Genomic DNA, 57,671 nt, shown 5'->3' on the forward strand with positions numbered 1-57,671 from the left:
AGCAAGGTACGGCGGTGTTGGCCGACCCTTGCCTGGAGGACCTGATGTCCGCACGCCCTGCACCCGGCTCCGCCCTCTCCCGCCGCTCCGTTCTCAAATACGGCTCAGCCATCGGATCTCTCCTGGCCCTTAGTCAGGTCCCCGCCTTCACGGCGCAGGCGGCGCCGAGACCCGGCGGGCACCCGGCCACGCCACGCCTCGTCCCCGAGGCCGACGCGCTCGCCCTGCGGTACGGCTCCCCGGCCGCCGAGGACCAGCTCATGCGGGAAGGGCTGCCGATCGGCAACGGCCGCCTCGGGGCCGTCGTCTCCGGGCACCCGTCCCGCGAGGTCCTGTCCGTCTCGGACGTCACCCTGTGGACGGGCGGGGCGAACGACGCGCTGGAGTCGGACGGTCAGTTTCCTTACGACACGGCCCACTTCGGCTCGTACGGCGTCCTCGTCAAGGCGTATCTGGAGGTGGCGGGGCACGACCCGTCCGCAGTCAGCGGCTACCGGCGCCGCCTCGACCTCAGCAACGGCCTGACGACGGTGGAGTACGAACTCGGCGGCACCCGCTACCGGCGGGAGATCTACTGCAGCCACCCCGACGACGTGATCGTCGTCCGGCTCACCCGCGCGGGGGGCGGCACCTGGAGCGGACACCTCACGCTGACCGGGACACGCGGCGAGCCGATCACCGTGGACCCCGCCACCGCCTCGGCCGGCTTCGCCGCGGAACTCGACAACGGCCTCGCCTACGCCGCTGTGGCACGGGCCGCGACGCACCGCGGCGGCACGGTCGGCGCGAGCGGCTCCTCGGTCACCTTCGCGGGCTGCGACGAGGTGCTCCTCGTCCTGAGCGGCGGCACCTCCTACTCCCCCGACGCCGACGGGTTCATCGACCGCGACGCCGACCCGCACGCCACCGCCACCGCGCGGACCGCCGCAGCGGCCAAGGCCGGCGCGACCCGTCTCCTCGCCGCCCACGTCGCCGACCACCGCGCCCTGTTCGACACCATGAGCGTCGACCTGGGCGCGTCCACCGACGCGCAGCGGGCCCTGTACACCGACGAGCGGCTCCTGGCCCGGCAGGCCTCCGGTGGCCGCCCCGACCCCGAACTCGAGGCCTCGTACGTCCAGTTCGGCCGCTACCTCACGGTGTGCGGCTCGCGCTCCTCCCTGCCGCTCAATCTCCAGGGCCTGTGGGTCGACCGGAACGACCCGGCGTGGATGGCGGACTACCACACCGACATCAATCTCCAGATGAACTACTGGCCCACCGACAGGACCGGCCTGCCCGACTGCTTCGACGCCCTCGCCGACTACTGCCTCGCCCAGGTCCCGCACTGGGAGAAGCGCACCCGCGAGCTGTTCAACGACCCGCGCAACGGCTTCCGCAACACGAGCGGCGAGATCGCCGGCTGGACCACCGCGATCTCCACCAACACCATGGGCGGCCCCGGCTGGTGGTGGCACCCGGCGGGCAACGCCTGGCTGTGCAACTCCCTCTTCGAGCACTACGAGTTCACCCTCGACCGGCGCTATCTGGCGAAGATCCTGCCGCTTCTGGAGGGTGCCTGCGCGTTCTGGGAGAAGCGGCTCGTCACGGCGACGGTGAAGGATCCGGGGACCGGGGCGGACGTCGAGGTGCTCGTCGACGACCACGACTGGTCGCCGGAGCACGGCCCGACCGACGCGCGCGGCATCACGTACGCGCAGGAGCTGGTCTGGCAGCTCTTCGAGAACTTCCGCGCCGCCACGGCGGCCCTCGGCACCTCCAAGGCGTACGCCCGCCGCGTCACCGCCCTCCAGGACCGGCTGTACCTGCCGCGCGTCAGCCCCACCACCGGGTGGCTGGAGGAGTGGATGGGCGGCGCGAACCTCGGCGAGACGCAGCACCGGCACCTCTCCCACCTCGTCGGACTGTTCCCCGGCGACCGCGTCAGCCGCGAGCGCAGCCCGCACGACGTCCTCGTGGGCGTCGACAAGGGCCTCACGGCCCGCGGCATGGACACCTACGGCTGGGGCTGCGCGTGGCGCGCCCTGTGCTGGGCGCGGATGAAGGACGCGGAGAAGGCGTACCAGCTCGTCGGCACGGTGCTGCGGCCCTCCGTGAACCACAGCAACGGCACGGCGCCCAACTTCTTCGACATGTACCAACTGGGCCGTGACAGCTCGGTGTTCCAGATCGACGCCAACTTCGGTACGACGGCCGCCGTGATCGAGATGCTCCTCTACTCCCGCCCCGGCCTGGTCGAACTCCTGCCCGCCCTGCCGGTCGCGTGGGGCGCGTCGGGCAAGGTCACCGGCATCGGCGTGCGCGGCGGGTTCACGGCCGACCTGGAGTGGAAGGGCGGCGTGGCGACGAAGCTCCGGCTCACCTCGACCGGCGGCCGCACCACCCGCGTACGGGCCGGTTCCTGGACGAAGGACGTCAGTCTGAAGCCGGGCGCGAGCATCACCCTGACCCCTTCGTACGCGTCGCAGCGCTACGTGCTCGTCAACCGGGCCGACAGCGGCATGGCGATCGAGGTGTCGGGGACCGCCGAGTCGGCGCCGCTCGTCCTGGGCGCGCGCACGAGCGGAGCGGCGCAGCAGTGGAAGTTCGCGGAGGCCCTGGACGGCGGGTACCGCCTGACCAACGTGCACTCCGGTCTGACGGCGGACGTCAGCGGCGGCCAGGCCACGGAGAACGCTCCGATCGTGCAGTACCGGGCCACGGGCGCGGACAACCAGCACTGGCGCGCGGAGCCCACCGACGGTGGTCACGTCCGCCTGGTGTGCGTCCGCACGGGCAAGTCCCTCGGCACGACCGGCGGTTCCACGGCGACGGGCACGGCGGTCGTCCAGCAGACCTACACGGGCGCGGCGTCGCAGCAGTGGAGGCGGGTGGCCGTGTAGAGCGGCTCGGTGGCGGCGGGCTTCACGGCTTCACCGGCCGCCCCGGCAGGTGAAGCCCGCGGAGCCCGCTGCCTCACGGCTCAGACCCCGGGCCCCGTCAGCTCCCGCATCGGCCACGTCGCCTCGACCACCGCATGGGCGTCGCCCTTGCGGCGCAGGAAGGACTGGAAGTCCGCCGCCCACTGCGCGTACCACTCGATCTGGGACTCGTGGAGCCGGGCCGGTCCGAGGGAGGCGACCTTCGGGTGGCGGCCGGCTATCGCGGAGGCCAGACGCGCCGCGGCGAGGGCGTCGGCGGAGGCGTCGTGCGCGGATTCGAGTGTCACGCCGTACTCCGCGCACACCGCCTCGAGGTTCCGCTTGCCCTTGCGGTAGCGGTCCACCGAGCGGTCGATCGTGTACGGGTCGATGACGGGCGCCGGGTCCATGCCGCCGAGCCGCTCCCGCAGCGACGGCAGGCCGTGGCGGCGCAGCTCGGCGGAGAGCAGGGTCAGGTCGAACGCGGCGTTGTAAGCGACGACGGGCACGCCCGTGCGCCAGTACCCGACGAGGGTCTCGGCCATGGAGTCCGCGACCCGGTCGGCCGGCTCACCCTCGGACGCCGCTCTCTCGTTGCTGATCCCGTGCACGGCGACCGCGTCGGCCGGGATCTCGACCCCCGGGTCCGCGAGCCACTGCCGGTGACCCAGCGGCCTCGCGTCCTTGACCTCTATCACCGCGCCCGTGACGATGCGCGCCTCACGCGGATCCGTCCCCGTGGTCTCCAGGTCGAAGCCGACCAGCAGCTCCTGGTGCCATCCCATCGCGGCCCCCTTCTTCATGGTGCGTCCCCGTGTCTCCCCAGTGGCCACCACGATGACACGGGGCACTGACAACGGGCCGGGAGCGTTCCGCTTCGCCGACGCGGCGGGGTCAGGACACGGGCCGGGCGTCCGCCCACGCTAGCTCGAATTCTTCGCGATACGTCGGGAAAAGTCCGACTTCCTCCCCGTCCTGGGCGTGGGCCTTCACCACGCGCCCGGGCCCGCGCAGCACGAGGACGGGCGCCTCCATCCCCCTGGCCCGGCGCAGATACGACTGGACGACCCCGACGCCGTCCGACCCGTCGCCGTCGACCAGATACGCGGTGAACCGTGGCGTCTCGTCGTAGACCTGGATCTCGAAGGCGCCCGGATCGCGCAGCCGGGCCCGCACCCGGCGCATGTGCAGGATGTTCATCTCGACGGCGCGGCTCAGCTCGCCCCGCTTGAGGCCCAGCTCGCGCTCCCTGCGCTTGACGGCGCTGGAGGCGGGGTTGAGGAAGAGCAGCCGCACCCGGCAGCCGGACTCGGCGAGCCGGACGAGGCGGCGGCCCGAGAAGTTCTGCACCAGCATGTTGAGGCCTATGCCGATGGCGTCGAGGCGGCGCGCGCCGCCGAAGATGTCCTCGGCCGGGAACTGGCGCAGCAGACGCACCCGGTCCGGGTGCACGCCCACGACGTCGGCGTACCGGTCGCCGACGAGCTCCTCGACGGCGTCCACCGGGAGCCTGCGGGCGGACGGCACGTCCGAGCCCGCGCCGAGCATCTCCAGGAGCCGCCCGGAGGCGCGCTCCGCCTGGGCGAGGACGGCCTCGGACAGCGCGCGGTTGCGCGAGACGACGTTCCGCGTCACCTCCAGCTCGTCGAGGGCGAGTTCGACGTCGCGGCGGTCGTCGAAGTACGGCTCGAAGCAGGGCCAGTGCTGCACCATCAGCTCGCGCAGCTGCGGCAGGGTGAGGAAGCTGAGGACGTTGTCGTCGGCCGGGTCGAGCAGATAGCCCTTGCGGCGGCTCACCTCGCGCACGGCGACGGCTCGCTGGACCCACTCCTGCCCGGCGGGCCCGGCCGCCGCCACGACCCAGTCGTCCCCGTGGACGGGTTCGTAGATGGGGCGCAGCACGGCGGCCACCACGGCCCGGAGCCGCTGTTCGACCAGGTTCAGCCAGATGTAGGCGCGGCCGGCCCGCTGCGCGCGCGTGCGGACCTCGCTCCAGGCGTCGGCGCCCCAGGCGAACTCCGACTCCGGTCCGATCTGGGATCCCATGTCCATGGGCCGCGCCAAGGACACCGCTCCGGGCGGGACGTCAGCGGAGCTCCCCTCGTGACCCGCGTCACCAGGGGGCAGCTCCAGCCCACCCGAGCTCACCCACGCACCGCCTTCCGCTCCCCCGAGCAACCCCAGCAACGATCAAGGAAGGGTACTCCGGGAGCGGTCGGCGGTGCAGCCGGATGGGCAGGGTAGTTTCTCAACTGCCGTTTCTGGGCACGCCGTTCTGGTCCGCGAGATCGGCGGGAGTGAGCGGATTCATAGCGGTCACGTCCCTGGGGGCCAGTGAGAAGCCCTGCCAGTGGACCGGCATCGGCTGCTGGTCCTCGTCCCGGGCGATGTGGTGGAACCCGATGTTGACCCACGTGATCGGGTGGGTGAGCGTCTGCCCGCCGACCCATTTGTCGACGCTGGAGCCGCCGCAGTGCCCGGCGGGGTTGTCGCTCGCGTACTGCTCGCACTTCTTGTACTCGGTGAAGTACACGTCGTGCTTGGTGAACGATCGGCCCGGGAACTTGCTGGAGCGGCCGGGCACGAACTCGTAGGACCTGGGGTGGCCGTCCTTGTTCTTGCCCGCGGTGCTGACGACCCGCCACCAGCGCATGTCCTTCGCGTCACCGGCGAGTTCCTTGGTGACGGGGGTGCGGGTGGTCTTCGTGGTGGGACTGCCGCTGCCGCGCGGCGCGGTGACCTTGGAGTCGTACTGCTCGACCTTGCTCTTGGGGGAGCCGTCGAGACCGAAGTCGAGCCGCCAGAAGACGTTGTGGGCGTGGCTCTCGGCGTAGGCGCGGGCGCCCTTGCCTATCGGCCAGCCCTTGCCGTCCGTGCCGTTGTAGTCGTACGGGGAGATGCTGCCGGTCGCACCGACGTTCGATGTGATCGTCCCGTCGGAGGAGAACCGCCACTCGGTGATGTACTCGTACCAGGACGCCTTGTTGACCGTGTAGACGAGGAGGTCCTTGCCCTGGGCGGTGTAGACCTTGCCGCTGCCGCCGGTGCTCCCGTCGTCGTTGAGCCGGTACGCGTGCCCACGCGCGCGCGTGGTGGTGCACAGGCCCTGCACGTTGCCACGGTCGGGCACCTTGACGGTCTTGATGGTCCCGCCGGGGCACTCGCCGGGCTTCAGGTTCTGCAGGGCGTACCCGAAGTCGGTGCCCGTGACGTCGTCGTACTCGTTCTCGCCGTCGTCGTAAGGGACGTGCACCTGCGCGAGGCGGGCGCTGGTGAGGACGGCGATCGGCTCGGGCTCGTCCTTGGGCTGGTAACTGACGTTGTCGAGGACGAGCCCGGACAGGGTGTTGTAGTGCCAGCACATGCGCCAGGTCGTGCCCCCGTCGAGGACCTGCTCGATCTTGTACGCGGTGCTGCAGGCCGGGGCCGCGGCGGTGGGCGCCTGCGGGACGGCGGTGGCGGGACCCGCGGCGCTGACGGCGGTGCCGAGCAGCGCGAGGGACGTGAGGGCGACGGCGGCCCGGGCGCGGGCGCGCCGAAGTCTGTCGACATGCATACGGAATGACTCCTTCGAACAGGAGGAGGACAGGGCGTGGGGCTCAGCCGAGGCGGCCGACGGTGCGCGCGCTGAGGTCGACGACCAGGGCGCGGGTGTCGATCCACGGCCCGTTCCTGACCTTGGTGACGACGCGCAGGCACCGGTGCTCGCCGCAGGCGGTGAGGCCGGACGGGACGTGGGCGACGGTCTCCTTGCGGAAGACCATGCCGCTCGGTTCGAGCTGGTCCGTGCTCGTGAGCTGCTTGCCGGTGGCGTCCTTGTAGTCCTGCTTCAGGCCGGCGCCGAGCGGGTCCGCGATGAGGAGCCGCGTGGCCTCACGCAGCTCGCCGGGGCTCGGCGGCGGCTGTACACCGTGCGCCGTGTCGGTGGTCTCGACCTTGCCGCTGTCGAGGTTCACGGTCCTGGTCACGACCGTGTCGGCCTTGTAGTCGTAGTAGACGACCTCGGCGCGCCGCTCCGCCGCCTGCGCGCCGCTCCGCGTGGGGTCCACCTCGCTGAGGTTCGTGGACAGGTGCTGCGGCCCCCGGTCGCCCTCGACGTCCCGCGCGCTCCTGCGCAGTCCGTTGCCCGCCACGGCGATCTGTTCGGCGCGCCTGATCTCGTCGTCGGTCAGCGGGTCCCTGCCGACGCCTTTGTCGCCCTCCCTCGGCGCGGCCTCCACCACGCCGTCCTTGGGGATCGCGTCCTGCTGGGCGGAGCCGGCCGCGGCCTGGTCACCCGCGCCCGCCTCCCCCGGCAGGGTCACGCCCAGCAGCACGGCGGTCGCCACGGCCGCGACGGCCGCTCCGGCCATCATTTTCCCCAGATGGCGTCTTGCGAGCTCTCGCACATCTTCCCCCTGTTGTCCCCGCGGCCCCACCTTCGGGCGGACGGGTATGCGTGGTCTTCTTTTAAGAGGGGCCCAATTCCTAGGTGGTTCCGTCACTTTCGGGAAGACTCAGGCGGAAGTCGCCCGGGGCATCCGGGCCGGGAGTGGAAGAGTCGTACCCATGCAGGTCTGGCCTGGACAGGCGTATCCACTCGGTGCCACATACGACGGCGCCGGCACCAACTTCGCGGTCTTCTCGGAGGCCGCCCGGCGCATAGAGCTGTGTCTGCTGCACGACGACGGGTCGGAGACCGCGGTGGAGCTGCGGGAGACCGACGCCTTTGTACGGCACGCGTATCTGCCCGGCATCATGCCGGGCCAGCGGTACGGCTTCCGCGCGCACGGCCCGTACACCCCGGAGCGCGGGCAGCGGTGCAACTCGTCGAAGCTGCTCCTCGACCCGTACGCACGTGCGATCAGTGGCCAGATCGACTGGGGCGAGGCGGTGTACGGGTATCCCTTCGGGGCGCCCGACAAGCGCAACGACCTGGACTCGGCGCCGCACACGATGACGTCGGTCGTGGTCAACCCGTACTTCGACTGGGGCGACGACCGTCCGCCGCGCACCGAGTACCACCGCACAGTGATCTACGAGGCCCATGTGAAGGGCCTCACGATGACGCACCCGGCGCTCCCGGAGGAGTTGCGCGGCACCTACGCGGCGCTCGCGCACCCGGCGATCCTGGAGCACCTCACGGAGCTGGGCGTGACGGCGCTCGAACTGATGCCGGTCCATCAGTTCGTCAACGACCACCGGCTGGTGGAGATGGGCCTGAACAACTACTGGGGCTACAACACCATCGGCTTCTTCGCCCCCCACAACGCCTACGCGTCCTGGGGCGACCGCGGGCAGCAGGTCCTGGAGTTCAAGTCGGCGGTACGGGCGCTGCACGAGGCCGGGATCGAGGTCATCCTCGACGTGGTCTACAACCACACGGCCGAGGGCAACCACCTGGGTCCGACGCTGTCCTTCAGGGGCCTGGACAACGCCTCGTACTACCGCCTCGCGGACGACCGCCGCTACTACATGGACACCACGGGCACCGGGAACTCGCTGCTCATGCGCTCGCCGCACGTCCTCCAGATGATCATGGACTCGCTGCGCTACTGGGTCACCGAGATGCACGTCGACGGGTTCCGCTTCGACCTGGCGGCCACGCTGGCGCGCCAGTTCCACGAGGTGGACCGGCTGTCGTCGTTCTTCGACCTCGTGCAGCAGGACCCGGTGGTCTCCCAGGTGAAGCTGATCGCCGAACCGTGGGACGTCGGCGAGGGCGGCTACCAGGTGGGCAACTTCCCGCCGCTGTGGACGGAGTGGAACGGCAAGTACCGGGACACCGTCCGGGACCTGTGGCGGGGCGAGCCGCGCACCCTCGCCGAGTTCGCCGGCCGGCTGACCGGCTCGTCCGACCTCTACCAGGACGACGGCCGCCGCCCGCTCGCCTCCATCAACTTCGTCACGTGCCACGACGGTTTCACCCTGCGCGACCTGGTCTCGTACAACGAGAAGCACAACGAGGCGAACGGCGAGGGCAACCGCGACGGGGAGAGTCACAACCGGTCGTGGAACTGCGGCGTGGAGGGCGACAGCGACGACCCCGCGGTGCTCGGCCTGCGGAACCGTCAGATCCGCAACTTCATCGCGACGCTGATGCTCTCCCAGGGCGTGCCGATGCTCAGCCACGGGGACGAGCTGGGGCGCACGCAGAACGGCAACAACAACGCCTACTGTCTGGACAGCAAGCTGGCCTGGGTCCGCTGGCCCGAGGACGGCGAGCAGGACGCCCTGCTGGCCTTCACGCGCGCGATGGCGCGGCTGAGGCGTGACCACCCGGTGTTCCGCAGGCGCCGCTTCTTCCACGGGCGGCCGGTCGAGGGCACCCACGACGAGCTGAGCGACATCGCCTGGTTCACTCCCGAGGGCGAGGAGATGACGCGGGACGACTGGGGGGCGGCGCAGGCGCGGGCCCTGTCGGTGTTCCTCAACGGGCACGCGATCTCGGAGCCGGGCCCCCGGGGCGAACGTATCTCGGACGACTCGTTCCTGCTGCTGTTCAACGCGTCGCCCGACGCGTTGGAGTTCCTCGTGCCGGTCAACCACGGCCGGCAGTGGGAGGTCGTGGTGGACACGGCGCTGCCCGAAGGCGTGCCGGTCGGCAGCAGCGAGAAGGTACGGGCCGGTGACCGCCTCACGCTCCTCGACCGGAGCCTGACGGTGCTGCAGCGACCGGCGTGACACCTGGTGACGCCGGGGCCTTGACGAGGAGGGCGACGCCGAACGCGAGGGCCGCGGCCACGCTTCCGACGGTGAACGCCGCGGCGGGGCCGTGGGACTCGGCGAGGCGGCCCGCCACGGCGAGCGTGACGGCCTGCCCGCCGACGAAGGCGCTCACGGCGAACGTCATGCCCTCGGCGAGACGTTCGCGCGGCACGGCGCGTTCGGTGAGTCCGAAGCCGGTGATCAGGTTCGGCGCGAAGACGGCGCCGAACACGGTCACCGCCACGTAGAGGCCCGGCATGCTCTGCGTGCCGATCAGCAGGAGGGACAGGAGCGCGGCGGCGGCCGTGGCGACCCGCCAGCGCAGCGCGAGCCCGAAGCGCTCCGGCATCGCGGCCATGGACAGGCCGACGGCGGCGCTCATGACGCCCATGGCGGCGTAGACGAGGCCCGCCTGGTCCTCTTGGCCGAGCTTCTGGGTGAGCGCCGTGATCCCGGCCCCGCAGCCGCCCAGGAGGACGCCGAGGAGGACGAGGCCGAGCCGCACGAGCCGGACCTCGCGCGGCATGCGGGGGCGCCGGCCCCGCGGCTCCTTCGGGGCGTCCGCCGCCGCTGGCCGGACCGCCGTCGCCGTCGGGTGCAGCGCGAAGGCCGTGCCGCAGCCGGCGACCAGGACAGCGGCGGCCCCGAACGCGTACGCGGGGTGGCCGACGAAGGCGGCGACCCCGATCAGCGCGGGCCCGAGGACGAACGACAGCTCGTCCATCGTGCTCTCCAGCGACAGCACCGTGTTCACGACGCGCTCGTCCGCACCCCCGCGGCGGACGAGCGCGACGCCCCGGGCCCTGGCCAGCGGGCCGATCCCCGGCACCGTGGCCCCGGCGAGCACGCCGAGCGCCACCAGGAGCGGCGTGGGGAGTCCCGCGAGGGCGCCGAGCGTGTAGCAGGCGATCGCGAGGGCGTTCAGCAGCGAGCAGCACAGGACGACGCTCCGCTGCCCGCGCCGGTCGGCGAGCCGGCCGACGACGGGCCCCATGGCCACCTGTCCGAGCGCGAGCGCGCAGGCCACGGTCCCTCCGGTCGCGAGGGAACCGCTCGTCCTGGTGATCAGCAGGACACTGCCGAACTGGATCACCGCCACCGGCAGCCGCCCGAAGAACGAGATCACCGGGAGCAGTGCCCCGGTCGCCCCGAGCACCTCGCGGTATGTCGCCGACGTTCCCCCCGCTGCCTGTGCCATCGTTCGAAGCTATCGACGGCGCCGGTGACACATGCATGCGGCGATGACACGAAAGACGCCGGGGCGGGTACGTAGATTCGCATGACGCGCATGACAGCGGACCATCAGGAGGGCGGGGTTCCGGCCCCGCCCACGGCCACGTACCGGATGCAGCTCCAGCCGGCGTTCCCGTTCGCCGCGGCCGCCGCAGCCGTCCCGTATCTGGCCTCGCTGGGTGTCTCGCACCTGCATCTGTCGCCGGTCCTGGAGGCCGTGCCCGGGTCCACGCACGGGTACGACGTCGTGGACCACGCGCGCGTGCGGGACGAGCTGGGCGGTGAGGCCGGGCTGCGGGCGCTGGCGCGGACGGCGCGGGAGCACGGGCTCGGCCTGATCGCCGACATCGTGCCCAACCACATGGCGTCGGCGGCCGGGCTCAACCGGCCCCTCCAGGAGGTACTGCGGGACGGGCCGCACTCCCCCTACGCGCACTGGTTCGACATCGACTGGGAGGCGCAGGGCGGGCGGGTCCTGCTGCCCGTGCTCGGCCGGCGCCTGAGCCACGAGCTGGACCACCTGGAGGTGGACGGGCGGGTGCTGCGCTACCACGAGCACGCGTTCCCGCTGCGCGAGGGCACGGAGACGCTGCCGCTTCCGGAGCTGCTCGACGCGCAGTGGTACCGGCTCGGCTGGTGGCGCCTGGCCCGCACCGAGCTCAACTACCGGCGCTTCTTCACCATTTCGGACCTCATCGGGGTCCGTGTGGAGAACCGGGAGGTGTTCGACGCCACCCACGAGAAGATCGTCCAGTTGCTGCGCGAGGGCGTGCTCGACGGGCTGCGCGTCGACCACCCCGACGGCCTCGCGGACCCCGGCGCGTATCTCGAGGACCTCGCCGACGCCACCGCCGGGCGCTGGACCGTCGTCGAGAAGATCCTCGGCGAGGACGAACAGCTGCCCGCCGCCTGGCCGGTGGCCGGTACGACGGGCTACGACGCGCTGCGCCGGATCGACGGCCTGTTCACCGATCCGTCGGGCGCGGACGAGCTGCTCGGCCTGTTCCGCCGCTTCACGGCGGCCCCCGCCGACCGGGGCGGCGACTGGGACGCCACGGCACGCCGCGCCGCGTACGAGGTCGTCACGCACGAGCTGGCGGCCGAGGTGGACCGCCTCACGCGCGAGGCGGGGCGGCTGTGCGCCGCCGACGCCACCCTGCGCGACCACGCCCCGTGGGCCCTGCGCGCCGCCGTGCGCGAACTCCTGGTGCGTCTCGACGTGTACCGGCCTTACGTGACCGGGGGCGCGGACCCCGAGGCCGTACTCACGCCCGGTGACGCCGAGGACGCCAAGGGGGTGTTCACCGTGGCCGAGGAGGCCGAGGCGGTGGACACCGTGCGGGAGCTGGCGCTCGGGAGGCGCGGGTCGGGTCCGGAACACGAGGCGTTCCGGGCGCGGTTCGCGCAGACGGCGTCCGCGCTGCGCGCCAAGGCGGTCGAGGACACGGCGTTCTACCGGCACGCGCCCCTCCTGTCGGCGACGGAGGTCGGCGGGACGCCGCAGAGCCCGGCGGTGGACCCGGAGTCGTTCCACGCGTACTGCGCGCGCGTGCAGCGTGACTGGCCGTACGCGGGAACCGTCCTTTCGACGCACGACACCAAGCGCAGCGCCGATGTGCGGGCGGGGATCTCCGTGCTCACGCAGTGTCCAGGGCGCTGGGCCGATCTGCTCGCGGACGTCACCGAGCGGACCGCGCGCGAGGGCGGTGCGAGCGCGCCCGATCCCCAACTGGCTTGGGCGGCCTGGCAGACGGCGGTCGGGTTCGGCGACCAGGACGGCGAGCGGCTCCAGGGCGCGATGCTCAAGCACGTGCGCGAGGCGGGGCTGCGCACGAGCTGGACCGAGCCGGACGCGGACTACGAGAAGGCGGTGCGCGACTTCGTGGCCGCGGGCCCGTGCGGACCGCCCGGGGAGGCCGTCGCCGCGTTCGCGGACTCGTTGCGGCCCCATGTCCGGGCGAACGTCCTGGGGGCCGCTCTCGCCCATCTGACGATGCCGGGGGTGCCGGACGTCTACCAGGGCACGGAGCGCGAGTACCGGGCGCTGGTGGACCCGGACAACCGCGCGCCGGCCCGCTTCGACCTGGATGCGCTGGAGCGGCTCGGCTCCGACGAGGAGTCCGTCCCCGGCGGTCTGTCCGGCGAGAAACTGGCGCTCACCGTCGCCGCGCTGCGCCTGCGCCGGGCACATCCGGAGTGGTTCGGCGGCGGATCGACGTACGAACCGGTCGCCGCTCGGGGCGCGGGCGCCGCGCACTGTGTGGCGTTCGCCCGCTCCGGGGAGGTCGTCGCCGCCGCGACCCGGCTGTCGCTGCGTCTCACGGAGGCGGGCGGCTGGCGCGACACCGAGCTGTCGCTCCCGGAGGGCCAGTGGGTCGACCTGCTCGCCCCGGGGAACGAGTTCACGGGCCACGCGCGCGTGGAGAAGCTGTTCGACCGGCATCCGGTGGCGCTCCTCGTACGCGCGACCGTCAGCTGAGAAGTACCGGAGGCGTCTTCGGGCCGCGCGTGACGAGGCCGGTGATCCCGGCCGGGTCCTGGGCTCCCGGAACTGCGCGCATCGCCGAGCCCCCCGCCTGGTGCCGGTGCGCGCCGGGAGACGCGCGAGTCCTCTCAGCGGACCACCACGTGATCCCCCGCGCAGTCCTCGTACGCACCCTTACGGGTGCGGACGGGTGAGGCGGGCGACCGGGCGTACGGCCACGACCTGCGCCGCGGCTCCACGAAGTCCGCCACGGTGCCTGTCGCAGGGACTCGGGGACTCGGGAGAACGCGGAGTCCGCGTCCACGGCGCCTTCGCCGAGAGGACCACACCGACCTCGCCGACCGCTCCGGCCGCCCTCGGCAGCGGCCCGCGCTCGGCCGTCGCGAGGGGCATGACGTGGCCCGGCACCTCCACGCCCGCCTCACGCCCTCCGAGGCCTTCGGCGGGACGTGCCCGGTCCGGCGGGCCGCGGACCGCACCGGCGGTGCGGCCCCGATGCGGCCTTCTTGACAGGTGCCGCGGAGCGTGGGGTACTGCGGGATGCGACGCGTGGAGCACCAACGGGGGTGAGTCACCTGACGGAGCAGCGCTACCCGAATGTGGCCGAACTGGTCCAGTCAGCACGGGAGCTGACGGCTCATCGACCCGACTTGTGCGTCCTACGCCAGGTCGGGACCTCACGCGCGGGCCGGCCGCTGCACCTGCTGTCGGTGGGGCACGACCACCGCGCGGTGCTCGTCGTCGCGGGAGCCCATGCGAACGAGCCCGCCGGTGGCTCCACTCTTCTGCGCCTCGCCGAACGTGCCCTGATGGAGCGGGAGTTGCGCACCGGCTGCTCCTGGCACTTCCTGTTGTGCGCCGACCCGGACGGCGCGGATCTGCACCGCACCCCCGCGCCGCGCACCCTGCTCGACTACCACCGGCACTTCTTCCGCCCCGCGGGCCCCGAGCAGCCCGAGTGGTCGCCCTCCGTACTGCCGCCGGACCGGCTGCCACCCGAGACGCGGACCCTGACCGGGGTCATCGACGAGCTGCGCCCCTTTCTCCAGGTGTCGCTGCACGGCACCGATCTGGGCGGCAGCTGGGTGCAGCTGACGCGGGACATACCGGGGCTCGCGGAACCGTTCGCCAAGTCGGCGGCGGAGCTGCACATCCCGGTGGAGACGGGGGCCTCGGACGCGGCGGGCTGGCCCGCGACGGGCCCCGGCGTCCATGTGATGCCGGAGCCGGGAGCGCAGGCCGCGTTCCCGAGCCTGCCGGACGACGCCCGGCACAGCACCTGGCACCACGCCCACCGCTACGGGGGCCGCACGGCGATCGTCGAGGTCCCGATGTGGGCGAGCGACCTCGTGGACGACCCGGCGCCGCACCCCGCCCCCGCCCGGGCGCTGCGGCGCCTGGCGCAGCGGCTGAGCCGGGACACGCTCCTGGTGGAGGAGATCCTCCAGTCGGCGCTGCCGCGGCTTCCCGAGGTGGACGGGCCGCTGATGCGGGCGACACGCTGGGCCGTCGCACTGGTGCCCGGCCTCGCGGACGACTGGCTGCAACCGCCGCCGCAGGACGCCACGATGGCGTACGTGGGGAGCATCGACGCGTTCTCCAGACGGCTGCCGTTGCGGGCCGCTGCGATGCTCCTGCGGGTCCTGAAGGAGGCGGGCGACCCGGACGCGGAGCGTCTTGAGCAGTTGGTGGCGCACTGGTGCGACGCGTTCGCCGAGCGGTTCAGGGCGCGCTGGGTGCCGCTGGAGCACCAGGTCGAGCACCAGTCGCGGACGACCGTCGCGGCCGTGCGGCACACGCTCGCGGCGGGCGAGTGATCGCAGACTCCGCCTGGAAAGACCGGAGTTGGAGCGTTCCCGAGTCAGGCGGAGTCGGCGGAGAGCCGGAACGACATCCGGCCGAAGCCGACCTGGTCGCCGTCCTGGACGACCGCCGCGCCGACCACCCGCCGCCCGTTGACGGTCGTGCCGTTGGTGGAGCCGAGGTCACGCAGCACCCACATGCCGCCCTGCCTGCTCAGTTCGGCGTGCACCCGGGAGACGGTCTCGTGGCTGAGCCGCAGTCCGTTCGCCGGGTCGCGCCCGATGCGCAGCGGGTAGGGGTTGTTCGGCGACGGCAGCTGCAGCTTCGGGAGGCGCTCGCGCTGCCACGCCCCGCGCAGCCGCACCGTGAAGCCGGAGACCGCCGCCACGGCGCCGAAGACCACGCGGGACCAGCGGCCCTCGGTGTGCAGGTCGGCGGTGAGCGCGGCGAGTTCGTCGGACCGGCGGGCGGCGAGTGCCAGCTCCATGCGCCGTACGAACGTGTCGTGCGACAGCCTGCCGAGCGCGGCGCCCTCGCGGAGCTCCCGCAACGCCCTGTCGCGCTCGGCGTCGGACAGCCGCGCGGGGTACGTATGGTGCTCGAACGAGGAGGTCACGTACGCGATTGTCCGGCAGCGCGGCCGAGGTGTCCAGAAAACGACGAACTTCAACCCGCCCCCTCATGGCCTTGACCAGCAAGGACAGCGGCTTGACGCGGTGTGAGGAAAACCGGGCGCGCCCGGGACGGGCCCACTGCTACGTTCGGCGGCCAGGACCGCCACCGGGCGCGTTCGCGTGAACCAGGAGATTTCTTGACTGCTGCACCGCATGGAAGCCCGTACCCCACGCACGACGACGCCCGTCCGGTCGTCCGCGCACTGACCGAGGAAGACGTTCCGCTTTTCAGTACGTTCGAGGATCCGGGCCTCGTGGGCCGCGTCATCACCGGCGTCGGGTACCGCACCGTCGCCGAGGGCGGCGACTACCGCCCCGACTGGACCTGGGTCGCCCTGCGCGAGGGGCGCGTGGTCGCGCGGGCCGCCTGGTGGGGCGGCAAGGACGACACGGAACCGGTGAACCTGAACTGGTTCGACGTCCTGGAGGACGACATCGAAGCGGGCGCCGAGCTGCTGCGGCAGGCCCCGTTCGACGTCGAGTACGAGCTGATCCTGCCCGCGGGCTGGAGCGAGGATCCGCGGACACGGGCGGCCGCAGAGGCGCGGATGGAGGCGGTCACGCGGGCGGGCAAGAAGCTCCTCGTGGAGCGGCTGCGCTACCGGTGGACGCCGGACAACGGCCTGCCGGAGCGCCCCGGCCGCCTGGAGTTCCGGGCCGAGCCCGACGACGAGGTGATCCTCGACGTGCTGCGCCGGGTCCACTCGGCGACGCTCGACGCGCACGCGCGGCACGCCATCGAGGAGTCGGGCCTGGACACGGCCGCGCAGGAGGAGCTGGACTTCTTCCGCTGGTGCCCGTCGCCGCGCGAGTGGTGGCAGCTGGCGTACACGCCTGAGGGGGACCTGGTCGGCCTGCACGTCCCCGCCCACAACCCCGGCGGGCCGTGCATCGGGTTCATCGGCGTGGTGCCGGAGCAGCGCGGGCACGGATACGCGTACGACCTGCTGGTCGAGTCGACGCACCTTCTGGTGGAGCACGGCGCCGAGTTCATCGCCGGGGCGACGGACGACGGGAACTTCCCGATGGCGGCGAACTTCGCGAAGGCCGGGTACCCGGTCACGGAGAAGCGCATCAATTTCGTCTGAGGTTCACCTGCCGGATCGGCCGACGGGTCCGATCCGGCGAGGAATGCGCGGAACCCGGCGCGAATCCCAGCGGATCGATCTCGGCTGACGCAGGATGGACGGGTCGTCACTGTCGGCAGACAAGGGGGAACGGTCCGTGCAGTTCGAGGTGTGGGCACCACAGGCAGAGCGGGTCGCGCTCCACTGCGAGGGCACCACGCGCGCGTTGGAGCGCGACCCGGACCGCGAGGGGTGGTGGACGGGCGAGGCGGACGCGCAGGACGGCACGCGCTACGGGTTCGCGCTCGACGACGGGCCGGTGCTGCCCGACCCCCGCTCACGCCGCCAGCCGGACGGGCCCGACGGCCTGAGCGCGGTCGTCGACCACGCGCGGTACACGTGGCGCTCGGAGTCGGGACCGGGACGCGGCCTCCCCGGCGCGGTCCTGTACGAGCTGCACGTGGGGACCTTCACGCGCGAGGGCACGCTCGACGCCGCAGCCGAACACCTGGGCCATCTGGTCGAGTTGGGCATCACCCATGTCGAGCTCATGCCCGTGTGCCCGTTCCCCGGGCGGCACGGATGGGGCTACGAGGGCGTCAGCCCCTGGGCGGTGCACGAGCCGTACGGAGGCCCCGAGGCGCTGAAGCGTTTTGTCGACATGGCACACGGGCTCGGACTCGGCGTCGTCCTCGACGTGGTCCACAACCACCTGGGGCCGTCGGGCAACCATCTGCCCGCGTTCGGGCCGTACTTCACCGACACCCACCACACGCCCTGGGGCGCCGCGGTCAACCTCGACGCCCCCGGTTCCGACGAGGTGCGCGCGTACCTGGTCGGCAGCGCGCTCGCCTGGCTGCGCGACTACCGGATCGACGGGCTGCGCCTCGACGCCGTGCACGCGCTGTGCGACACGCGCGCGGTCCACTTCCTGGAGGAGCTGTCCACCGCCGTCGACGCCCTGGCCGAGGACGAGGCCAGACCCCTGTTCCTGGTCGGCGAGTCGGACCTCGGCGACCCGCGCGTGATCACCCCGCGCAACCACGGCGGCCTCGGACTCCAGGCGCAGTGGAGCGACGACTTCCACCACGCCGTGCACACGGCGGTGTCGGGCGAGTCCCAGGGCTACTACGGGGACTTCGCGAAGGCGCCGATGGCCGCGCTCGCCAAGACCCTGACCCGGGGCTACTTCCACGACGGCACGTACTCGACGTTCCGGGGCCGGCGTCACGGGCGCCCCCTCGACCGCACCCGCACCCCCGCCCACCGGCTCCTCGGCTACGCCCAGACCCACGACCAGATCGGCAACCGCGCGCAGGGCGACCGGCTCTCCGCCGACCTGTCCCCCGGGCTCCTCGCGTGCGCGGCCACCCTCGTGCTGACCGGGCCCTTCACACCGATGCTGTTCATGGGCGAGGAGTGGGCCGCCCGCACCCCCTGGCAGTTCTTCACCGACCACACCGACCCGGCGCTCGCGGAGGCCGTACGCAAGGGCAGGCGGCGGGAGTTCGCGTCGCACGGGTGGGCCGAGGAGGACATCCCCGATCCGCAGGACCCGGCGACCCGGGAGCGTTCCTGCCTGGACTGGTCGGAGCAGGACAGCGCCCCTCACGCGCGCGTGCTGGCCTGGTACCGCGAGCTGATCGCGCTGCGCCACACCCGGGCCGACCTGACGGACTCCGACCTCGCGGCCGTGCGGGTGGCGTACGACGAGGAGGCCCGCTGGATCGCGTACCGGCGGGGTGATCTGCGGGTGGCGGTGAACCTGTCGGACGAGCCGGCGGCGGTGCCGGTCGGCCGGAACGGCTACCGGGTGCTCGCCGCGTGGGAGCCCGTGGGGCTGCCCGGCGAGGACGGTCTGCTCACCGTCCCGCCGCAGTCGAGCGCGGTGCTCGTCAGTCCGTAGAGGGCTTCAGTCGGTCTCCGGGTCCTTGTCGGCGGCCTCCGTCACGAGTTCGAGGAGGATCGCCTCCCACGCGCGCTCCAGCTGGGTGCGCAACAGCGGCACGGGCCTGTCGTCCGTGCCGCTCAGGCGCTCGCCGAGGCGTACGAGCGTGTCGCAGCGGGCCAGCCACAGGCCGCGCAGGCTGGCACGGGCGCCGTAACCGGCGAGGGTCGCCGCGCGGACGGCCGCGCGGGCGCCGACCGCGACGCTCAGGCCCGCGATGTCCTCCGCCGGGTCGCCGATGACGGCCTCGGACCAGTCGAGGACGCCGCGCACCCGGCCGTCGGGGGTGACGGTGAGGTGCTCGCCCTTGAGGTCGTGGTGGACGACGACGGCGCCGGGCTGCGGGGCGAGCTGAGCGGCTGCCTGCGCGGTCAGCTGCGCGAGCCGCGCGGGTTCGAACTCGCCGTCCCGGCCGAGGAGTTCAGCGGCCCGCGCCGCATCCCGGCGCAGCGCGTCGAGCGAGCGCGGCGCCGTCCTCGCGAGCCCGAGCGCCTCGGCCCGCGCCGTGGGCACCTCCCGCAGCCCGCCGAGCAGCCCCGCGAGATCCTCCTCGCCCGCCGCGGTCACGTCGACGGCCTCGCCCGACGCGCCCTGCATCCGCGTGTCGAGGGAGTACGTGCGCCCGGCGGCCCACTCGCCGGACGCGAGCGAGGCGGGGACGGCGATGCCGACGTGCTGGCGCACGAGGTCGCGGAGCCTGATCTCGCGGCGCTGGCGCACGGACGCCGGCGCGTCGAGGGCGAGGCGCAGCACATAGCGGGTGCCGACCCACCAGGTGGAGTGCTCATCGCCTTCGGGTACGGCGCCGACCTCGAGCTGCGCGCCGTCCGGCAGGAGGGCGCCCAGCAGTCGCCGTACGGTGTCCTGGGTGGGCCGAGGGGCGTCGGACATGGCGTCTAGCTCACGATCGCCATGTCCCGCGACGTGCTGTTCAGCCGTCGTACGCCGTCCTCGGTGACCGTCACGATGTCCTCGATGCGCACCCCGAAGCGGCCCGGAAGGTAGATCCCCGGCTCCACGGAGAAGCACATTCCGGGGACGAGGGTCTGTTCCTCACCCTCGATCATGTAGGGCGGCTCGTGGGTGGTGACGCCGATGCCGTGGCCGGTGCGGTGGATGAAGTACTGGCCGTAGCCGAACTCGGTGATCACGGCGCGGGCGGCACGGTCGACGTCCTGGCACGCGGCGCCCGGCTCGACCGCCGCGCAGCCCGCCGCCTGCGCCTCGCGCACGACGTCGTGGACGCGCTGCTCCTCGGCGGTCGGCTCGCCGACGTGCACGGTGCGGGAGGTGTCGGAGCCGTAGCCGTGCTTGAGACCGCCGAAGTCGAGGACGACCATGTCGCCGTTCTCGATGACGCGCTCGCCCGCCTCGTGGTGCGGGTTGGCGCCGTTCGGGCCCGATCCGACGACGGTGAAGTCGACCTGGGAGTGCCCGAACTGCCGCAGCAGATCGGCGAGATCGCCCGCGACGTCGGTCTCCCTGCGGCCCGCGAAGGGCACCTTCTTGATCTCCTCGTAGGTGGCGTCGGCCGCCTCGCCGGCCGCCGTGAGCCGTTCGAGTTCGGCCGTGTCCTTGACGGCGCGCAGCATCGGCAGGGCCTCCGTGAGGGAGGCGAACGAGGTGTCGGGCAGCGTCTTCTGCAGCCCGATGAGGTGCATCGCCCACGCGTTGTCGCTGATGCCGAAGCGCCCCGAGACGTCGAGGAGGGGCGCGGTCACCGCGTACGGGTCCTTGCCGTCGGTCCAGTCCCGCAGGGTGAGGGCGTCCGCCCCCACCGCCTTCGCGGCGTCCGGTGCCTCCAGGGTCGGCACGACGAGGACGGGGTCCCGGCCCGGGGTGAGGACGAGCATCGTGAGGCGCTCGGTGTCGGCCGTGGGCGAGTAGCCGGTGAGCCAGACCATGTCGGGGCCGGGGGCGACGAGGACGCCGGCGAGTCCCGCGTCGGCCGCGGACCGGGCGGCACGCTCCATGCGGGCCTTGTAGTCGTCGGCCATGAACGGCGCGGGCGTGGCGGTCATCCGGTCCTCCGGGTACTCCGAGCTGAACATCGCTCCAACAAAAAGGACGTACGGGCAGCATCCTGCCCGCCCGCCGGGCCTGACGCGAGTCCGTTCCCGCATGTGCGCGCCACCCGACCGGACCATCATCTAATGCCAACCCATTGAACAACCATTATTGCTAATGGTTAGATCTCTCTTGCCCATTAAGCCCTTTCTCCGGAGGACGTACGACCATGCTTGTTCTGGCCCAGATCAGCGATCTGCACCTCGACGGGACCCCGCGCGCCACGGAGCGCGCCCGACGCGTGATCGACCACCTCAGGGCGCTGCCGGGCCCGGTGGACGCCCTCCTCGTCACCGGCGACATCGCCGACCACGGCGCGGAGTCCGAGTACGAGGAGGCGGCGGGGCTGCTCGGGTTGCACACGGGCGGGCCGGACGACGGCGGCCCGCCCTTCCCCGGCTCACCGTCCCGCGCCCTCCCCTTCCCCGTCCTGACCTGCCCCGGCAACCACGACAGCCGGGTGCCCTACCGCAAGGCACTGCTGCGCGAACCCCCCGCCGAGGGGCCGGTGAACCGCGCCCACCACGTGGGCGGCGCCGTGGTCCTCATGTGCGACTCCAGCATTCCGGGCGCCGACGAGGGACGGCTCGACGAGGAGACGTACGGCTGGCTGGAGGACACCCTCGACGGGCTCGACGGCGAGACGCCCGCCCTGCTCGCGTTCCACCACCCGCCGGTGGCGCTGCACCACCCGCTGCCCGACGCGTACCAGCTGGAGCAACCGCGCTCCCTGGCCGCCCTGTTGGAGCGGCGTCCAGAGATCGCCGGAATCATCGCGGGGCACGCGCACACCCCGGCCGCCACGGTGTTCGCGGGCCGCCCCCTGGTGATCGGCCCGGGTGTGACGTGGACGCTGCGGCTTCCCTGGGAGGGCGAGGGTGTGGCCGACCGGGAGGCTCCGGTGGGCCTGGCCTTCCACATCCTCGACGACGAGCAGCGGCTGACGACGCACTTCCGGGTCGTGTGATCCCCCCCCCCCGCTGAGCGAGAGCGATCCCCTGGCTCCCTGGTGATCCCTAGGTCACCACCCCAGGGGTCACCGCCAGCACCTGGCGCGCGCCCGACTCGTGCCGGACCGTCAGCGTGACCTGCCGTCCCGGGCGCGCGGCCTCCACCGCCTGGGCGAGCGCGCCCGCCGAGCCGATCCGCGTCCCGCCGAAGGCGATCAGCACATCGCCCCGGACGAGACCGGCCGTAAAGCCGGGACCGGGGACGTGCACGCCCACGAGCAGCGCCCCCGCCCCCTCGGGCGCGTCCACCGCCTCGACGCCGAGCGCGGCCCGCACGGGGCGGGCGGAAGGCGACGGAGAGGTGGACGCGGTCGGCGGACGGGATGCCGCGAGCGCGGGAGGCCGCGACGCCGCCCCCGCCCGCTGCTGCATCTCGGCCAGTTTGCTCATGCCTATGACGGCAGCGCCGACCGTGCCGAGCCCGACGCCCGACAGCACGAGCACGGCCCCGAACAGCAGACCGAGCAGCAGGGTGACGAGGCGCTTGCCGCGGCGCCGCGCCGCGTGCGGGCGGCGCCCGCCGGAACCGTTCCCCCGGGCGGCCGCCGCCTCACCACGCGGAGCTCCGGGCATCGACTTGGGGCGCAACGCGGTCTGTTCCATGGCCCACCTCCGGCCAAAGCCCTACCCGTCCGCGTCCGGCGCGACGATTCCCGAACGAGTGAGACTGAACCGGGCATTTCCGGCATCCGGTCAGCCGCCGTGCCCTCCGTGCCCCCCATGTCCGCCGTGCCCCGCCCCGTGGTCGAACTTCATCGCCTCGGCGGGCATCACCACGAACGGCCGCATCATCCCCATGTCCTCGTGCTCCAGCAGATGGCAGTGGTACATGAAGCGCCCGTACGCGCCGTCGAACCGGCCCATGACGCGGAGCATCTGGCCGGGCAGCGCCCGGAAGACGTCCTTGTGGCCGCGCTCGTTCGGCGGGAGCGGGACCGGCGTGGCCTGGTCGGGCGCAAGCGGCGCGCGCGTGCCGCCGGCCGTCACGTCGAACCCCGACACGTCGTAGGTGTCACGGCCGAGGATCTGGAAGTCGGCGAGATGGATGTGCATGGGGTGCACGACGGGCGGGTTCACCGCGAGGTTGAGGAAGCTCCACTGCTCGTAACTGCCCTCCGCGACGGTGAACCCGAGGCCGTCGTTGAAGGTGCGCGAGGTGCGGCGGTACGTCTTCAACGTTCCGTCCGCGCCACGGAGTTGGATGACACCATCCAAGGGGAGCTGGGGCTCCTCGGCGTCTTCCGCGGCCTCGACCTCGGTCATCTCCCAGATCTCGGGGTGGCCGCCGCCGCCCTTCGTGGCGGGCGGAGTCAGCACGATGAGGCGGTGCCCGTGCTCGATGTCGTGCGTCAGCCGGCGGAACGATCCCGAGAGGACCTCGGGCAGTTCGAACGGGTCGTCCACGCCGCACTCACCGACGCGGAACTCCATGACGTGCGGATAGCGCACGTTGTGCGCCGGGTCGGGTACGCCGGGCGCCTGCCCCGCGCCCTTGTTGACGAGGCGTACGCGGCGTCCGGCGAGCGCGCGGAAGTCGATGAGCAGGTCCATGCGCTCGGCCGGGGCGACGGTCAGCGTGGGCAGCGCCTCGTCGAAGTCGATCGGCACCGGGCGCGGGAGGAGTCCGCCGTCGCTGCCGATCTGATGCAGGACGCCCGGCACCGGGTTGTCGTCCTCGTCGATCAGGACGAGGTCGTAGATCCTGGCGTTCGACGCGTTGACCAGGCGGAAGCGGTGCCAGGCCGCGTCCACGTCGGCGTAGGGCCAGATGCGGCCGTTGACCGTGGTGTACGGACCCGAGAAGGGCACGGAGACCGGCTTGCCCGTCTCCGGGTTCTTCTCCTGGACGATCACGGTCTTGTGCAGCAGCCGGCCGTTGAGCGCGCCGTCCTCGTCGGTGTCGAGGTTGCGGTCGGCGATGAGGAGCGGGATCTCCCGCTCCCCGGAGGGCAGTTGGAGCGCATCCTCCTCCTCGTCACGGACGAGGTAGGTGCCGTAGAGGCCCGTGTGGACGTTCCACCGGGTCACGTTCATGGCGTGGTCGTGGTACCACCACTGGACCGCCTGGTGGTCGTTCGGGTACTCGGAGAGCTGGGCGTCGCCGAAGCCCACCGCGTTGTCCGCCCAGCCGTCGTTGCCGCCGCCCGTCTGCGCGCCGTGCAGGTGGGTGACGGTCCAGGCGGGCAGGGCGGCGACGTCCGCGATCGGCGTAACGCCGCCGCGGCCCGGTTCCGTGCTCGGATCGGGGTTCGCCGCCGGCACCTCGACGGCGGTGACCGGGTACTCGCTCCCCTTCGGGATGCGGTTGGTCCAGGCGATGCGGACACGCTGCCCGCGCCTGACCTCGATGGTCGGCCCCGGCACCGATCCGCCGTATCCCCACATGAGCGTCGGCGGGAGCTGCGGGTGCAGCCGCACCCACGTCGGCCGCAGTGCGATCTCGGTCTCCCGCAGGACGTCCGTGGAGTCGGGACGCAGGACGGGCGGAACGGTCAACGGCGCGACATGAGGCGTCAGTTCACCGTCCGCCGCGGCGGGCGCGGAGTCCCGCGCCGCGCCCGCCAGGCTGTCCGTGATCCTCTCGATGATGTCGGTCATGGTGAGAACACCCCCGTGTTCTGTGTTGCGTCCCCCGTGGCGCGGCCGGTCAGTGGCCGCCTTCACCCCACAGGACTCACCGCACCCCACGAGGGTTCCATGAATCCCTCATTCCGGCTGAAAAGGTTCGGCAACCTCCCCGGTACGAAACCATGCGCGCGCCGGGCCAGGTCGGCGGCTCCGTAACGGCGGCACTCGCGGTGCCAGTTGAGGATTCCGGCCATCCAGGTCTGGAGTTCCACGACGTGGCCGTCCATGGCCGCCCGAGCCTGTGGCGACAGCTCGAAGTCGTCGTAGAGGACGGGGAATTCGTGGGTGGCGACGTGTTCGAACTGCTGCATGCGCTGCGTCATCAGGTCGTGCACGACGCCGAGCGCGGTCGGGTAGTCGCAGCCGAAGAAGTTCTGCACGACGAGGATGCCGTTGTGGATCTCGCCCTCGTACTCGATCTCCTTCTGGTACGAGAACACGTCGTTGAGGAGCATCGCGTAGTCGACGGCCGCGTTCTCCAGCGAGCGGACGGGTCCGCTGCGGTAGACCTCGGGGGGGACGGCGGGGCCGCGGCCGAGGCGGCACAGGCTCATCGTGAGGTCGGCGCCGAACGTGGCGCGGCGCATCTCCAGGTAGTCGACGGGGTCCGGGACGCGGTTCTGGAACTGGTTGGACAGCTCCCACACCCAGCTCTCCGTCATGACGTCGACAGACGCCTTCAGGGTGCGCCGCTGCGCGGTCGTCATCCCGGCGGCGGTGCGCGCCCAGAGGTCGGCGAGGCCGCGCTCCATCGCGTTCACGGGCGGCGGGACCTCCTCGCCGTCGACGGGCATGCACGCGGAGAGCCGCGCGGTGCACAGTCTCGCCGCGGCGAGGTCGCGCCGGTGCCCGAAGACGAGCGGATAGTAGTCGTCACCGTACGTACCCCAGGCCAGCCAGTGCGCGCTCAGGTCCAGGGCGTCCTGGTTCGCGTCGGGGTCGATACCGGCCGAGCACAGGGGCAGGTCGTAGGCGGCGAGCTTGTCCTCGTCCCATACGCCCTCCCCCAGGATGCCCATGGCGTGCGCCCACGGCGTGATGCGCCGACGGGCCTCCTCCAGGCCGGGATTGAGCCGGAGCCGGAACGGCATGGAGAAGTCGGGGAGCAGGGACGGGCCCACCTTCTGGTACGGCACATGTGTGTAGGCGCGCAGCCGTTCCGCGCCGGCCGCGGCGAGCAGCGCGCCGACGTCCGCGCCGGACGTGCCGATCCCGGTGGGCCCCGCCAGGGGGTTGCTCCCGGTCGCCCCCTCGTTCATGTACCGGCTGGAGCGCAGATGCCATTCGTGGCCGCCGGACTGCCAGTCCTGGAGGCCCCTCGTGTACGCGGCGACCGCGGCCACCTCGGGCGGCGTGAGCCCCTTGTCGACGGCGAGGGCGGGCACTTCGGTGAGCGCGGTGTGCTCGAACTGGTGGAGGCGTGAGGTGAGGATGTCGTTGACGGTCTGCGCCGCCTCCTGTGTCGTGCAGCCGAAGAAGGTCTCCAGGACGAGCACGCCGTTGCTCAGCTCGCCCTCGTCCTCGACCTCCCGCTGGTACGAGAAGAGGTCGTTGCGCAGGTGCACGGCGTCGGAGAACGTCTCCATCAGCACGCGCAGCGGCCTCGACCCGGCGACGGACGCGGGCACCTCGGAGGTCGCGTACTCGACGAGCCCCGCCGACCAGGGCGCGCCGCCGACCTTGCGGCGCATCTCGATGTACTCGACGGGGTTGGAGATCCGCCCCTCGTTGATGTTGGACAGCTCCCACATCGACTCGTTGAGGAGGTGTTCGGTCGACTCGGCGAACCTTCTGCGCCAGTCCACCGACATGGCGGGGACGGTGCGCACCCACAGGTCGGCGAGGCCCGCCTCGACGGGGTTCTGCGGCTCGGGGACGGGGGTCGACAGGTCCATCGGCATGAACAGGGGCAGGCGGTCCAGATGGGCCTTGCCGCCCGCACGGTCCATGGTCCGCTTGAACGTCTCCAGGAAGTGGTCGTCGAAGAAGAAGACCCACACGTACCAGTCGGTGACGAGCGACAGGGCGGGCCCGTCGCAGTCGGGGTGGGTGTACGCGCACAGCAGTCCGTAGTCGTGCGCGTCGAGGTCGCTCTGCTCCCAGATGCCGGACCCCTCCAGCATGCCCATCTCGCGCGCCCACTGCGTGGAGTGCGCCCGCGCCTCGTCGAGGTGTGGATTGAGCCGCGCCTGGTACGGCATGTAGAAGTGCGGCAGTTCGAACGGCTGCGTCATGGCCCGGCCCTACCCGTGGCCCCCGGCGGGCATCCGGACGGCGGCACATGATCGCACCATCGCGTGAACCCGCGGCTGAGGGGCGCCCGGACGGGGAAAAGGGCGGTACCCATGTCCACCCGATCCCCAGCTGAGGAGTCCTCGGTGAGCCAGGCCACGGAGCCTTTGATCGTCGTAGGTGTCGACGGTTCGAAGCACTCGAAGGAGGCCCTGCGCTGGGCCGTGCGGCAGGCCACGCTCGTCGGCGGCCGGGTGCACGCCGTCATGAGCTGGGAGTGGTCCACGAACCCCTTCAGTCTCGGCGGGCCCGCCGACGGGGGGACGGCGGCGGGCGGTCGCGAGCTGCTCTCCCCCGAGGAGACCTCGCGCGTGAGGCTCATCGACGTCGTCACGGAGACGGTGGGTGAGAGCCCGCCCGTCCCGGTGCACAGCCGCATGGTGCAGGGGCCCGCGGCGAAGGTCCTCGTCGAGGCGTCCGGGGCCGCGGACCTGCTGGTCGTGGGCACCCGCGGCTACGGCGGCTTCAAGGGCGCGCTGCTCGGCTCGGTGAGCCAGCAGGTCACGCAGCACGCGCACTGCACGGTCGTGGTGGTGCGGGAGAAGTCCGAGAGCTGACGCGAGAGGCCGCCCGCCCCGTCGCCCACCCGACGGGGCGTCAGCGGGGCATGTCAGAGTGCCCCCATGGACGATGCCAGAGAGTTCCCGCGCCAGTACGCCCGCACCCGCCGCTTCACCCTGGGCGCCCCGGGCCGGTTCACGGTCTCGGCGGACGGCGGGCGCGTCCTGTTCCTGCGCACGGGCGGCGGCGCCGACCCCGTCAGCGCCCTGTGGCTCCACGAGGACGGTGCGGAGCGCGTCCTCGTGGACGTCTCGCGCACCCCGCGCGCCGGAGACGTGCCGGCCGCCGAGCGGGTCCGCAGGGAGCGGGCGCGCGAGAGCGCCGTCGGGCTCGTCTCGTACTCGGCCGACGCCGAGTGCCGCACTGTCGTGTACGCCCTGTCGGGAGCGCTGTGGGCGGTCCGTGTCGCGGACGGCGTCCCGTTCCCCGTCTCGGCGGCGGGCCCGGTCGTGGACCCGCGCCTGTCCCCCGACGGCCGGTTCGTCGCGTACGTCACGGGCGGCGCGCTGCACGTCGTCACCCTCGACGGCGAGGACACGCTCCTCGCGTCGCCCGAAGGGCCCGACATCACCTACGGGTTGACCGACCACGCGTCCTCGGAGTCGATGGGCCGGGCGCGCGGTCACTGGTGGGCGCCCGACGGCGGGGCGCTGATCGCCGCGCGCGTGGACACCTCGCGCGTGCAGCGCTGGTACCTCTGCGACCCGGCCGACCCCGCGGCGCCGCCGCGCGCCGTGCGTTACCCGGCGGCGGGTACCGCCAACGCCGACGTGTCGCTCCATGTGCTGCACCTGGACGGCTCGCGGGCCGAAGTGGACTGGGACCGTGGGGCGTTCGAGTACGTGCCCGTCGTCGGGTGGGACGCGCACGGCCCGTTCGCCGCGGTGCAGAGCCGCGACCAGCGGACGCTGCGCGCGCTGGCCGTGGACCCGGCGACGGGCGCCACCCGCCTCCTGGACGAGCAGCGCGACGCGGCCTGGGTCGAGCTGGTCCCGGGCGCCCCGTGCCGCACGGCGTCCGGCGCGCTGGTGACGACCCGCGACGAGCAGGACACCCGCCGCCTCGTCGTGGCCGGCGGGCCGGTGACCCCGGTGGGTCTCCAGGTCCGTCGAGTCCTCGGCGTCCAGGGCGAGTCGGTGCTGTTCGAGGGCGGTGACGAGCCCACCGAGACCCATGTGTGGACCTGGGCGCCCGACGCGGGCTGCGTCAGGCTCACGGACACGCCGGGCGTGCACACCGCGGTCTCCGCGGGCGGCACCACGGTGCTGGTGAGCCGCCGGGAGGACGCCGTGAGCGTGGAGGTGACGAAGAAGGGCAGCCCCGACGGGGAGATCGCCTCGCTCGCCGAGCGTCCTGTCGTCCCCACGCGCCCCGTCCATCTGCGGCTCGGCGAGCGGGAGTTGCGCAGTCAGCTTTTCCTGCCGTCGTGGCACACGCCGGGCAGCGCCCCACTCCCCGTCCTGGTGAACCCCTACGGGGGTCAGCACCTGCTGGTCGCCACGCGCGGCCTCGGCTGGCCCGCGCATCTGTCGCAGTGGTTCGCCGAGCAGGGCTTCGCGGTCCTGGTCACGGACGGACGCGGCTCCCCGGGGCGCGGTCCCGGGTGGGAGAAGGAGATCCGCGGCGACATCCTGACCCACGCCCTGGACGACCAGGTCGCCGCCGTACGGGCGGCCGGGGCGGAGTTCCCCGACCTCGACCTGACACGGGTCGCGATCCGTGGCTGGTCGTTCGGCGGATTCCTGGCCGCGGGCGCCGTGCTGCGCAGGCCCGACGTCTTCCACGCGGCGGTGGCGGGCGCGCCTCCCACCGACCAGCGGCTGTACGACACGCACTGGAAGGAGCGCTATCTCGGACATCCCGACGAGGAGCCCGAGAACTACGAGCGCTGCTCCCTGATCGCCGACGCGCCGCTGCTGCGCCGCCCGCTCCTGCTGGTGCACGGGCTCGCCGACGACAATGTGGCGGTCGCGCACACCCTGCGCCTGTCGGCGGCGCTGCTCGCGGCGGGCCGCAGCCACCAGGTGCTTCCCCTGCCGGGCGCGACGCACATGGTCACGCAGGAGGACGTCGCGGAGAACCTGCTGCTGTTCCAGCTCGACTTCCTGAAGAAGTCCCTGGGGATCTGACGGCGCGCAGGTGCCTACCAGTGCGCGGGACGGCTCAAGGGGGCCGGGATCTTCGTCGAGCCGTCCCCGCGGGCCGCGTCGACCTGTGCCTGCGTGAGGAAGATGCTGCCGGTCAGGTCGGCGCCCTGAAGGCGCGTGTCGCGCAGGTCGGCCCCTATGAGGTCGGCCTCGCGCAGGTCGGCGCCGGTGAGGTCGGCCGCTATCAGGTAGGCGCCGCGCAGGTCGGCTCCCCGCAGACCGGCGCCCTTGAGGCGGGCGCCCATCAGGTCGGCGCCCCGGTGGTTCTTCCTGCGGCCGGGCACGGCCGCCCGTACGAGTTCGCTGACCTTCGACAGCGTCGCGCCGACCTCGCCGCGGAGGGCGGGGACGTCGGCCGCGGCGAGTACGGCGGCGTCGGCGCGGGTGAGCTCCTCTATCCGGTCGAGGGCGCGCCGCACCTCCCGGTGCGCCGGGCGGGCCCGCTCCAGCTCCAGCGCCTCGGTCAAGTACCAGAGCAGTTCGTGCAGTTGGCGCATGACGGGGAAGACGTCGAACATCGCGCGCGCGGTCCGGCGCGACGTACGCCAGTCCTCGCCGCCGAACGTGCCCTGCGACACCTGCTGGCCGGCGCCGAAGCAGTCGAAGACGGTGCAGCCCGCGTAGCCCTTGTCCCGGAGCGTGGCGTGGATGCCGCACCGGGAGTCGTCCCGCAGGTTGCGGCACGGCTGGCCCGCGGGCTTGTTCGCCGCGAAGTCGGAGGACTTGGCGAAGGGCAGGGCGACACAGCACAGCCCGAAGCAGTTCCCGCAGTCGGCGCGCAGGTCGAGCCGACGCCGGTGCCCGGCCTCCGGGACCGTACCGGCGCCCGGGCCAAAGGCGCCCTCGACGGTGGCGGTGCCCGGCACGGCCCCGTCGGACGCCACGGCCTCAGGACGGTTTTCGCGGTGCTGGGACAACGGGCCCGGTCTCCTACGTGGTGTCGGCTCGGCGGGTACGACGTCGCCGCCTGCACCCGAGGGAGCGTTCATTGTCCCCGATGCCGCCGCGCGCCCTTGTGCGCCCCCGGGGTTGCGGGCCACGTTGGTGCGGCGCAGGCAGGGACCGCTCGTTTCCCTCACCGACCGTCAGGAGTCACCGTGGCCTCCTTCGTCCTCCCGCACGAGCTGCACGGCACGGGACCGCACAAAGTGGTCGCCGTGCACGGCTGGTTCGCCGACCGCGGCGCCTACACCCCGCTGCTCGCCGACCTCGACCGCTCCGCCTTCCAGTACGCCTTCGTGGACCTGCGGGGCTACGGCGAGGCCAGGGACGCGGGCGGCGCCTACACGACGGCGGAGGCCGCCGCCGACGTGATCGCGCTGGCGGACCGACTCGGCTGGGAGCGGTTCTCGGTGATCGGCCACTCGATGGGCGGGAGCGTCGCCCAGCGGATCCTGGCCGCCGCGCCCCACCGGCTGCGCAGGCTGGTCGGCGTCTCGCCCGTCCCGGCGTGCGGGCTGCCGCTGCCGCCCGAGCAGTGGGACCTCTTCTCCGGCGCCTCGCACACCCCGGAGAACCGCCGCGCCATCCTCGACATCACGACCGGCGGCGCCCGCCCCGCCGCCTGGCTCGACCGGATGGTGGAGCGGTCGCTGGAGGTCAGCGACGCGAAGGCGTTCCGGGCCTGGCTGGACTCCTGGGCCGGCGAGGACTTCCACACCCGGGTGGAGGGCAGCACGGTCCCCGCGCTCGCCGTCACCGGGGCGCTCGACCCGGCGCTCTCGGCCGACCTGATGCGGGCCACGTGGATGAGCTGGTACGCCCGCGCCGAACTGACCGAACTCCCCGCGTGCGGCCACTACGCGATGGACGAGACACCGCTCGCCCTGATCCGGACGGTGGAGGACTTCCTCAGGGCGGACGGGCCGGGCGACGAGGCGCACGGATGACAGAACCGACCGGCGCACCGCCCACCCCGGATGCCGCGGACGTCCCGGACGTCTTCGACCCGCGCCGGTACGCGCGGGGCGTCCCCCACGACAGCTACCGCACGCTCCGCGACCACCACCCCGTCGCCTGGCAGGAGGAGCCGGAGGTGCTGGGCTGGCCCGCGGGCCCCGGGTTCTGGGCGGTCACGCGCCATGCCGACGTGGTCCGCGTCCTCAAGGACGCGGCGACGTACTCGTCGTGTCTGGGTGCCACGCAGATCCGCGACCCCGACCCGGCGGACCTGCCGTTCATCCGCTCCATGATGCTCAACCAGGACCCGCCGGACCACGGCCGGCTGCGCCGCCTCGTGAGCCGCGCGTTCACCCCGCGGCGCGTGGAGCGCTTCGCCGCGCTCGCCCGCGACCGGGCCCGTGCCCTGCTCACGGCGGCCGTCGCGGCTCCCGGCCCCACCATCGACCTGGTCTCGGCCGTCACGGACGACTACGCGCTCCTGAACCTCGCGGACCTCCTGGGCGTCCCGGACTCCGATCGCGGCCTTCTCCTGCGGTGGACGCAGCGCGTCATCGGCTATCAGGACCCGGACGAGGCGGACGAGCCCGTCCTCGGCGCCGACGGCAGACCGGTCGACCCGCGCTCCCCCGCGATGCTGCGCGACATGTTCGCCTACGCGCGCTCGCTCGCCGCGCACAAACGGGCCCACCCGGCGGACGACGTCATGACGGTCCTGGCCACGGACCCCGACCTGACCGCGCCCGAGCTGGAGATGTTCTTCTTCCTGCTCACGGTCGCCGGGAACGACACGGTGCGCAGCGCGGCCCCCGGCGGCCTGCTGGAGCTGGCCGGGGCGCCGGGGGCGTACGGCCTGCTGCGCGAGGGGAAGGCCGACCCGGCGACGGCGGTCGACGAGCTCCTGCGCCGCCATCCGCCGGTCCTCACGTTCCGCCGCACCGCCGTCCGCGACACGGTCCTGGCGGGCTGCCGTGTGCGCGCGGGCGACAAGGTCGTCGTCTTCCACGCCTCGGCCAACCACGACGAACGCGTCTTCACCGACCCGCACCGCCTCGACCTCTCCCGCAGCCCCAACCCGCACGTCTCGTTCGGGGACGGCCCGCACGTCTGCCTGGGCGCGCACTTCGCGCGCCTGCAGTTGCGGGTGCTGTACGAGGAGACCTGCCGGGCCCTGCCGGTGCTCGCACCGGCGGGACCGCCACGGCGTCTGCTGTCGAACTTCATCAACGGTGTGAAGGAGCTCCCGGTGACCACGGCCCCCGGCTGACGTCTCCCCCGGCCTCTCGTGGCCCGGCGCACCCGCCGGGCCCGGTACCGTGGGGGAGGAACGATCTCGTGGGCCTCCTGGCGGGCTGCGTGAACCCAGGAGGAACCAGATGACGACGAACCGCGGACGCAAGCACGTGATCCGGCACCGGATGACGTCGACCGGAGAGTCGTACGTCGTCGCCGCCAAGAACCTCAAGGCGATGAAGGACATGGGCGCCACGGCGGAGGCCGTGCGCACCCAGCGCTGGCGGCCCGCGGACTCCCTGGACGTCCCGTGCCCCTGCGGCGGCACGTGCGAGCCCGGCGAGAAGTGCGACCGCTGCCACGCCCGCCACCGCCACGTGGGCCGCGCCCCCGGCAGCCTCACGGACGTCGAGACATGGATGGACAAGTACGACTGCATGGGCTGCGCGTCCTCGTACACGCTGACCGTCGTCCTGGCCGGCCGCCCGTGGGGCATCGCCGAGACGGTCGTGCAGGGCGGTTCCGCGGAGCCGGTGGTCCGGGCCCGCGTCTTCCCGGGCGTCGTCCACCCGATGATGCGCCCGGAGACCCCGGCGGAGGACTGAGCCTCCGCCGGAGCCCCGAGCCCGGCTCAGCCCGCTTCCGGTGCCAGCTTCAGCGAGATCGAGTTGATGCAGTACCGCTGGTCCGTCGGGGTGGGGTAGCCCTCGCCCTCGAAGACGTGTCCGAGGTGCGAGCCACAGCGGGCACAGCGCACCTCGGTGCGGACCATGCCGTGCGAGCGGTCCTCGATCAGCTCGACGGCGTCCGTGTCCTTCGGGTCGAAGAAGGACGGCCAGCCGCAGTGCGACTCGAACTTCTCTCCCGAGGTGAAGAGCTCCGCCCCGCACGCGCGACAGGAGTAGACACCCTTGGTCTTGGTGTCCGTGTACTCACCGACGAAGGCGGGCTCCGTGCCGGCCTGGCGCAGTACCGCGTACTCGGCCGGGGTCAGCTCCGCGCGCCACTCCTCGTCCGGCTTCTCGACGTCGTACGACATTCAGCTCAGTCCTTCACTTGGCGAGGCGATCAAGGATCTGCGGGCCGAGCTCCGTGACGTCACCCGCGCCCATGGTGAGAACAAGGTCGCCCGGCTTGGCCATTCCCGCGATCACGTCGGGCACGGTCGCCTTGTCGTGGACGGCGTCCACGTCGGCGCCCGCGGCGCGGGCCGCGTCGATGATGAGGCCGCTGGTGATACCGGGGATCGGGTCCTCGCGGGCCGGATAGATGTCCAGGACCACGGACGCGTCGGCGAGGGCGAGGGCCTCGCCCATCTCCTTGCCGAGCTCCTGGGTGCGGGAGAAGAGGTGGGGCTGGAAGACGACGAGGATCCGGGAGTCCCCCGCGGCCGAGCGCATCGCCTCGAGGTCGGCGGACATCTCGGTGGGGTGGTGCGCGTACGAGTCGATGACCTGTACGCCGTTCACCTCGCCCTTGAGCTGGAGGCGGCGCTTGACGCCGGTGTACGACTTCAGCGCCGCGGCCAGGTTGCGGGAGGGGATGCCGAGCGCGACGCCGGCGGCGAGTGCCGCGACCGCGTTGTGCGCGTAGTGGCGGCCGGGGACCGAGACCGTGAACGTGAGCAGCTTGCCGTCGAGGAGGACGGTGACCTCGCTGGTCAGGCCGCGCGGGGTGACCTTGTGGATGCGGACGTCGGCCGCCTCCGACTCGCCGTAGGTGACGACCTTCAGGGACGTCGTGTCCCGCAGGCGGCGGGTGAGCTCGACCGCGCCGGACTGGTCCGCGGCGATGACGAGCGTGCCACCGGGGACGATCTTGGAGGCGAAGGTCTCGAAGGACTCGTAGATCTCGTCCATCGACGCGTAGTTGGCGTGGTGGTCGAGCTCGACGTTGAGGACGATGGCGACCTCGGGCGCGTACTTGTGGAAGCTGCGGTCCGACTCGTCGGCTTCGGCGACGAAGATCTCGCCCGCGCCGTGCAGCGCGTTCGAGCCGGGGGCGTCGAGGTCGCCGCCGATGGCGTACGAGGGGTCGAGGCCCAGGGAGGACAGGGACACCGCCAGCATCGACGTGGTCGTCGTCTTGCCGTGCGTGCCGGCGACCGCGATGGGGCGCAGGTCGTCCATGAGCGAGGCGAGGGCGTCGGAGCGGTGGACGACCGGGATGCCGAGCTCGGCGGCGCGGGCCAGCTCGGGGTTGTCGGCGCGGATCGCGGAGGAGACGACGACGCAGGTGGCGTCCGGCGCGAGGTGCGCGGCGTCGTGGCCGATGTGGACCGTGGCACCGAGCGAGCGCAGCGCCTCGGCCGTGGCGGACTCCCTGGAGTCGCTGCCGGCGACCTGGGCGCCGCGCTGCGCGAGGATCTTCGCGATGCCCGACATTCCGGCGCCGCCGATGCCGATGAAGTGCGGTCGGTCCATGGCGGTGGGCAGGCCGGGTGCCATTGGTTTCTCCCTGGGACGGTGTGCTGCTGCGTGCCCACTGCGCGGGCAGGCTCAGCCTACTTTCTCCGCGCACCCCGCCCGCGCAACCCCGTACCGCACCGGTGGCTACGCCTTGCTGTACGAGAAGAGCTTCAGGACCGGAACGCCCACCTTGTGCCGGGCGCGCGAGGCCCAGTCGCGGTGGAAGAACTCCTCCACGTAATGCGGGTCGGTCAGGACGATGACCTCGTCGGCGCCGATCTCGTCGACGAGGGACTTCAGCGCGTCGAGGGGGTGGTCCTCGACGAGGCGGCCCTCCGCCTCGCAGCCGGCCTGACGGAGTGCGGTGAGGGAGACCTGGAGTGCTTGTTCGCCGAGTTCCGCGGCGTCCTGGCCCTCGGGTACGTCCTTCTCCTTCGCCGCGTCGTCGAGCTCCCCCATGGCGACGTCGTCGATGGCCCGCAGCAGGCGGTCGGCCTGGTCTCCGCGGGGCTGGATCAGCACATGGAAGGAGACTTCCTCGTCACCGTGCAAGGTCGTGACGAATTCCACGTCGGCGGACGTCAGTGCCTTCTCGATCATCAATACGCTCGCGAACACGACAGGCGCCCTTCTTCTCTCCTCCGTGGGCCGTCGACTCTCGACCGGTCCCTGCGGAAACCATCCTGCCCCGTGGCCGTACGGGGTCTGCGAGATTTAGTGTGCCCAGCGGAACGTAAACGGAACGGCACATTCCGCTGATTGTCAGCTCCGACGGTATCGGGTGAACAGGAACCCGGCCTCTTCCAGCACAGAAGCCATCTCGAAACGCTCAGGGACGGTCAGGGACGGTCCGCCGGCAATCCGCTGGGCGTCTCCGGCGGTGAGCATCGGCGACAGCGTCAGACAGAGTTCGTCGAGCGCCTTCGCGGCCACGAACTGGCCGAGCAGGCGAGGTCCGCCCTCCGTGAGCAGCCGGGTGAGCCCGCGCTCCGCGAGCGCCCGGACCGCACGCTCCGGCTCGACCGTGGCGCCCTCGCCGGCGATCAGCACCTCGGCGCCGGCCTTGCGGGCGGCCTCCATGCGGTCGGGCGGCGCTCCGGCGCCGGTGACCACGAACGTGGGAACGAGGGGCGAGGTGAAGAGCGGAAGGGAGAAGTCGAGGTCCAGGCTCGCGGTGATCACCGCGATGGCCGGGGCGGGACCCTGCCCGGCCGCCTCCCTGCGCGCGGCGAAGGCCTCACGCGCGCGTGCCGGGCGATACCCCTCCAGACGGACCGTTTCCGCGCCGACCAGGACCACGTCCGCGAGACCGCGCAGGGTGCCGAAGATCCGCATGTCGGCGGCGCACGAGATGCCCTGCGAGCGGCCGTCGTGATGGGCGGCGCCGTCCAGCGTGGAGACCATGTTGGCCCGCAGCCATACGTCCTGCCCACAGGGGTAGGCATAGGCGTCCGCGAGCTCGTCGAGACTCCATTCGCGGGGTTCGTGGGCCGCGTGATCTGCTGTTTCGTACGTCACAGGGAACAGGCGTCGCATGTCACGCAGTCTCCCACGGCGTCTAGAGTTGGGTGCTGTGTCGTCCTCCACCACCGCCCCGGCCCAGAGTCCGATAGCCGACGCGGCCCCGCTGTCCCTGTGCGCCCGTGAGCCGCTCGTCCCCGCCGACCGGCTGGTCGCCGAGATGGTGCCCCCGCCGCGCTTCGACTCGGTCCGCTTCGAGACGTACATCCCGGACCCCGGTCAGCCCAGCCAGACCGAGGCGGTGCGGGTCCTGAGCGGCTTCGCGGCCGGGCTCGGCGGCGCCCACGCGAGCGGCTCGGGCAAGCGCCGGTGGTTCGCGAAGAAGCCCGCGGCCCCCACCGGGCCCCGCGGCGTCTACCTGGACGGCGGCTACGGCGTCGGCAAGACCCACCTGCTCGCCTCCCTCTGGCACGCCACCCCGGCGGCGCCCGAGCAGAAGGCGTTCGGCACGTTCGTCGAGCTCACGAACCTGGTGGGCGCGCTCGGTTTCCAGCAGACCGTGCGCACCCTGGGCGAGCACCGGCTGCTGTGCATCGACGAGTTCGAGCTGGACGACCCGGGCGACACGGTCCTGGTGTCGACCCTGCTGGGCAAGCTCGTCGACGCGGGCGTCGCGCTCGCCGCGACCTCGAACACGCTGCCGGGCAAGCTCGGCGAGGGTCGGTTCGCCTCCGCCGACTTCCTGCGTGAGATCCAGGGCCTGTCCGCCCACTTCCGCCCGCTGCGCATCGACGGCGAGGACTACCGCCACCGCGGCCTGCCCGAAGCGCCCGCCCCGTTCTCCGACGAACAGGTGACGAAGGCGGCGTACGCGACCCCGGGCGCCTCGCTCGACGACTTCCCGCATCTGCTCGACCACCTCGCGCGCGTACACCCCAGCCGCTACGGCGCCCTGACGGACGACCTGAAGGCCGTCTGCCTCACGGACGTGCAGCCCGTCCCCGACCAGTCGACGGCGCTGCGGCTTGTCGTGCTCGCCGACCGGCTCTACGACCGCGAGATCCCCGTGCTCGCCTCCGGCCTCCCCTTCGACCGGCTGTTCAGCGAGGAGATGCTGAACGGCGGCTACCGGAAGAAGTACTTCCGCGCGATCTCCCGCCTGACGGCACTCGCGCGGGACGCCAAGGGACTGGTGCGCGCATAGGGCCGCCCGGGGTCACCTGCCGCGCCGCCTGCCGGTCACCAGCCCGACCACAAAGCCCGCCGAGCCGATGAGCACCGTCAGGGCAGCGGCACACACCGCGCTGACGAGCCAGTCGGCATCCCTGCCCTGCCTCGCGTCCTCGCCCCACCACATCACCGTCAACACCACCCACGTACCACCGATCCAGGCGACAGCGTTCCGGACCGACGGCGCCTTGAACGGCTCTGCGCGGCTGATGTGCTCGAGGGCCTCCTCGGCCATGCGCTCCCACCGCAGCATCAGGGCGAAGAAAAGGCCGACCCCCGTCCCGATGGCGACGAGCGCCAGGACATCGGCCGCCGCCGTGAACCGCCACCCCGCGACGGCGCAGATCCCCGCCATGAGCGCCGCCGTCGCGGCCCCCGGCAAGCCACCCGCGCGCACCGGATGCCGATGACCGCAGGCCTGGACCCGGCCCGGACGCCGCGGCGCACGGGCAAGGCTCCGGTCGCGGTTCACCAGGGCCCGGGCCACCGCCAGGTCGAACGCGCGCACCGCCCGCAGCAGCGGCTTCACGTCCCCTCCTCGTCTGCCACCCGCCCGCCCCCTGAGCCGTACACAACGGGACAGGAGAGCGATGACACGAGCAACCACCCCCACCTGGCGCCGCTACGCGCGTGGTTCCGGTGCCGAATGGGCCGTGATAGACACAGCGGGGTCACAGGTTCCTGTCCGCCAGCAGGAGGTTGCCCCATGTCTGAAGCACGTACCGCACGTACCGCTCAGTCCCCCGCAACACGACGTCAGGTCCTCGCGCGCAGCGGCGCTTCCGTCGCCGCCATCGCCTTCGCCGGAAGCCTCTCCGACCTCTTCGCGGGCACGGCAGCCGCGCAGAGCCCCGGGAAGACGGGCTACGGCCCGCTGGTGCCCGACCCCGCCGGGCTGCTCGACCTGCCCGCGGGGTTCCGCTACAAGGTCCTCTCGCGCGAGGGCGACCCGCTGCGCTCCGGCGAGGGCAAGGTGCCCAGCAACCACGACGGCATGACGGCCCTGGAGGGCGGACACGGCCGGGTCCATCTGGTCCGCAACCACGAGAACCGCGTCACCGCGAAGATCGCCGTGCCGACCGTCGAGGGGCTCACCTACGACCCGATGGGCAAGGGCGGCTGTACGGCGCTCACGCTCGACCGGCACAACAACGTCCTGTCCGAACGCGTCGCCATCGCGGGCACCGCCGTCAACTGCGCGGGCGGGCACACCCCTTGGGGCACCTGGCTGACCTGCGAGGAGACCGAGGACAAGGCCGGCACGAACGGCTACACCAAGGACCACGGCTTCATCTTCGAGGTCGACCCGGCCGACCCGCGCCGCTCCGGCGCCGTGCCGCTGACCGCGATGGGCCGCTTCCAGCACGAGGCGATCGCGATCGACCCGAAGCGGGGCGTCGTCTACGAGACCGAGGACGCCTTCCAGAAGCCCTTCGGCCTCTTCTACCGTTTCCTGCCCGAGAAGCCCGAGGGCGGCCTCGGTTCCCTGCGGGCGGGCGGAACGCTCCAGGCGATGCGGGTGCCCGGGGTGCCGGACCTGTCCGTGGTCCAGGAGACGGGCGCGACGTTCGACGGCATCGAGTGGGTCGACGTACCCGACCCGCTGGCCGCGCAGACCCCCGTCCGTCTCCAGGACTTCGGCCCGAAGGGCATCACGCACGCGCAGAAGCTGGAGGGCTGCTACTGGGGCGGCTCGTCGGTCTACTTCGTCTCCTCCTTCGCCCACAGCGCGGAGGGCTCGGCGGCCGACCACTTCGGGCAGATCTGGCGCTACGACCCGAACAAGCGCCGGCTCACGCTGGTGATCGTGTTCGGCCCGAGCACCGACGTCCGGCTGCCGGGCGAGGAGCCCGACAACATCTGCCTCGCGCCCAGCGGCGGCCTGATGGTGTGCGAGGACGGCGAGGGCGCGCAGCACGTCTTCGGTGTGACCCGGCGCGGCGACGTGTACGCGATGGCGCGCGGACGCCAGAACATCGGCACGGCGCAGGAACCGGCGTGGGGCGAGTTCGCGGGCGTCACGTTCTCCCCGGACGGCGACACGATGTTCGTCAACTGCTACACGCCCGGGACGACCTTCGCCGTGACGGGGCCCTGGCAGCGGTAGCGCAGGTGCCCGGTCCGTCGCACGATCGAGGGACCTGACGGGAAGGGGTGCGCGGTGGCCGAGGCCGACAAGGACGCGAAGCGGAAAGGCAAGGGCGAGGCGGCCAAGGGCCCCGGGAAGTCCCGGGGCAAGGCCGGGAAGTCGTCCGGGAAGGCGCCTGGGAAGGGATCCGGCGCGAAGACGCCCGTCCCGCTTCGTGAGCTGCTGCGCATCCCTGCGGGCAAGCCCGTGGATCTCGACTCCTGCGACGCTCGGGCGACGCCCGCCGGCCCCTCCGGCAAGGCCGCCGGCGTGGAGGCGACCGCCCGTATGGGTGAACGCCTCGCGGACCTCCAGGAGCGCCTGTGGGCCTCCGGCACAGGGGGCGACCGGCGCCGGATCCTGCTGATCCTCCAGGGCATGGACACCAGCGGCAAGGGCGGCACGGTCAAGCACGTCATCGGCCTCTTCAACCCCTCCGGCTGCCGCATCAAGGCTTTCAAGGCGCCCACCGCCGAGGAGCGCGGCCACACGTTCCTGTGGCGCATCATGCGGGCGCTCCCCGAGCCCGGCGAGATCGGCATCTTCGACCGCTCGCAGTACGAGGACGTCCTCGCCGCCCGCGTCCGCGGCCTCGTCCCGCGCCGCCGGCTGGGCGGCCGCTACGGCCAGATCAACCGCTTCGAGCAGTCGCTGGCGGAGGACGGCGTGACGGTCGTCAAGTGCTTCCTCCACATCTCGTACGGCGAACAGCGCGAGCGGCTCCTCGAACGGCTCGACAACCCGGACAAGCACTGGAAGTTCAGCATGGGCGACATCGAGGACCGTGCCCTGTGGCCGGCGTACCAGGAGGCGTACGAGATCGCGCTGGAGCGCTGCTCGACGGACGCAGCGCCCTGGTACGTGGTGCCGGCCGACCGCAAGTGGTACCGCAACTGGGCCGTCAGCAAGCTGCTCCTGGAACATCTGGAGGCGCTGGACCCGAAGTATCCGAAGGCGGACTTCGACGTGGCCGGAGCGAGGGAGCAGCTGCTCGCGCAGGGGTGAGGCGAGGTTCTCGCCCACCGGCCCCACTGCGGCTGATTCACCGAGCGTGCCGATCCCGCCCCCTGGGCAGGGTCTTAGGGGTCCTGCCGGGCCCGTGAGCCCTTCAGGACGTCGCCCCCTAGGGACAAGGACACGGACACATGGAACGACACGCAGTCTGGGAGTTCGCCGACGACCGCGGGCATGTGGCGGCCGCGGGGGACGTGCCGTTACGGGTGGTGGCCTACATACAGGCCGGCGCCACGCTGTGGGACCACGGGGTCCGGCCGGTGGGGATCTTCGGTTCGTTCCACGACGGGGACGCCGCCGACCCGGCCAAGGCGGGGACGCTGCCGCTCGGCGAGGTCCGCTACCTCGGCGCGGGCGCGGGGCTCGGTCTGGAGGCCGTGCTCGCGGCCGAGCCCGATCTCGTCGTCGCCGTCACCTACGGCGGCGGCCAGGTGTACGGCGTCGATCCCGACGTGGCGAAACACCTGGAGGAGCACGTCCCGGTCGTCGTGGTCGACGTCGGACAGGGCCGCTCGCTCACCGCGGTCCGGGAGCGCTTCGCCGGGCTGGCCCGCTCGCTCGGGGCGCGGGACCGGGCCGGGACCGAACTGGAACGTGCCATGCGGGAGCTGGAGCAGGCCGCGCAGGACAGTCCGGGGCGGGTGCTGGCCCTGTCGCCGGGCGGCCCGGACAGCGTCCATCTGGCCCGCCCCGCCAAGTGGCCCGACCTGAGCGCACTGACGGCCCTCGGCGTACGTACCGTCGAACCGCCACAGGGACCGGGCGCCAACTGGAACACGGCCGGGTGGGCGCAGGCCGCCGCGCTCGCGCCCGACATCGTGCTCGTCGACTCTCGCGCGAACGCGGCCGCGCGCGAGCAGTACGCGGCGGACCCGCACTGGCAACAGGTCGCGGCCGGGGCGCGCCTGCTGCCGTGGAACCCGGAGCTCCCGGCGAGCGAGTCCGCCCACGCGCGGTTCTTCTCCCAGGTGACCGGGGCTCTGCGGGACATCTGAGCCCCGCGGCTCCGCCCTTCGCCCACCTGGCCCGACGCCGCTCCGCACACGCGACATGGTGCCCAATTAATCCCATTAGTACGTTTATTGTCGCCGCGTGATGATCTATGTACGGAGATTTGCACTGGTCTGCGCCCTGGGTGCGCTGGGGGTCGGAGCCGCCGCGTGCGGTGGGGGCGGCGCCAGCGGGCACCCGGGGCGAGGGGAGGTGAGCGCGTCCGTGCCCGCCGCACCCTCGGGCCCGCCCACACTCGCACCGGGCCCCGCCGGTCTCACCCGCGTGTTCAAGAGCGCTCCCCACCCTCGGGAACGCACCGTCGCCCTCACCTTCGACGCCGACATGACCGCCGACGAAGGCCCCCGCGCCGCGGCCGGTGAGCACTTCGACAACCCGGCCCTGATCGCGACCCTGCGCCGGCTGAAGGTCCCCGCGACGGTGTTCATGACGGGGCGGTGGGCCGAGGAGTACCCGGCCGAGGCGAAGTCGATCGGCAGCGATCCGCTCTTCGAGGTCGCCAACCACTCGTACAGCCACTACGCCTTCACCGGCGCGTGCTATGGACTGCCCACCATGCCGCTCGCGCGGATGCGGTCGGACGTGGAGCGCGCCTTCACCGCGTTCCGCAGGGCCGGGGTGAAGCACACGGTGCCGTACTTCCGCTTCCCGGGCGGGTGTTACGACAAGGAGGTCCTCCGGAAGCTGACTCCGGCCGGCGTCACGGCCGTGCAGTGGGACGTGGTGAGCGGTGACGCGTTCGCGACGGACTCGCAGGCGGTGGCGCAGCAGGTGCTCGACGGGGTGCGGCCCGGTTCGGTCGTCGTCATGCACTGCACCCGCAGCGCGGCGCCCGCCACGGAAGCCGCGGTGCGCGCCGTCGTGCCGGAGCTGCGAGAGCGCGGGTACCGGTTCGTACGGGTGTCGGAGCTGATCAGGCCAGCGCCCGGACACTGAGGTCTGGCGGGGAGCCCGGACTACGGTGGGAGTCATGGCTGACCACTGCGACGGACCGGGGCCGCGTACGGACCCGGACGTGTCCGATCCGCCCGGCGCGCCCACGGAACCGTTCGCCGAGTGCGTGCTGTGCCGCCGGCCCACCGAGTACCCCGAGTCCCACGAGGGCGTGACGCTGTGTCCCGTGTGCGCCTGGCAGGAGGCACAGCGCATGTCCTGCTCGGGGTGACCGCGGCTGCCGCACGACGCCGCGAAGAACCGATCTTCCGCCTGGCAGACTGGTCCGGTGAGCAGTGACGACCAGATCCTCCAGAACGACGCCACCGACACCCTTGCCGCTGTGCCGCAGGACAGCCCCTTCCGGTCCGAGCGGACCGCACGCGACGAGGCCCAGCAGTTCGTGCTGCCTCTCGTGGTGCGTATCGAGCGGGCGACTCCCCCGGCCCGCACCGACGCGCTGGAGACGGCGGCCCGCGCCGTCCTCGTGATCCTCTCCGATCCGCGTGCGACCGGCGACGGCGAGTGGGCACAGGTCATGCGCGACTGGCAGGACGCCCGGATCCGCAAGGTGGTGCGGCGTGCGCGCGGCGCGGAGTGGCGCAAGGCGGAGGCGCTCGAAGGGATCACGGTGACGGGGGAGTCGGCCGAGGTGCGGGTGTTCCCGCCGGTCCCGCTCGACGGCTGGCCCAAGGAGCTGGCCCGGCTCCAGGTGTCGGGAACGGAGCTGGACGACCCGGAGCCCCCGGCGGCCCCGGACCTCACGGCACCCGTCCTGTGGCTGAGCCCCTACCTCGACATGACGGCGGGCAAGTCGATGGCCCAGGCGGGCCACGGCGCGCAGCTGGCCTGGTGGGAACTGACGGACGAGCAGCGCGCACAGTGGCGCGACGCCGGTTTCCCGCTCTCCGTACGCACGGCGGACACGGACCGCTGGGCCGAGCTGACCACGAGCGGCCTGCCGGTGGTCCGGGACGCGGGATTCACGGAGATCGCCCCCGGGAACACGGTCGTGGCCGAAGGAGGCAGTCGCTTCTGCCCCCTTCGGCGCACACGACGGCCGTAGGCGCGGCCGCTCCGTGCCGGCGTCCGGGGCGGAGCAGCCGGCTGACGGCTCTCAGGAAGCCGGGACTTTCAGCTTGTCCCAGCTGGTCCTGCCCGGAATGCCGTCCGCGTCCTTGCCCTTGAAGCCGAGCTTCTGCTGCCAGGCCTTGTAGGACTTGCGGTCGGCGTCGGTCCACTCGGGGCTGGGCCCCTCCTCGTAGTGGTCGCAGCCCTCGGCGACCAGGCGGCGGCCCATGGCCGTGACGAGTGGGGACCTCTGACCGTCGTGGAAGAAGCCGCTGCCCGGAAACGGCGCGTGGGACGGCTTGGACGGCGTGGGCGGGTCCGGCTTGGGGTCGGAACCCTGGGACTTCCCGGCGAGCCGGTCGGCGATCCGCTTGCGCATGCCGTCCATCGTGAAGCCGCGCGGGTCCTGCTTGCCCGGCTGCCACTCCTTGTGGCCGATGACCGACCGCTCGCTCCAGCCGTAGTGGCGGCAGATCGCGGCGGACACCTTCTCGATGGCCTCCTTCTGCGCCTCGGGCCAGGGGTCCTTGCCGTCGCCGAGGTTGATGCACTCGAAGCCGTAGAAGTGCCGGTTGCCGTCGGTGTCGGCCTCGTTGTCGTGCGGCAGCCTCGACTCGTCGACCACGGCGCGCAGGACGTCGCTGTCGCCCAACCCCGCATGATTGGCACGGCCGTTGCCGACGAGGTGGATCTCGCCCTTCTTGTCGATGACGCCATGGCACAGCGGCCCCGGCAGGCCCGAGTAGCCGTTGTAACAGATGTTCACGGAGGCGTCCGTGCCCGAGGTGACGGTGTGGTGGATCATCACGCCGTTCACCGGGCCCCAGGGACCCTTGGTATTGCGGTTGTGCGTACGCCAGTTGCGCACCTCGTGGACCGTCAGACCCTCCTTACGCAGGATCTCCACCAGCTTGGACGCGCTCAGAGGTGTGGCCATCACTCGTCTCCTTCCACGGCGGACTCCGCTGCTGCGGTGGTCTGCGACCTCCCGTGCGAGGGACCCTCGGCCGCGAGTTCCTCACGGTGTGCCTGTTCCTCCGCCGCAAGGGTCGCCTCGTCCACGGCCTGGATGCCGGTCGCGAGCGGACCGAAGGCGAGGCGCAGGTCGACGGCGCTCTCCTCGCCCTTGACCAGGGCCAGCGGGGCGAAGTGGCGGGCGATGCCGGCGGGCCCCTGGAGCAGCGGGCGGCGCGCCGGGTCCGTCGGCCATTCGACGCTGCCGGTCGCGGTGCGGGCGGGGACGAGCCAGTGGTCGCCGGTCCGGTAGGTGCCGTCCTTGGCGAAGTACACCTCGACACCGTCCTCCAGGGGCAGCCACTCCCCCTCCGCGACGGGTACGGCGCCGCCCTTCAGGGCTGCGGTACGGCCCTTGCGCTTCGGGCCCTCGTGGTGGTCCCAGCGCCGCACGAACGGGTGCAGGTGGGGCAGCCGGCCGACGCCCGGCTCGGGCTCGGCGGACAGACGGACCCGGCGGCCCGGCAGGTCGAGCTCCTCGACTCGCAGCAGGGGAAGGGCTTCCAGGCGGGAGGCGTGGGCGGTGTCCGTCAACTCGACGAAGTCGCCGACGTCCAGGTCGAGCTTGTCGTCGTGACCGAGGGACGCCAGCTGCACCCAGGTGCCGTCGAGCGCGTCGACCGGGAAGACGACCGAGCCGTTCTCGCGGGACCACTTGAAGGTCGCGTCCTTCGCCTCGCCGCCGGCATGGACCTCGACCCGGTACAGCTGGTTCTCCGGACCGCGGTAGCGGGCGTCGGGCCCGACCAGGCACGGGTCCTCGTCGGCGTGGTCGGGCCGCTCGCTGCGGGCGGCCAGCCGGGCGGTGGCCGCCCCCTGGCGCTGCGCCCACTTGTCGAAGGCCGCGCGGACGACCTCCTTCGACGGGTCGGCGTCCTCGATCGCCAGGGCCGCGAGGGACAGCGGCAGGACCTGCCAGACCACCTTGACGCGGGCCGCGGTGTCCGGCATCGCCGCCCCGAGGGCGACCTCCCGCAGCGCCGGGTCCTCGGCGGCGTTCACCGACCGCTCCCACACGTTCAGGTAGACCACGAACGGCGACTGCGCGGGCGAGGGCAGCCGGTCGCCGGGCTTCTCCGGGTCGCGGAAGGCGTCGGGCTGGTCCCAGTAGGTCCAGTGGGAGGGCGGGGTGGCGGCGTCCTCCGCGTCCTCGGCGTCCTCGTCCGGCACGGGCGTGCCGGGCGCCGGGCGGTCCGCGTCGAGCAGGATGCCGTCGACGTAGTAGCGGCCGCCGTGGATGTAGAGGGTGTCGATGTCGTGCGTGCCGCCCACGTACTCGATGCGGAAGCCCGCCGCGTCGCGCGGCCCGCCGCAGCGGCCGATCAGGTCCGCGGCGAAGGTCCGGGCCCGGTGGAGCTGGATCGCGGTCTGCTCGTTGGCGTCGGCGTCGAGCTGGACACGGCCCTGCTGGGCGACGACCGCGGAGTAGTGCCGCTCCGGGTGGAAGGTGAGACGGGAGAGATCAGCGTGCATGAAGGGGGTCCCCCTGGTTCAGGAAAGTGCGGGTGGGTCGTACGGCGGCACTGCTCATGTCACGAAGAAGATTCCGGCGTCCGTGCCCGCGGGCGTGTACTCCGCGAGCCGCGCGCGCAGACCGTCCTCGCGCTGCGGCCGGTACAGGTCGTGGAAGGCGCCCATCTCGGCACCGTCGTCCGCGCCGCGCCGGAGCTCCTCGGGGCAGCCGTCGGCCAACTGCCCGTACCAGGGCGTCCCGTAGCGCACGGCGGCGAACAACGGCTGTACGCCGGGCGTGAGATCGGGCAGGCAGCGGTGCCGTCGTGGCGTGCGCGAGCCGGTGGGGACGTACGAGTACCGCAGGCAGCCGATGCCGCGCCGGGCCACCTGCAGCCTGCCCGTGAAGACCGAGTTCTCGGCGATCTCCACCGCGTGCGTGCGGACTTCGCCGACGACGGTCGTGCGGTGCGCGTGCAGTACGGCGTGGGCGAGGCGGCAGTCCGGGGCGGACAGGGCCTCGCGGTCGTGGCCGGTGGCGTCCAGGATGCTGTCGCGGAGGTGGATGGCGAGGGGGTCCTCGCCGACCTCGTCGCCGATGACCTCGATGGTGCCGAGGACGCTGTGCTCGACCTGGAGGCAGGCGGTGGTGCGTTCCAGGACGATGCTCGGCTCGTCGGGCGAGTGCGGCTCGCACTCGGGCTCCAGTGACCAGCCGGGGACGAGCGTGGTGTGCCGGACGACGACGGCTCCCATCGGTCCGGTGACGTTGATGCCGCGCCCGGCGACCAGCAGCCCGTCGAGGACGATGCGCGGCCGCTCGTGCGGGGCGCAGTCGTCCGTCACGGCACGGATGTTGAGGGCGTCGGGCCGGTTGCTGTACCAGTCGAGCAGACGCATCACCGGCCGCGTGCCCTCGGCCGCCCGGAGCTCCAGCCGGTCGCCGGGGTCGAGGTCGAAGTCCAGCTGCTCCTGGTAGGCGCCGCTGTGCGTGATCTCGATGATGCCGTCGGGGCCGGTGCGGTCCGCACGGCGGTCGTGCCGCCAGGCCCGGTACGCGTCCATGATCTGCCGGTACGGCTGTCCCGGGCCGACCCGGTAGAAGGCGGCGTCGGGCCGGTCCACGCGGTCGGGCCGCTCGTACTCGCCGCCGCCCATGTCGGCGCCGGACGCGTAGTGGTAGTCCACCCACACGCCCTGCCGGGGCGCCGAACGCGCGCCGAACGCGATCCGCCCGAGCTCGGGGTCGACGGCGACCTGGCCGCGCTTCGGCCGGTAGCGCCAGTCGGACAGGTCGGCGACCACGATGTCGGACGGCGGTACGGGCTTGTCCTCGCCGTCGCGCCGGATGACGAAGCTCTTGCCGGGGCCGTAGTGGTCGAGGAGCCGGTCGTGGAGCAGTCGGCGCGTGATGAACGCGGGGACGTTGTCGACCGTGGCGATGTGGGTCGGCGAAGGCTCCGGGACCGGCTCGGTGACCAGCGGGCTGTCGTTGCCGAGGATGGAGAACGTGTAGAGGTTGCGGGCGCGGTCGATGCAGTACGCCGGTGAGGACGTCAGCGCGTACGCCTTCAGCCGCCAGACGAAGAGGCCGACCCCGGCCGGGGTCCAACCGCCCTGCCTGCCAGAGGAGTTGGCGCGTCGGACGTCGACCGTCCGGGCCGTGGTGTCGAAGGGACCGCCCTGGAGCGCGAGCGCCGAGCCGTCCCGGAGGTCGACGAGCCGGCCCCGGCCGGTGTCCCGGTACAGCTTCACCGACTCGTTCCGGGCGACCAGTCGCGACAGCTCGACGGCTCGCGCGGGGTAACCGGCGACCTGCTCGGAGATCTCCTCCAGCAGGTGCAGGGTGCCCTTGCGGCGTCGGTTGGCGACGGTCGTCGCCACGTCCGCGCGCGGCGCGACGGCCTCGGCGAGCGCCTCGCGGCCGCCGTGCAGGCCGGTGGTGAGGACGCGTTCGTAGCCGGGCAGGGTGCGGTATCCGACCAGGTCACCGAGGTACGGCAGCACCCAGGGGGCCGCCGTCTCGACGAACAGGTCCTCGTAGCCCTGCTCGACGCCGTCGCGGACCCGGTCCAGCTGCTCGGCGATCACCGCGAGCAGCGCGCGCAGCGGCTCGCCCTCCTCGGCGTCGCGCAGCAGGTGCCAGCGGGGCAGCAGGGCGGCGAGGCCGTCCGGCTCCCGGGACGCCGCCGGGGCCTGGGTGTCGAACTGGACATCCGCCGGGTTCGCAGACATCACTTCACCTCCGTGAGGATGAGGGTGTCCGCCGCCTTCGGGGAGAGAAGCGCGAGCTGCGCGGGGCGGATGCCGCGGAAGACGAACACCGACCGGCCCCTCGCCAGGCGCCGGGTGTCGGTGATGTCGGGGTTGAGGCGCAGGAGTTCGGCGAGCGGGATGCCGTGGCGCGCACAGACCTGCGACAGCGTCTCGCCGTCGGCGGCGCGCACGGTGTGGATCTTCTCGTCGTACGTCGCCTGCCGGGCCGGTACCGAGGCCTTCGGGGCGCCGGGGTCGGTGAGCAGCGCGGCGAGGTCCTCCGGCGTCGCGGAGGCGGGGACGCCGGTGAACACGTCGACGTCCACGTAGTCGACCCCGGGGACGGTGTGGGCCGTCGCGAGGAGGTCGGAGAGCCGGGCCGGCTGTCCCACCTCCCTTCCCTCATAACCGAGTCGGGCGAGCAGCGCCTGCCGCAGCCTGGGCTCGACGTACTCCCAGGCATGGTCCGGGGCGACCTTCACCCTGGCGGCGACGAGCAGCAGGACCAGTTCGCGTACGTCCACGCGGACGGGCAGATCGGCGTCGCCGTATTCGGTGAGCGCCCCGCGCAGGGCCCGCAGCGTGTCCGAGTCGCCGTCCAGGGGCACGTCGTCGGTGCCCGCGACCGTCACGTGCAGCACACGCCGCCGCCCGTCGAAGAGTTCGCGTGCGGCGGCCCGGCCGATGCCTGCCCGGGAGCGGGCGAAGTCCTCGTAGTCGGCCGCCGAGACGAGCCGGTCGAGGGCGGAGACGGCCAGCGGGACCGTCCGGCGGGTCAGGCCCGGACCGTCCGCGTCGGCGCCGCCCGTCGCCGGGCGGGGGTTGGTGACGGCGGTGACGCCGAGCGGGCGGGTGAGAGGCTGGGTGAGGCGGTCGGCGGGGACGTTGGCGGCCTTGCCGGTGCCGAAGCGGTAGCGGGCGTGGACGTTCTCGTGACCGCTGGGCAGCCGGGCCCCGTGCACGCCGTCGCCGAAGGTGACCGTCGTCCGGCCGTCGGAGGCGGTGCCGGTGATGTAGATCCGCTCGCGCGGGCCGCGTCCGGCAAGGCTGTCGACCTCGTGCCACAGGACGCCGTCGACCCGGATCTCCAGCACCGGTGTGGCGCCGAGGGGGTTGTCGTCGGCGAGCCAGGTGAGCGGGGACTGCCAGAGTGCGAACGTCTGATTGACGCGGTCCGAGTCGCCGCTGCCGATGGCCTCCTCGCGGCTCTCGCCGTGGGTGGCCTCGACGACGTTGCCGAGGATGCGGACCGACTCGCGGCGATAGCGGTGGGCGAGGTCGGTGGTCAGGGTGAGGTGGGTGTGGACGCGGTCCCCCGGAAGGTGCGGGTCCACGGTCGCGTCGGCGGCGGCGATCGTGACGACCTCGGAGGCCATGACGCCGGCCGTCCCGGGGATGTCGCTGCGCTCGCCGGTCACGATGAGCGTGCGTCCGGCACCCAACCCGTCGTACAGCTCGGCGAGTTCGACGCCGTTGCCGTGGACCTCCTCGCCGAGCGGCTCCTCGGCCGGGCGCAGCGGCGCGCCCGCCGCGTGCACGGTCGTGTCGCGGATGTGCGACAGCAGGACGTCGAACTCGTCCAGCCAGGGGTCGGCGAGGGTGAGTTCGGTGCCGCGTCCGGTGATGCCGTAGTTGGTGTACGCCGCCGTACGCACGGCCACGACCTGGGTGGTGACGAACGCGAGGCCGGCGTCGCCCGGTATGCCGTCCTCGGCACCCTTGGCGGGGCGCTGGACCGCGACCCAGCTGCCGACCGTGATGCCCGTGTGCACGGTGTCGAGCTGCAGCACGCGCCGGTTGACGGGCGCGGGCTTGCCGGCGATGACGATCTCGACCTTGGGCTCGCTGCTGCCCACCCCGTAGCGCACGCTCACCTCGTACGCGCCGTGGGTGAACTGTTCGGTGGCTCCCGGGCGCAGGGAGATCTCCTGCGTGGTGCCGTTGTTGATGCCGACGTGGACCAGGCCGTCCTCGCCCGGACGGGACACGAACAGGGTGCATTCGGGCAGACCGTCGCGCAGGCGCGCGGTGACGCCGGGCTCCTGGGAGTCGGCGGCGACGGGGGTCCCCGCGCTCGACCGAGAACGGGAATGGGGGAGGGTGAGCCAGCTCAGCTCACGGTCCTGGGCGGAGCGCGTCGACAGGTCGACCTGGCCGGGGCCCAGCGCGAAGGTGATCTGACCGCTGACGGGCAGCGGCACGGCCCGCTGGTCGGAGCCGTTGCCCTCGACGTACTGGAACTCCGCCCGGATCGGCGCCCTGCCCGCGGTGTCGTGGACGATCCGCAGGCTGGTCAGCACGCCCCCGGTGAGCGGCCAGTCCGCGCTGCGGATGACCCGGCCCTTGTCGTCCTGAACGGGCTTGAGCGGAGCCGTGGCGCCGAAGGGGGCCGTAGTGACCCGCATCGCGAGCAGGTCGCGCAGGGGCTGCGCGCCGCCGGGGGCCACGGCCGCCGCCCTACGCCAGGCCGGGTAGATGCCTCCGAGGCCGGGGCTGAGGGCCGCGAGGACTGCGGCGGGGTCGGTACGGGGACGTGGAGCACCTGTTTCCGGGGCCGGCCCGGCGGCACGCAGGGCCGGGAGTACGGCAGACAGCGCCTGGTAAGCGGCGGTGCGGGGGTCAGCCTTCAGGGGCGCGGGCCGTGTCGACATGCGGCTCCGTCGCGGTGACGCCGCAGGCCCGGACGGCGCCGCGGACAGGAGGCCCCCCTTCGCGGCACTCTCGTCGGCCTGAGCAGGAGCCAACTCCATTGCGCGCTCACCGAGTTCGTGCAGCACCGCCTGCAGCTGCTCGAACCAGACCGCGACGTCCTCCCACGGAGTGGCCAGCACCTGCGCCTCACCGAGGCGGGCGACCGGCTCCGCGAGGCAGGCCGCGAGGCTCTCGGGTGTCCTCACATCGTCCAGAGCCCCACGGAGCGGGGCCAGCACCTGGTCCTCGAAGTCCTCGATCAACCGGCTCACCGGCCGCGGGTTCGGGACCTGCGGCGTAGGCGGCTCCTCCCCCGGCTCACCGGGCGCCGCGGGCTCGGCGGTCCACCGCCGCACCTCGTCGACCAGCTCCTTCAGCGTGGGCGGCGCGGACTTCTGAAGGGAGATCGCCGTGATGTCGTCGTCCCGGTCGACGCGTATGCCCGCGACGGGCAGTAACGTGCGCTTCCCGCCCGCCTGTTCGCCGAAGACGAAAAGCAACTGGTCGCCGGTCTGGAGGGAGTTCGCGGTGCCCTCGACGAAGAGTTCGGAGCGGCGCTCCAGGTCCTCCGGGGTGACCAGGGACGGCCGGCGCCTGCGCACCTTCAGCTCGTTCCAGTCCCAGCGGGCCGTGAGGTCCCGGCTGGTCTCGAAGGTCACGGACTCCTCGTCGGCGGAGGCGGGCACTCCGTGGGTGCGCGCGCCGCGCGGGATCAGCACGGGCAGCGCCTCGGCCCGCGGGTCGCGTTCGAGGGTGTACGCGAGGTGGGTGGTGGCGGCGACACCCGGCCGCGGACGGTGGCCGACGAGCCGGCCCAGCAGGACCAGCGACCGGTGCTCGCCCGCCGTACGGAGGTAGGCCTCGTCCGCGATGCGCTCCGAGTGGAACGTGAGCAGGTCGCCGAGGACGGCGGTGGCGTCGAGGAGGCCGATCGCCGGGTCGTCGGGCGTACGGACGGTCAGGCCACCGAGCGCCGGGTACGCCGGTGAGGCGAGCCGGTCGAGCAGGGCGGCCAGGAACGAGCCGTACTCGCCGACGCGGTAGTCGAGGGCGGTGCGGCCGGGCGGGTTGTGCAGCGGGGCGGGCGCGAGACGCTCGTCGTGGCCGCCGCAGGCGCACTCTTCAGAGGCGGTCATCGGGGGCACCTCCCAGGGATATCGCCAGGCGGCCGTTCTCCGGCCGGTCCGGGTCGTTGTCGCACGTGGCGATCTCCAGCGGGCCGAGCCGCAGCACGCCGTCCTCCCTTTCTCCATGATCCTGCTCGAACAGCCTGCGCAGACGGTCGACTTGGACGTTCCGCACGCCCGGTACGGCCGCGGCGACGGCGACCAGACGGCTCAGGCGAACGGGTTCGCCGAAGGTCAGCGCGTCCGGGTGGAAGAACCCGAGCCGTCCGCCGGAGAGGCGGCCGCTGCCGAGGACCCGGTACAGCTCGGCCAGCACCTGCCCCTGCTGATGTCCGGGCGCGGCGCACACGCTCAGGGCGATCTCCAGCGGCACCAGGCGGGCGGGGCCGACCACGAGGTCGTGGCCGATGCGCCGGAACGCCTCCAGGGACTGCTCGACACGGGTGAGCAGTTCGGCCGGCGGCTGTGCCCCGCCGTACGCGTCGATCGCGACGTGGGCCTCCTGGACACTGCCGGTCCAGCGGATCTCCGCCGCGGCCCGCTGCACGCCCGGCAGAGCGCGGGCGAGGTCCGCGTAGTCCTCGGCGGTGACCGCACGCAGGCGGGTGCGGCGCAGGTCGAGCGGGGCCAGCTGGCGTGCCTGTTCGACGGGTTCGGGATCGACTCCGCCGGCGGCGGGGAGCGGATTGCGGACCACGGTGACCCGCGGCTGCTCGCAGTCGCTCCGGACGACCAGGTGGTTGATGGCTTCCGCGCCGACGTTGCCGGCGATGCCGCCGCCGAGCCGGTGGTGCAGGGCGACCCGGGCGCCCGGGTCGGGCTTGGCGCCGTGCCGGCCGTCGCCGAAGCGCAGGGCGACGCGGCCGTCGTCCTCCAGCTCCCCGACGAAGTGCCGGTCGCGGGGCCCGCTGTGGAGCAGGTCGCGGCGGGGCACCCAGGTCAGATCGCCGTCCTTAACGAGTACGGCGGGCAGCGCCCTGCGCGGATCCTGGCCGAGCGCGGCAGCCGCGGAGCCCCGCAGCACGGGCTCGTCGGGGTGCAGTCCTGCCGCGTACGCCGGGCCCCAGCTGTGCGCGATCTCCCAGGCGATGTGCCCGTCGAGGACCGTGCCCGCACGGGCCCGGGACGCGAGGATCTCCGCGCGGCGCAACTTCGCGTCGAGCAACTCGTCGCTCCTGTGCAGAAGTTCGCGCAGAGCGCGGACGGGATGCGTACGGAGCTCGAGCCGCTCCAGGACCTTCAGGCCGTAGATCACGGCGAGTTCTTCGATCTCCTCGTCCCCGAGCCCGTCGCGGTCGCGGGCACCGCGCCACAGCTCGACGAGCCGCTGTCGCACCCGCCCCGCGATCGCGGCGATCCGCTCGGCCTGCCCCGCGGCCACGACCCGCGTGTCCGGGAACGGCACCGCCTGTACGACCGGGGAACGGCCGAGAACGGGGCGAAAGCGGGGCACGATGCCCGGGTAGACGGACTGCGCGAGCAGCGTGCGCAGGGCGGCCGTCTGGGCGTACGCCGTGCCGGGCACCACACGCTCGTGCCGCTGGCCGGCGCGCTCCAGACCGAGTCCGGCGCGGAGGGTCGCCGCCTCACCCACCACCTCGAACAGCTCGCGGACGTCGTCGGGTACGAGTGCCTGCCCGTTCTCCGCCCGGTCCGTGAGGGAGTTGACGAGCCGGGCCGGTGCGTTGCCCTCCTTGCGGTCGTAGCAGCCGAAGGCGGGAGGGTCGCAGGGGGCGACGACGGCCGGACCGGGTGGCACGGTGGCCGTCTGCGGGAGTCCGGTGAGGGTGCGGCCGTGGTCGACGAGGACGACGTTGCCGCGGGCCAGGCTCACGTCCTCGACGGGCAGGCAGTCGCGGCCGCCGCGCGTGGTGAGGCGGAGCGGGAAGCGCAGGGCGTCCTCGGCGGCCCAGGTGACCTCCAGGACCGGCTGGTCCTCGATGCGGTCGACGCCCGGGGTGACGGAGGTGAGACGTACGGCCTGGCGGTGGCGGGGATCGGCGTCGCCGGGGGTGCCCGTGCGCGGGCCCTTCACCTCCTCCAGGACGAGCACGTCTCCGGGCCTGAGGGCGAGCCGGCGCTCCCGGCAGGTCTCCGGGTCGTCCCACTCGTCGCGCAGGGTGGCGGCGGTGGCGCCCGTCGGCAGGGCGCACACGTCGCCGCCCCACGTCCACAGGCGGATCCTGTTGTGCGCGACCTTCAGCTCAAGCGGGTCGGCGGTGACGACCGGTTCGAAGACTTCCACCGAGCCGCGCTCGTCCAGGTCGCCGAGGTCGTTCTCGTCGATGACCGTGCCGGGCCCGGGCCGGTCGTGCGGGTCGAGGGTGCGCACGTCGACGGAGGCGAAGCGGAACGTGCCCGGAGCGAGGATCGTGTCACCGGCGCTCTGCACGGTGACGTACGCCCGTGCGGTGCAGCCGTCGTTCATCGCGTAGTCGATGAGCCGGACGTGCCGCCGCACGGAGACCCGGCGGCGCGCGGTGTCCAGGTAGGCCTCGGTGGCCACCGCGTCCTGCTGGTAGCTGATCCGGTCGCCGGTGTACGCGAGCAGCTCGACGAGCGTGACGCCCAGGTCGGCGGGGTTGCGCTCGACCCGATCGGGAGTGGTGAGCGCGAGCCGGTCCAGGAGCAGCTTACGGATGGTGTCGTAGTCGCGGACCGTGTAGTCGACGACGGGCGCGTCCGGGAAGTCCGCCTCCCGGGGCTCGACCTCCTTGCAGTCGAAGGGGGTCGGGCAGTTCGGCCGGAAGGAGAATGACGCGCGGTGGTAGCGCTGGTCGAAACCGCGGAAGGGCTCGGTGCCCGGCCGCCCGTACGGGTCGGTCTCGACGAGCGAGAGCACGTACTCCGAGGTGTCTCCGGCCTGGTCGAGGGTGACGTAGAGCCGGTCGTCGAGCTCCGGGTCCTCCTCGCGCTCGACGCCGACGTCGACGGCGGTGATGCCGGTGATCCGGCGGCCGCCGTCGATCCGGACGTTCTCCGGTCCGAGTCCGTGCGGCGCCTTGCCGAGGAACATGACGGTGAGCAGCAGCCCGTCGTCACTGACCTCGACGGAGTCAACTCCGTTGAGCTGAGCGGCTCTTACCTTGACACGGCGGGAGGTGGTGGCATCGGTGGTCACGCCGCCCTCCCTTCGAAGACGTCGTCCGCACGGGTTCCGGTGGCGCGCAGGACGTACGACAGGTGGACCCGTACGGCGTCGTCGGCGCTCTCCACGTCGAGGGCCACCACGTCGATGAGGTCGCCGAGCCAGCGCTGGAGCGAGGCCTGCACGGACAGTTCGAGCGTGCTGACGAGTTCGGGGCTGCTCGGGGCGAAGACCAGGTCGAGGAGCCCGCAGCCGAAGTCGGGGCGCATCACCCGCTCGCCGGGGCTGGTGAACAGCAGCTGCTCGATCAGGTCGTGGACGTGCTCGCCGTGGGCGGCGTGCGCGGTGCGTCCCCGGCGGTCGGCGCGGAAGGGGAACGCGATGTCGCTGCGCGGGCGGGTTCCCCGGCTCGTCGGGCTCATCGGACGGTCACCTTTCGCTGTGCGGCCTGGACGACGGGCGGCCCCTGCGGCACGAACGCCGCGGTGAAGCACTGGGCCGCGGAGGTGTCGAGCAGCACGGGTGCGCCGTCGACCGTGACGCCGGCGCCGTCGGCGGTCCAATGGACCGAGACGCAGGGCTTGTGCACACCGTCCTGGGTGTGCGGACAGCCGGTGACGACGTACGCGTGAGCGGCCGTCGCGACGGCCGCGCCCCCGATGCGTACGCCGCCGGAGGGTGTCGTGGCGGCGGTGACCCGGCCGCCGTGCGGGCAGCCGATCACGGCGCCGGCGTCGAGCAGACTCCCGGACACTTGATGCTTCCCCCGTCTTCTATCGCTTCGAGAGCACGGTCAACTGGCCCTCGTTGATGGTCACTTCGTTGCCGCGGAGCACGACTTCGGCGCCTGCGCCGGTCGCGATGACCACGGCCTCCTTGGTGATGCGGATGTACGCGCCGCCCTGGGCCTGGAGCAGAATCCCCTGCTCGGCACCGGCGGTGTCGTTCATGACGAGCTTGTGCGCGGCCGGTGTCTGTACGACGACCGGCTTGCTGGGCGAGTTCGCCGCCAGCTCACGCCGCGCGTCGGGCGGCAGCTCCTCGGCGGCGCCGTACCAGCACCCGGTCCATACCGGGAAGCTGGGGTCCCCCTGCTCGAACTCCACCCACACGCCCGCGCCCGGCGGCGGCACCACGAACTGCCCGGCCTCGGGCCCGGTGAACGGCAGGCACGGAAGCGCCCAGGTGGACGCCTCGTCACCGAGGACGTCCGGGACCTCGACGGTGATACGGCCGATGCGCAGTGGATCGTTGTTGTCCACGACCCGGCCGCGGAACTTGCCGAGGTAGCTGTTGTTGGGTGCCGCCATGCTGAACTACTCCTGATCGGTGGGTCGTTCGGGCTCTTACGGCCGGACGTAGTCGCTGCGCGCCTCCAGCCCCTCCCTGGAGAGGGTGAAGTTCTGCTGGAAGGACCCCGGCCGCAGGTTGTGCGTGACGGACTTGACGTAGTAGTCGCCGTCGTAGGCCCGCCCCGAGCCGCGCACGCCGACCAGTTGGCGGGGCTGCAGGATGTACCCGTACCGGTTGACGTCGAGCGACCCGGACCCGGAGACCACGTCGGCCGACACCGCGGCCCGGGCGAGGAGTTCGGCCTCGGCCTGCTCACGTTGCTGCTTGGCGGTGCCGGAGAGGGTCTTGCGCTTGAGGGCCGGGGTGGGCCGGCGGCCGAGGGGTGGGCGCAAGGGGCTGATGGGCGGCTGGGGAAGGAGAGTGGACTGCCGGGTCCCGGGATCCTGCCACCGAGCCTGCGGCTCTTCGCGCGCAGTCCCGTCGTAGGCGAACGTCAGCTGATCGACGGTGGTATGGGCATCCATGTTGACGTTCAGGGCGTGCTGACGGATGCCGAGGCGCACCTCGGGACCCCAACGGGCGGCGGACCGGCCGGGGTTGGGCCCGGGCTCGAGGTAGAAGGTGTAGCCGTTGGCGCGGGCGAGCTCGGTGACGTACTGCAGATCGGTACCGGTCTGGTAGTGAACACGCAGATCCTGGTGTGGGGGCTGGGCGATCTTCTCGGCGTAGACGTCGGGCCGGATGCCGTAGTCGGAGTACCGGCGCAGGATGGCCAGCACCCGTTCGGAGGGCGGGAGATTGGGATACCGGGCGGTGCGCTCCTCCAGGTCCATCAGCAGTGTCAGGTCCTCGCCGGTGAC

At 72.6% G+C, this 57,671-nt stretch carries 45 protein-coding genes (1 of these 45 cut by a window edge); 19 read left to right on the plus strand and 26 right to left on the minus strand.

The genetic code is table 11. From position 1 onward, the window contains the following. The first annotated feature begins 44 nt into the window (after positions 1–44). Positions 45–2,882 (plus strand): glycoside hydrolase N-terminal domain-containing protein, encoded by a 2,838-nt coding sequence (locus ACFC96_RS02870; protein ID WP_376609793.1) that lies wholly within the window; start codon positions 45–47, stop codon positions 2,880–2,882. A gap of 80 nt (positions 2,883–2,962) precedes the next feature. Here the strand turns inward: ACFC96_RS02870 and ACFC96_RS02875 are convergent, their stop codons facing one another. The 4 genes from ACFC96_RS02875 to ACFC96_RS02890 form a co-directional block, all read right to left on the minus strand. Continuing rightward, a complete protein-coding gene (locus tag ACFC96_RS02875; protein WP_376251105.1) occupies positions 2,963–3,685 on the minus strand; it encodes a 3'-5' exonuclease in 723 nt (240 codons plus the stop codon). Positions 3,686–3,794: 109 nt separating this feature from the next. Further along, a complete protein-coding gene (locus ACFC96_RS02880; protein WP_376609795.1) occupies positions 3,795–5,048 on the minus strand; it encodes an SAV2148 family HEPN domain-containing protein in 1,254 nt (417 codons plus the stop codon). A gap of 100 nt (positions 5,049–5,148) precedes the next feature. Next, positions 5,149–6,456 (minus strand): copper amine oxidase, encoded by a 1,308-nt coding sequence (locus ACFC96_RS02885; RefSeq protein ID WP_376251103.1) that lies wholly within the window; start codon positions 6,454–6,456, stop codon positions 5,149–5,151. 43 nt (positions 6,457–6,499) lie between these two features. Further along, on the minus strand, positions 6,500–7,288 hold the full coding sequence (locus ACFC96_RS02890) for a Tat pathway signal sequence domain protein (RefSeq protein ID WP_376609796.1): 789 nt from the start codon (positions 7,286–7,288) through the stop codon (positions 6,500–6,502). Between the two features lie 160 nt (positions 7,289–7,448). On the opposite strand from ACFC96_RS02890, the gene glgX reads away from it, so the two are divergent. Then, positions 7,449–9,563: a glycogen debranching protein GlgX gene (glgX, locus tag ACFC96_RS02895; RefSeq protein WP_376251099.1), complete on the plus strand. Its 2,115-nt coding sequence runs from the start codon at positions 7,449–7,451 to the stop codon at positions 9,561–9,563. Here the strand turns inward: glgX and ACFC96_RS02900 are convergent. Then, positions 9,517–10,785, minus strand: coding sequence for an MFS transporter (locus tag ACFC96_RS02900; RefSeq protein WP_376609798.1), 1,269 nt, complete (start codon positions 10,783–10,785; stop codon positions 9,517–9,519). The two genes, glgX and ACFC96_RS02900, sit on opposite strands and share 47 nt — an antisense overlap. Before the next feature lie 81 nt (positions 10,786–10,866). Between ACFC96_RS02900 and treY the strand changes: the two genes are divergently transcribed. Then, positions 10,867–13,299, plus strand: a complete 2,433-nt coding sequence (gene treY, locus ACFC96_RS02905) for a malto-oligosyltrehalose synthase (RefSeq protein WP_376609799.1) — start codon at positions 10,867–10,869, stop codon at positions 13,297–13,299. Between the two features lie 572 nt (positions 13,300–13,871). Then, a complete protein-coding gene (locus ACFC96_RS02910; RefSeq protein ID WP_376609801.1) occupies positions 13,872–15,122 on the plus strand; it encodes a M14 family zinc carboxypeptidase in 1,251 nt (416 codons plus the stop codon). A gap of 44 nt (positions 15,123–15,166) precedes the next feature. Here ACFC96_RS02910 and ACFC96_RS02915 read toward each other — a convergent pair whose 3' ends face one another. Then, positions 15,167–15,724, minus strand: coding sequence for a DUF1707 and FHA domain-containing protein (locus tag ACFC96_RS02915; protein ID WP_340460601.1), 558 nt, complete (start codon positions 15,722–15,724; stop codon positions 15,167–15,169). A gap of 195 nt (positions 15,725–15,919) precedes the next feature. On the opposite strand from ACFC96_RS02915, the gene ACFC96_RS02920 reads away from it, so the two are divergent. Together ACFC96_RS02920 and treZ are read left to right on the plus strand one after the other, a co-directional pair. Further along, complete coding sequence (locus tag ACFC96_RS02920; protein WP_376609803.1) at positions 15,920–16,870, plus strand: GNAT family N-acetyltransferase; 951 nt, start codon at positions 15,920–15,922, stop codon at positions 16,868–16,870. A 136-nt stretch (positions 16,871–17,006) separates the two neighbouring features. Continuing rightward, positions 17,007–18,755, plus strand: a complete 1,749-nt coding sequence (gene treZ / locus ACFC96_RS02925; RefSeq protein ID WP_376609805.1) for a malto-oligosyltrehalose trehalohydrolase — start codon at positions 17,007–17,009, stop codon at positions 18,753–18,755. A 6-nt stretch (positions 18,756–18,761) separates the two neighbouring features. Here treZ and ACFC96_RS02930 read toward each other — a convergent pair whose 3' ends face one another. Both ACFC96_RS02930 and ACFC96_RS02935 read right to left on the minus strand, forming a co-directional pair. After that, complete coding sequence (locus ACFC96_RS02930; protein WP_340460371.1) at positions 18,762–19,688, minus strand: aminoglycoside phosphotransferase family protein; 927 nt, start codon at positions 19,686–19,688, stop codon at positions 18,762–18,764. A gap of 5 nt (positions 19,689–19,693) precedes the next feature. Further along, on the minus strand, positions 19,694–20,818 hold the full coding sequence (locus ACFC96_RS02935) for a M24 family metallopeptidase (protein WP_376609917.1): 1,125 nt from the start codon (positions 20,816–20,818) through the stop codon (positions 19,694–19,696). A gap of 215 nt (positions 20,819–21,033) precedes the next feature. On the opposite strand from ACFC96_RS02935, the gene ACFC96_RS02940 reads away from it, so the two are divergent. After that, complete coding sequence (locus ACFC96_RS02940) at positions 21,034–21,831, plus strand: metallophosphoesterase (protein WP_376609807.1); 798 nt, start codon at positions 21,034–21,036, stop codon at positions 21,829–21,831. A 49-nt stretch (positions 21,832–21,880) separates the two neighbouring features. Here the strand turns inward: ACFC96_RS02940 and ACFC96_RS02945 are convergent, their stop codons facing one another. The 3 genes from ACFC96_RS02945 to cyc2 all read right to left on the minus strand — a co-directional run bounded on the left by ACFC96_RS02945 (position 21,881) and on the right by cyc2 (position 26,736). Next, complete coding sequence (locus ACFC96_RS02945) at positions 21,881–22,477, minus strand: PDZ domain-containing protein (RefSeq protein WP_376609809.1); 597 nt, start codon at positions 22,475–22,477, stop codon at positions 21,881–21,883. A gap of 90 nt (positions 22,478–22,567) precedes the next feature. Continuing rightward, positions 22,568–24,472: an O-aminophenol oxidase PhsA gene (phsA, locus tag ACFC96_RS02950; RefSeq protein WP_376609811.1), complete on the minus strand. Its 1,905-nt coding sequence runs from the start codon at positions 24,470–24,472 to the stop codon at positions 22,568–22,570. Between the two features lie 62 nt (positions 24,473–24,534). Next, positions 24,535–26,736: a germacradienol/geosmin synthase Cyc2 gene (gene cyc2 / locus ACFC96_RS02955; protein ID WP_376609813.1), complete on the minus strand. Its 2,202-nt coding sequence runs from the start codon at positions 26,734–26,736 to the stop codon at positions 24,535–24,537. Between the two features lie 144 nt (positions 26,737–26,880). Here cyc2 and ACFC96_RS02960 point away from each other — a divergent pair, with 144 nt between their 5' ends. Further along, complete coding sequence (locus ACFC96_RS02960; RefSeq protein ID WP_376609815.1) at positions 26,881–27,351, plus strand: universal stress protein; 471 nt, start codon at positions 26,881–26,883, stop codon at positions 27,349–27,351. Between the two features lie 66 nt (positions 27,352–27,417). After that, positions 27,418–29,484: a prolyl oligopeptidase family serine peptidase gene (locus ACFC96_RS02965; protein ID WP_376609817.1), complete on the plus strand. Its 2,067-nt coding sequence runs from the start codon at positions 27,418–27,420 to the stop codon at positions 29,482–29,484. Between the two features lie 14 nt (positions 29,485–29,498). Here the strand turns inward: ACFC96_RS02965 and ACFC96_RS02970 are convergent, their stop codons facing one another. Continuing rightward, positions 29,499–30,284 carry a pentapeptide repeat-containing protein gene (locus ACFC96_RS02970; protein WP_376609919.1) on the minus strand — a complete coding sequence of 262 codons (786 nt, stop codon included), beginning with the start codon at positions 30,282–30,284 and terminating at the stop codon, positions 29,499–29,501. Between the two features lie 315 nt (positions 30,285–30,599). On the opposite strand from ACFC96_RS02970, the gene ACFC96_RS02975 reads away from it, so the two are divergent. The 3 genes from ACFC96_RS02975 to ACFC96_RS02985 all read left to right on the plus strand — a co-directional run bounded on the left by ACFC96_RS02975 (position 30,600) and on the right by ACFC96_RS02985 (position 33,239). Then, complete coding sequence (locus tag ACFC96_RS02975; protein WP_376251074.1) at positions 30,600–31,391, plus strand: alpha/beta fold hydrolase; 792 nt, start codon at positions 30,600–30,602, stop codon at positions 31,389–31,391. Continuing rightward, entirely contained in the window at positions 31,388–32,668 is a 1,281-nt protein-coding gene (locus tag ACFC96_RS02980) for a cytochrome P450 (RefSeq protein ID WP_376609819.1), read from the plus strand. Before ACFC96_RS02975 ends, ACFC96_RS02980 begins: the two co-directional genes overlap by 4 nt. Before the next feature lie 109 nt (positions 32,669–32,777). Then, on the plus strand, positions 32,778–33,239 hold the full coding sequence (locus ACFC96_RS02985) for a hypothetical protein (RefSeq protein WP_376609821.1): 462 nt from the start codon (positions 32,778–32,780) through the stop codon (positions 33,237–33,239). A 26-nt stretch (positions 33,240–33,265) separates the two neighbouring features. Here the strand turns inward: ACFC96_RS02985 and msrB are convergent, their stop codons facing one another. The 4 genes from msrB to ACFC96_RS03005 all read right to left on the minus strand — a co-directional run bounded on the left by msrB (position 33,266) and on the right by ACFC96_RS03005 (position 36,578). Further along, the gene (gene msrB, locus ACFC96_RS02990) at positions 33,266–33,673 is read right to left on the minus strand and encodes a peptide-methionine (R)-S-oxide reductase MsrB (protein ID WP_376251070.1); all 408 of its coding nucleotides are present in this window, start codon (positions 33,671–33,673) and stop codon (positions 33,266–33,268) included. A gap of 13 nt (positions 33,674–33,686) precedes the next feature. Further along, complete coding sequence (murC, locus tag ACFC96_RS02995; RefSeq protein ID WP_376609823.1) at positions 33,687–35,081, minus strand: UDP-N-acetylmuramate--L-alanine ligase; 1,395 nt, start codon at positions 35,079–35,081, stop codon at positions 33,687–33,689. A gap of 105 nt (positions 35,082–35,186) precedes the next feature. Then, positions 35,187–35,642 carry an indole-3-glycerol phosphate synthase gene (locus ACFC96_RS03000; RefSeq protein WP_376252078.1) on the minus strand — a complete coding sequence of 152 codons (456 nt, stop codon included), beginning with the start codon at positions 35,640–35,642 and terminating at the stop codon, positions 35,187–35,189. A gap of 162 nt (positions 35,643–35,804) precedes the next feature. Then, positions 35,805–36,578: a pyrimidine reductase family protein gene (locus tag ACFC96_RS03005; RefSeq protein ID WP_376609824.1), complete on the minus strand. Its 774-nt coding sequence runs from the start codon at positions 36,576–36,578 to the stop codon at positions 35,805–35,807. A gap of 37 nt (positions 36,579–36,615) precedes the next feature. On the opposite strand from ACFC96_RS03005, the gene zapE reads away from it, so the two are divergent. After that, a complete protein-coding gene (gene zapE, locus ACFC96_RS03010; protein ID WP_376251065.1) occupies positions 36,616–37,707 on the plus strand; it encodes a cell division protein ZapE in 1,092 nt (363 codons plus the stop codon). A 12-nt stretch (positions 37,708–37,719) separates the two neighbouring features. Here the strand turns inward: zapE and ACFC96_RS03015 are convergent, their stop codons facing one another. Continuing rightward, positions 37,720–38,262 carry a hypothetical protein gene (locus tag ACFC96_RS03015; RefSeq protein WP_376223044.1) on the minus strand — a complete coding sequence of 181 codons (543 nt, stop codon included), beginning with the start codon at positions 38,260–38,262 and terminating at the stop codon, positions 37,720–37,722. Between the two features lie 177 nt (positions 38,263–38,439). On the opposite strand from ACFC96_RS03015, the gene ACFC96_RS03020 reads away from it, so the two are divergent. From ACFC96_RS03020 to ACFC96_RS03045, 6 genes are all read left to right on the plus strand, one after another. Next, positions 38,440–39,840 carry an alkaline phosphatase PhoX gene (locus ACFC96_RS03020; protein ID WP_376251063.1) on the plus strand — a complete coding sequence of 467 codons (1,401 nt, stop codon included), beginning with the start codon at positions 38,440–38,442 and terminating at the stop codon, positions 39,838–39,840. Positions 39,841–40,041: 201 nt separating this feature from the next. After that, positions 40,042–40,866: a polyphosphate kinase 2 family protein gene (locus ACFC96_RS03025; RefSeq protein WP_376609921.1), complete on the plus strand. Its 825-nt coding sequence runs from the start codon at positions 40,042–40,044 to the stop codon at positions 40,864–40,866. A 140-nt stretch (positions 40,867–41,006) separates the two neighbouring features. Further along, a complete protein-coding gene (locus tag ACFC96_RS03030) occupies positions 41,007–41,870 on the plus strand; it encodes an ABC transporter substrate-binding protein (RefSeq protein WP_376609826.1) in 864 nt (287 codons plus the stop codon). A gap of 97 nt (positions 41,871–41,967) precedes the next feature. Further along, positions 41,968–42,822: a polysaccharide deacetylase family protein gene (locus tag ACFC96_RS03035; protein ID WP_376609828.1), complete on the plus strand. Its 855-nt coding sequence runs from the start codon at positions 41,968–41,970 to the stop codon at positions 42,820–42,822. A gap of 34 nt (positions 42,823–42,856) precedes the next feature. Further along, positions 42,857–43,051 (plus strand): hypothetical protein, encoded by a 195-nt coding sequence (locus tag ACFC96_RS03040; RefSeq protein WP_376609830.1) that lies wholly within the window; start codon positions 42,857–42,859, stop codon positions 43,049–43,051. 75 nt (positions 43,052–43,126) lie between these two features. After that, the gene (locus ACFC96_RS03045; protein WP_376609923.1) at positions 43,127–43,885 is read left to right on the plus strand and encodes a peptidyl-tRNA hydrolase; all 759 of its coding nucleotides are present in this window, start codon (positions 43,127–43,129) and stop codon (positions 43,883–43,885) included. Between the two features lie 51 nt (positions 43,886–43,936). On the opposite strand, the gene ACFC96_RS03050 is transcribed toward ACFC96_RS03045, so the two are convergent. The 9 genes in view from ACFC96_RS03050 to ACFC96_RS03090 are tightly spaced (at most 54 nt apart) and all read right to left on the minus strand, a layout consistent with a single transcriptional unit that may run on beyond the window. Next, positions 43,937–44,827 (minus strand): peptidoglycan-binding protein, encoded by an 891-nt coding sequence (locus tag ACFC96_RS03050; protein WP_376609832.1) that lies wholly within the window; start codon positions 44,825–44,827, stop codon positions 43,937–43,939. Then, on the minus strand, positions 44,827–46,377 hold the full coding sequence (locus tag ACFC96_RS03055; protein WP_376609834.1) for a DUF6519 domain-containing protein: 1,551 nt from the start codon (positions 46,375–46,377) through the stop codon (positions 44,827–44,829). The genes ACFC96_RS03050 and ACFC96_RS03055 overlap by 1 nt, the downstream gene beginning before the upstream one ends. A 54-nt stretch (positions 46,378–46,431) precedes the next feature. Beyond that, entirely contained in the window at positions 46,432–48,591 is a 2,160-nt protein-coding gene (locus ACFC96_RS03060) for a hypothetical protein (RefSeq protein ID WP_376609836.1), read from the minus strand. Continuing rightward, complete coding sequence (locus ACFC96_RS03065) at positions 48,591–52,439, minus strand: putative baseplate assembly protein (protein WP_376609838.1); 3,849 nt, start codon at positions 52,437–52,439, stop codon at positions 48,591–48,593. Before ACFC96_RS03065 ends, ACFC96_RS03060 begins: the two co-directional genes overlap by 1 nt. Further along, on the minus strand, positions 52,426–55,551 hold the full coding sequence (locus ACFC96_RS03070) for a putative baseplate assembly protein (protein ID WP_376609840.1): 3,126 nt from the start codon (positions 55,549–55,551) through the stop codon (positions 52,426–52,428). The genes ACFC96_RS03065 and ACFC96_RS03070 overlap by 14 nt, the downstream gene beginning before the upstream one ends. Then, a complete protein-coding gene (locus ACFC96_RS03075; protein WP_376251052.1) occupies positions 55,548–55,940 on the minus strand; it encodes a GPW/gp25 family protein in 393 nt (130 codons plus the stop codon). The genes ACFC96_RS03070 and ACFC96_RS03075 overlap by 4 nt, the downstream gene beginning before the upstream one ends. Continuing rightward, complete coding sequence (locus tag ACFC96_RS03080; RefSeq protein WP_376609842.1) at positions 55,937–56,272, minus strand: hypothetical protein; 336 nt, start codon at positions 56,270–56,272, stop codon at positions 55,937–55,939. The genes ACFC96_RS03075 and ACFC96_RS03080 overlap by 4 nt, the downstream gene beginning before the upstream one ends. A gap of 19 nt (positions 56,273–56,291) precedes the next feature. Beyond that, positions 56,292–56,828 carry a phage baseplate assembly protein V gene (locus tag ACFC96_RS03085; RefSeq protein WP_376251048.1) on the minus strand — a complete coding sequence of 179 codons (537 nt, stop codon included), beginning with the start codon at positions 56,826–56,828 and terminating at the stop codon, positions 56,292–56,294. 36 nt (positions 56,829–56,864) lie between these two features. Continuing rightward, positions 56,865–57,671 carry the 3' portion of a hypothetical protein gene (locus tag ACFC96_RS03090; protein ID WP_376251046.1) on the minus strand. 333 nt of this gene lie beyond the right edge of the window, so only the last 807 of its 1,140 coding nucleotides appear in the window; its start codon lies off the right edge, out of view — the gene reads right to left on this strand; it ends in the stop codon at positions 56,865–56,867.

Source organism: Streptomyces sp. NPDC055955 (assembly GCF_042270245.1).
GTDB lineage: Bacteria > Actinomycetota > Actinomycetes > Streptomycetales > Streptomycetaceae > Streptomyces.

Coding starts and splice junctions, on each gene's coding strand:
- ACFC96_RS03005 (WP_376609824.1), bottom strand. CDS start 36,578: ATGCGACGCCTGTTCCCTGTGACGTACGAAACAGCAGATCACGCGGCC.
- ACFC96_RS03085 (WP_376251048.1), bottom strand. CDS start 56,828: ATGGCGGCACCCAACAACAGCTACCTCGGCAAGTTCCGCGGCCGGGTC.
- ACFC96_RS02885 (WP_376251103.1), bottom strand. CDS start 6,456: ATGCATGTCGACAGACTTCGGCGCGCCCGCGCCCGGGCCGCCGTCGCC.
- ACFC96_RS03060 (WP_376609836.1), bottom strand. CDS start 48,591: ATGTCTGCGAACCCGGCGGATGTCCAGTTCGACACCCAGGCCCCGGCG.
- ACFC96_RS02965 (WP_376609817.1), top strand. CDS start 27,418: ATGGACGATGCCAGAGAGTTCCCGCGCCAGTACGCCCGCACCCGCCGC.
- ACFC96_RS03040 (WP_376609830.1), top strand. CDS start 42,857: ATGGCTGACCACTGCGACGGACCGGGGCCGCGTACGGACCCGGACGTG.
- treY (WP_376609799.1), top strand. CDS start 10,867: ATGACGCGCATGACAGCGGACCATCAGGAGGGCGGGGTTCCGGCCCCG.
- ACFC96_RS03030 (WP_376609826.1), top strand. CDS start 41,007: ATGGAACGACACGCAGTCTGGGAGTTCGCCGACGACCGCGGGCATGTG.
- phsA (WP_376609811.1), bottom strand. CDS start 24,472: ATGACCGACATCATCGAGAGGATCACGGACAGCCTGGCGGGCGCGGCG.
- ACFC96_RS02875 (WP_376251105.1), bottom strand. CDS start 3,685: ATGGGATGGCACCAGGAGCTGCTGGTCGGCTTCGACCTGGAGACCACG.
- ACFC96_RS03075 (WP_376251052.1), bottom strand. CDS start 55,940: ATGAGCCCGACGAGCCGGGGAACCCGCCCGCGCAGCGACATCGCGTTC.
- ACFC96_RS02945 (WP_376609809.1), bottom strand. CDS start 22,477: ATGGAACAGACCGCGTTGCGCCCCAAGTCGATGCCCGGAGCTCCGCGT.
- ACFC96_RS03000 (WP_376252078.1), bottom strand. CDS start 35,642: ATGATCGAGAAGGCACTGACGTCCGCCGACGTGGAATTCGTCACGACC.
- ACFC96_RS02980 (WP_376609819.1), top strand. CDS start 31,388: ATGACAGAACCGACCGGCGCACCGCCCACCCCGGATGCCGCGGACGTC.
- msrB (WP_376251070.1), bottom strand. CDS start 33,673: ATGTCGTACGACGTCGAGAAGCCGGACGAGGAGTGGCGCGCGGAGCTG.
- ACFC96_RS03055 (WP_376609834.1), bottom strand. CDS start 46,377: ATGCACGCTGATCTCTCCCGTCTCACCTTCCACCCGGAGCGGCACTAC.
- ACFC96_RS02930 (WP_340460371.1), bottom strand. CDS start 19,688: ATGTCCGACGCCCCTCGGCCCACCCAGGACACCGTACGGCGACTGCTG.
- ACFC96_RS03020 (WP_376251063.1), top strand. CDS start 38,440: ATGTCTGAAGCACGTACCGCACGTACCGCTCAGTCCCCCGCAACACGA.
- cyc2 (WP_376609813.1), bottom strand. CDS start 26,736: ATGACGCAGCCGTTCGAACTGCCGCACTTCTACATGCCGTACCAGGCG.
- ACFC96_RS03065 (WP_376609838.1), bottom strand. CDS start 52,439: ATGACCGCCTCTGAAGAGTGCGCCTGCGGCGGCCACGACGAGCGTCTC.
- ACFC96_RS02985 (WP_376609821.1), top strand. CDS start 32,778: ATGACGACGAACCGCGGACGCAAGCACGTGATCCGGCACCGGATGACG.
- ACFC96_RS03050 (WP_376609832.1), bottom strand. CDS start 44,827: ATGGCCACACCTCTGAGCGCGTCCAAGCTGGTGGAGATCCTGCGTAAG.
- ACFC96_RS02940 (WP_376609807.1), top strand. CDS start 21,034: ATGCTTGTTCTGGCCCAGATCAGCGATCTGCACCTCGACGGGACCCCG.
- ACFC96_RS02935 (WP_376609917.1), bottom strand. CDS start 20,818: ATGACCGCCACGCCCGCGCCGTTCATGGCCGACGACTACAAGGCCCGC.
- murC (WP_376609823.1), bottom strand. CDS start 35,081: ATGGCACCCGGCCTGCCCACCGCCATGGACCGACCGCACTTCATCGGC.
- ACFC96_RS02870 (WP_376609793.1), top strand. CDS start 45: ATGTCCGCACGCCCTGCACCCGGCTCCGCCCTCTCCCGCCGCTCCGTT.
- glgX (WP_376251099.1), top strand. CDS start 7,449: ATGCAGGTCTGGCCTGGACAGGCGTATCCACTCGGTGCCACATACGAC.
- ACFC96_RS02900 (WP_376609798.1), bottom strand. CDS start 10,785: ATGGCACAGGCAGCGGGGGGAACGTCGGCGACATACCGCGAGGTGCTC.